The sequence below is a fragment of the Mycetohabitans sp. B2 genome (assembly GCF_021733735.1).
Lineage (GTDB): Bacteria > Pseudomonadota > Gammaproteobacteria > Burkholderiales > Burkholderiaceae > Mycetohabitans > Mycetohabitans rhizoxinica.
This window is the reverse complement of the sequence record NZ_JAHKSP010000005.1, coordinates 57672-115342: the sequence shown is the minus strand read 5'-3', so window position 1 is coordinate 115342 and position 57671 is coordinate 57672. Positions and strand designations below refer to the sequence as shown.

At 63.6% G+C, this 57671-nt stretch carries 54 protein-coding genes and 2 pseudogenes (2 of these 56 cut by a window edge); 23 read left to right on the top strand and 33 right to left on the bottom strand.

Annotation, left to right across the window (positions count from 1 at the left end):
- Positions 1-987, top strand: the 3' portion of a protein-coding gene (gene tgt / locus KPG66_RS01620; protein WP_237069811.1) for a tRNA guanosine(34) transglycosylase Tgt. 144 nt of this gene lie to the left of the window's left edge; 987 of the gene's 1131 nt are visible here — the last part of the coding sequence; its start codon lies beyond the left edge, outside the window; the stop codon is at positions 985-987.
- Positions 988-1003: 16 nt separating this feature from the next.
- Here tgt and KPG66_RS01615 read toward each other — a convergent pair whose 3' ends face one another.
- The 4 genes from KPG66_RS01615 to KPG66_RS01600 are packed head-to-tail and all read right to left on the bottom strand — an operon-like array spanning position 1004 to position 4680.
- A complete protein-coding gene (locus KPG66_RS01615; RefSeq protein ID WP_237069810.1) occupies positions 1004-1726 on the bottom strand; it encodes a PqiC family protein in 723 nt (240 codons plus the stop codon).
- Positions 1723-3396: a PqiB family protein gene (locus KPG66_RS01610; RefSeq protein WP_237069809.1), complete on the bottom strand. Its 1674-nt coding sequence runs from the start codon at positions 3394-3396 to the stop codon at positions 1723-1725. Before KPG66_RS01610 ends, KPG66_RS01615 begins: the two co-directional genes overlap by 4 nt.
- Positions 3389-4039, bottom strand: coding sequence for a paraquat-inducible protein A (locus KPG66_RS01605; RefSeq protein WP_237069808.1), 651 nt, complete (start codon positions 4037-4039; stop codon positions 3389-3391). The genes KPG66_RS01610 and KPG66_RS01605 overlap by 8 nt, the downstream gene beginning before the upstream one ends.
- A complete protein-coding gene (locus tag KPG66_RS01600) occupies positions 4036-4680 on the bottom strand; it encodes a paraquat-inducible protein A (RefSeq protein ID WP_237069807.1) in 645 nt (214 codons plus the stop codon). Before KPG66_RS01600 ends, KPG66_RS01605 begins: the two co-directional genes overlap by 4 nt.
- Before the next feature lie 148 nt (positions 4681-4828).
- On the opposite strand from KPG66_RS01600, the pseudogene KPG66_RS01595 reads away from it, so the two are divergent.
- Positions 4829-5035 (top strand): annotated as a pseudogene (locus tag KPG66_RS01595) (YceI family protein); the annotation flags it as partial.
- A 207-nt stretch (positions 5036-5242) separates the two neighbouring features.
- On the top strand, positions 5243-6538 hold the full coding sequence (locus tag KPG66_RS01590) for an MFS transporter (RefSeq protein WP_237069806.1): 1296 nt from the start codon (positions 5243-5245) through the stop codon (positions 6536-6538).
- 98 nt (positions 6539-6636) lie between these two features.
- On the opposite strand, the gene secF is transcribed toward KPG66_RS01590, so the two are convergent.
- From secF to yajC, 3 genes are all read right to left on the bottom strand, one after another.
- Positions 6637-7587: a protein translocase subunit SecF gene (gene secF / locus KPG66_RS01585; RefSeq protein ID WP_013434170.1), complete on the bottom strand. Its 951-nt coding sequence runs from the start codon at positions 7585-7587 to the stop codon at positions 6637-6639.
- 18 nt (positions 7588-7605) lie between these two features.
- On the bottom strand, positions 7606-9663 hold the full coding sequence (gene secD / locus KPG66_RS01580; protein ID WP_237069805.1) for a protein translocase subunit SecD: 2058 nt from the start codon (positions 9661-9663) through the stop codon (positions 7606-7608).
- A 111-nt stretch (positions 9664-9774) separates the two neighbouring features.
- The gene (yajC, locus tag KPG66_RS01575; RefSeq protein WP_049786336.1) at positions 9775-10152 is read right to left on the bottom strand and encodes a preprotein translocase subunit YajC; all 378 of its coding nucleotides are present in this window, start codon (positions 10150-10152) and stop codon (positions 9775-9777) included.
- A 159-nt stretch (positions 10153-10311) separates the two neighbouring features.
- Between yajC and KPG66_RS01570 the strand changes: the two genes are divergently transcribed.
- The 4 genes from KPG66_RS01570 to purB all read left to right on the top strand — a co-directional run bounded on the left by KPG66_RS01570 (position 10312) and on the right by purB (position 15016).
- On the top strand, positions 10312-11604 hold the full coding sequence (locus KPG66_RS01570) for a THUMP domain-containing class I SAM-dependent RNA methyltransferase (RefSeq protein WP_041753024.1): 1293 nt from the start codon (positions 10312-10314) through the stop codon (positions 11602-11604).
- Between the two features lie 71 nt (positions 11605-11675).
- Positions 11676-12152 carry an NUDIX hydrolase gene (locus KPG66_RS01565; RefSeq protein WP_041754014.1) on the top strand — a complete coding sequence of 159 codons (477 nt, stop codon included), beginning with the start codon at positions 11676-11678 and terminating at the stop codon, positions 12150-12152.
- Between the two features lie 89 nt (positions 12153-12241).
- Complete coding sequence (mnmA, locus tag KPG66_RS01560; RefSeq protein ID WP_013434164.1) at positions 12242-13384, top strand: tRNA 2-thiouridine(34) synthase MnmA; 1143 nt, start codon at positions 12242-12244, stop codon at positions 13382-13384.
- Positions 13385-13627: 243 nt separating this feature from the next.
- The gene (gene purB / locus KPG66_RS01550; protein WP_237069804.1) at positions 13628-15016 is read left to right on the top strand and encodes an adenylosuccinate lyase; all 1389 of its coding nucleotides are present in this window, start codon (positions 13628-13630) and stop codon (positions 15014-15016) included.
- Between the two features lie 60 nt (positions 15017-15076).
- On the opposite strand, the gene KPG66_RS01545 is transcribed toward purB, so the two are convergent.
- From KPG66_RS01545 to edd, 4 genes are all read right to left on the bottom strand, one after another.
- The gene (locus KPG66_RS01545) at positions 15077-15577 is read right to left on the bottom strand and encodes a gluconokinase (RefSeq protein ID WP_237069803.1); all 501 of its coding nucleotides are present in this window, start codon (positions 15575-15577) and stop codon (positions 15077-15079) included.
- 40 nt (positions 15578-15617) lie between these two features.
- Entirely contained in the window at positions 15618-16979 is a 1362-nt protein-coding gene (locus tag KPG66_RS01540; RefSeq protein WP_237069802.1) for a GntP family permease, read from the bottom strand.
- A gap of 313 nt (positions 16980-17292) precedes the next feature.
- Positions 17293-17928: a bifunctional 4-hydroxy-2-oxoglutarate aldolase/2-dehydro-3-deoxy-phosphogluconate aldolase gene (eda, locus tag KPG66_RS01535; RefSeq protein WP_013434160.1), complete on the bottom strand. Its 636-nt coding sequence runs from the start codon at positions 17926-17928 to the stop codon at positions 17293-17295.
- A gap of 37 nt (positions 17929-17965) precedes the next feature.
- Complete coding sequence (gene edd / locus KPG66_RS01530) at positions 17966-19801, bottom strand: phosphogluconate dehydratase (protein ID WP_237069801.1); 1836 nt, start codon at positions 19799-19801, stop codon at positions 17966-17968.
- 350 nt (positions 19802-20151) lie between these two features.
- On the opposite strand from edd, the gene KPG66_RS01525 reads away from it, so the two are divergent.
- Positions 20152-20994, top strand: a complete 843-nt coding sequence (locus KPG66_RS01525; RefSeq protein ID WP_041753019.1) for a MurR/RpiR family transcriptional regulator — start codon at positions 20152-20154, stop codon at positions 20992-20994.
- 11 nt (positions 20995-21005) lie between these two features.
- Here KPG66_RS01525 and KPG66_RS01520 read toward each other — a convergent pair whose 3' ends face one another.
- From KPG66_RS01520 to bamE, 8 genes and pseudogenes are all read right to left on the bottom strand, one after another.
- Positions 21006-21422, bottom strand: a complete 417-nt coding sequence (locus KPG66_RS01520) for a CopD family protein (protein WP_013434156.1) — start codon at positions 21420-21422, stop codon at positions 21006-21008.
- Positions 21423-21434: 12 nt separating this feature from the next.
- Positions 21435-22706, bottom strand: a complete 1272-nt coding sequence (locus KPG66_RS01515; RefSeq protein WP_041754012.1) for a glutamate-5-semialdehyde dehydrogenase — start codon at positions 22704-22706, stop codon at positions 21435-21437.
- 120 nt (positions 22707-22826) lie between these two features.
- On the bottom strand, positions 22827-23984 hold the full coding sequence (holA, locus tag KPG66_RS01510) for a DNA polymerase III subunit delta (protein WP_013434154.1): 1158 nt from the start codon (positions 23982-23984) through the stop codon (positions 22827-22829).
- Positions 23985-23997: 13 nt separating this feature from the next.
- On the bottom strand, positions 23998-24546 hold the full coding sequence (locus tag KPG66_RS01505; RefSeq protein WP_041754010.1) for an LPS-assembly lipoprotein LptE: 549 nt from the start codon (positions 24544-24546) through the stop codon (positions 23998-24000).
- A 23-nt stretch (positions 24547-24569) separates the two neighbouring features.
- On the bottom strand, positions 24570-27164 hold the full coding sequence (leuS, locus tag KPG66_RS01500) for a leucine--tRNA ligase (RefSeq protein ID WP_013434152.1): 2595 nt from the start codon (positions 27162-27164) through the stop codon (positions 24570-24572).
- Positions 27165-27296: 132 nt separating this feature from the next.
- Positions 27297-27526, bottom strand: a pseudogene (locus KPG66_RS01495) (MotA/TolQ/ExbB proton channel family protein); the annotation flags it as partial.
- Between the two features lie 71 nt (positions 27527-27597).
- Complete coding sequence (gene dapB, locus KPG66_RS01490) at positions 27598-28395, bottom strand: 4-hydroxy-tetrahydrodipicolinate reductase (RefSeq protein WP_041753017.1); 798 nt, start codon at positions 28393-28395, stop codon at positions 27598-27600.
- Complete coding sequence (gene bamE / locus KPG66_RS01485; RefSeq protein WP_237069800.1) at positions 28395-29249, bottom strand: outer membrane protein assembly factor BamE; 855 nt, start codon at positions 29247-29249, stop codon at positions 28395-28397. The genes dapB and bamE overlap by 1 nt, the downstream gene beginning before the upstream one ends.
- A gap of 114 nt (positions 29250-29363) precedes the next feature.
- Here bamE and fur point away from each other — a divergent pair, with 114 nt between their 5' ends.
- Complete coding sequence (gene fur / locus KPG66_RS01480; RefSeq protein ID WP_013434148.1) at positions 29364-29792, top strand: ferric iron uptake transcriptional regulator; 429 nt, start codon at positions 29364-29366, stop codon at positions 29790-29792.
- Between the two features lie 510 nt (positions 29793-30302).
- Here the strand turns inward: fur and gap are convergent.
- Both gap and tkt read right to left on the bottom strand, forming a co-directional pair.
- A complete protein-coding gene (gap, locus tag KPG66_RS01475) occupies positions 30303-31313 on the bottom strand; it encodes a type I glyceraldehyde-3-phosphate dehydrogenase (protein ID WP_237069799.1) in 1011 nt (336 codons plus the stop codon).
- 79 nt (positions 31314-31392) lie between these two features.
- Entirely contained in the window at positions 31393-33426 is a 2034-nt protein-coding gene (gene tkt, locus KPG66_RS01470; protein WP_013434145.1) for a transketolase, read from the bottom strand.
- A gap of 279 nt (positions 33427-33705) precedes the next feature.
- Here tkt and speE point away from each other — a divergent pair, with 279 nt between their 5' ends.
- Positions 33706-34605 (top strand): polyamine aminopropyltransferase, encoded by a 900-nt coding sequence (gene speE, locus KPG66_RS01465; protein WP_370645056.1) that lies wholly within the window; start codon positions 33706-33708, stop codon positions 34603-34605.
- A 111-nt stretch (positions 34606-34716) separates the two neighbouring features.
- A complete protein-coding gene (locus KPG66_RS01460) occupies positions 34717-35472 on the top strand; it encodes a 16S rRNA (uracil(1498)-N(3))-methyltransferase (protein WP_041753015.1) in 756 nt (251 codons plus the stop codon).
- A 48-nt stretch (positions 35473-35520) separates the two neighbouring features.
- On the opposite strand, the gene KPG66_RS01455 is transcribed toward KPG66_RS01460, so the two are convergent.
- From KPG66_RS01455 to KPG66_RS01445, 3 genes are all read right to left on the bottom strand, one after another.
- Positions 35521-36081 (bottom strand): barstar family protein, encoded by a 561-nt coding sequence (locus KPG66_RS01455; RefSeq protein WP_013434141.1) that lies wholly within the window; start codon positions 36079-36081, stop codon positions 35521-35523.
- Between the two features lie 48 nt (positions 36082-36129).
- Positions 36130-36477, bottom strand: a complete 348-nt coding sequence (locus KPG66_RS01450) for a ribonuclease domain-containing protein (RefSeq protein ID WP_338911011.1) — start codon at positions 36475-36477, stop codon at positions 36130-36132.
- Positions 36478-36798: 321 nt separating this feature from the next.
- Positions 36799-39111, bottom strand: a complete 2313-nt coding sequence (locus tag KPG66_RS01445; protein WP_041753013.1) for an NADP-dependent malic enzyme — start codon at positions 39109-39111, stop codon at positions 36799-36801.
- A gap of 165 nt (positions 39112-39276) precedes the next feature.
- On the opposite strand from KPG66_RS01445, the gene thiL reads away from it, so the two are divergent.
- The 3 genes from thiL (at position 39277) to KPG66_RS01430 (ending at position 41437) form a co-directional block, all read left to right on the top strand.
- Positions 39277-40302: a thiamine-phosphate kinase gene (gene thiL / locus KPG66_RS01440; RefSeq protein ID WP_041754008.1), complete on the top strand. Its 1026-nt coding sequence runs from the start codon at positions 39277-39279 to the stop codon at positions 40300-40302.
- Complete coding sequence (locus KPG66_RS01435; RefSeq protein WP_041753011.1) at positions 40292-40864, top strand: phosphatidylglycerophosphatase A family protein; 573 nt, start codon at positions 40292-40294, stop codon at positions 40862-40864. Before thiL ends, KPG66_RS01435 begins: the two co-directional genes overlap by 11 nt.
- Before the next feature lie 72 nt (positions 40865-40936).
- On the top strand, positions 40937-41437 hold the full coding sequence (locus tag KPG66_RS01430) for a CinA family protein (RefSeq protein WP_041754007.1): 501 nt from the start codon (positions 40937-40939) through the stop codon (positions 41435-41437).
- Positions 41438-41473: 36 nt separating this feature from the next.
- On the opposite strand, the gene pyrF is transcribed toward KPG66_RS01430, so the two are convergent.
- From pyrF to mpl, 5 genes are all read right to left on the bottom strand, one after another.
- A complete protein-coding gene (gene pyrF, locus KPG66_RS01425) occupies positions 41474-42286 on the bottom strand; it encodes an orotidine-5'-phosphate decarboxylase (protein WP_041753010.1) in 813 nt (270 codons plus the stop codon).
- A gap of 97 nt (positions 42287-42383) precedes the next feature.
- On the bottom strand, positions 42384-43256 hold the full coding sequence (gene aroE / locus KPG66_RS01420; RefSeq protein ID WP_013434131.1) for a shikimate dehydrogenase: 873 nt from the start codon (positions 43254-43256) through the stop codon (positions 42384-42386).
- Positions 43253-45361, bottom strand: a complete 2109-nt coding sequence (locus tag KPG66_RS01415; RefSeq protein WP_237069798.1) for a ribonuclease catalytic domain-containing protein — start codon at positions 45359-45361, stop codon at positions 43253-43255. Before KPG66_RS01415 ends, aroE begins: the two co-directional genes overlap by 4 nt.
- Positions 45362-45436: 75 nt before the next feature.
- Positions 45437-46051: a YqiA/YcfP family alpha/beta fold hydrolase gene (locus KPG66_RS01410; protein ID WP_237069797.1), complete on the bottom strand. Its 615-nt coding sequence runs from the start codon at positions 46049-46051 to the stop codon at positions 45437-45439.
- Complete coding sequence (gene mpl / locus KPG66_RS01405) at positions 46048-47442, bottom strand: UDP-N-acetylmuramate:L-alanyl-gamma-D-glutamyl-meso-diaminopimelate ligase (protein WP_336886339.1); 1395 nt, start codon at positions 47440-47442, stop codon at positions 46048-46050. Before mpl ends, KPG66_RS01410 begins: the two co-directional genes overlap by 4 nt.
- Before the next feature lie 171 nt (positions 47443-47613).
- On the opposite strand from mpl, the gene KPG66_RS01400 reads away from it, so the two are divergent.
- The 9 genes from KPG66_RS01400 to KPG66_RS01360 all read left to right on the top strand — a co-directional run bounded on the left by KPG66_RS01400 (position 47614) and on the right by KPG66_RS01360 (position 54875).
- Entirely contained in the window at positions 47614-48234 is a 621-nt protein-coding gene (locus tag KPG66_RS01400; RefSeq protein WP_237069796.1) for a UDP-N-acetylmuramate--alanine ligase, read from the top strand.
- A gap of 111 nt (positions 48235-48345) precedes the next feature.
- On the top strand, positions 48346-48951 hold the full coding sequence (locus KPG66_RS01395) for a TlpA family protein disulfide reductase (RefSeq protein WP_237069795.1): 606 nt from the start codon (positions 48346-48348) through the stop codon (positions 48949-48951).
- Between the two features lie 287 nt (positions 48952-49238).
- A complete protein-coding gene (gene aroQ / locus KPG66_RS01390; RefSeq protein WP_041753008.1) occupies positions 49239-49688 on the top strand; it encodes a type II 3-dehydroquinate dehydratase in 450 nt (149 codons plus the stop codon).
- 75 nt (positions 49689-49763) lie between these two features.
- Positions 49764-50234: an acetyl-CoA carboxylase biotin carboxyl carrier protein gene (gene accB / locus KPG66_RS01385; protein WP_013434123.1), complete on the top strand. Its 471-nt coding sequence runs from the start codon at positions 49764-49766 to the stop codon at positions 50232-50234.
- A gap of 15 nt (positions 50235-50249) precedes the next feature.
- The gene (gene accC / locus KPG66_RS01380) at positions 50250-51617 is read left to right on the top strand and encodes an acetyl-CoA carboxylase biotin carboxylase subunit (RefSeq protein ID WP_041753006.1); all 1368 of its coding nucleotides are present in this window, start codon (positions 50250-50252) and stop codon (positions 51615-51617) included.
- Positions 51618-51622: 5 nt separating this feature from the next.
- Positions 51623-52522, top strand: a complete 900-nt coding sequence (gene prmA / locus KPG66_RS01375) for a 50S ribosomal protein L11 methyltransferase (protein WP_237069794.1) — start codon at positions 51623-51625, stop codon at positions 52520-52522.
- 260 nt (positions 52523-52782) lie between these two features.
- The gene (gene tpx, locus KPG66_RS01370) at positions 52783-53283 is read left to right on the top strand and encodes a thiol peroxidase (RefSeq protein WP_013434119.1); all 501 of its coding nucleotides are present in this window, start codon (positions 52783-52785) and stop codon (positions 53281-53283) included.
- A gap of 159 nt (positions 53284-53442) precedes the next feature.
- Complete coding sequence (locus KPG66_RS01365; RefSeq protein WP_013434118.1) at positions 53443-54381, top strand: carbohydrate kinase family protein; 939 nt, start codon at positions 53443-53445, stop codon at positions 54379-54381.
- A 50-nt stretch (positions 54382-54431) separates the two neighbouring features.
- Positions 54432-54875: a glycine zipper 2TM domain-containing protein gene (locus tag KPG66_RS01360; RefSeq protein WP_370645055.1), complete on the top strand. Its 444-nt coding sequence runs from the start codon at positions 54432-54434 to the stop codon at positions 54873-54875.
- Positions 54876-54980: 105 nt separating this feature from the next.
- On the opposite strand, the gene KPG66_RS01355 is transcribed toward KPG66_RS01360, so the two are convergent.
- The 4 genes from KPG66_RS01355 to KPG66_RS01340 all read right to left on the bottom strand — a co-directional run.
- On the bottom strand, positions 54981-55544 hold the full coding sequence (locus KPG66_RS01355; protein WP_237069793.1) for a histone H1-like DNA-binding protein: 564 nt from the start codon (positions 55542-55544) through the stop codon (positions 54981-54983).
- A gap of 440 nt (positions 55545-55984) precedes the next feature.
- Complete coding sequence (locus tag KPG66_RS01350) at positions 55985-57220, bottom strand: ribonucleotide-diphosphate reductase subunit beta (RefSeq protein ID WP_041754005.1); 1236 nt, start codon at positions 57218-57220, stop codon at positions 55985-55987.
- An 11-nt stretch (positions 57221-57231) separates the two neighbouring features.
- The gene (locus tag KPG66_RS01345) at positions 57232-57474 is read right to left on the bottom strand and encodes a hypothetical protein (RefSeq protein WP_013434113.1); all 243 of its coding nucleotides are present in this window, start codon (positions 57472-57474) and stop codon (positions 57232-57234) included.
- A gap of 139 nt (positions 57475-57613) precedes the next feature.
- Positions 57614-57671: the 3' portion of a ribonucleoside-diphosphate reductase subunit alpha gene (locus KPG66_RS01340; protein ID WP_237069792.1), read on the bottom strand. 2921 nt of this gene lie beyond the right edge of the window; the window shows 58 of its 2979 coding nt (coding positions 2922-2979); the start codon falls outside the window, past its right edge — the gene reads right to left on this strand; its stop codon occupies positions 57614-57616.

Sequence of the window (57671 nt, the reverse complement as noted above, 5' to 3'; positions counted from 1 at the left end):
GACATCCGCGCGCAGATCATCCTAGGCAACACGTTTCATCTATGGCTGCGCCCAGGGCTCGACACGATCACCGCGCATGGCGGCTTGCACCGCTTCATGGGCTGGCAACGGCCGATCCTGACCGACTCCGGCGGCTTCCAGGTGTTCTCACTTGGCGAGCTGCGCACAATCACCGAGGATGGCGTGACGTTCGCGTCGCCGATCAACGGCGACCGGCTGTTCCTGTCACCCGAGGTGTCGATGCAGGTGCAAAAGGTGCTGAACTCCGACATCGTGATGCAATTCGACGAGTGCACCCCGTACGCGACCGATGGCGTACCCACCTCGCATGATGCCGCGGCACGCTCGATGCAGATGTCGCTGCGCTGGGCCAAACGCTCGCTCGACGAATTCAGGCGCCTTGCCAATCCAAACGCGCTGTTCGGCATCGTGCAGGGCGGCATGTACGAAGCACTGCGCGACGAATCGCTCGCGGGGCTATCGGACCTCGGCTTTGATGGCTACGCGATTGGCGGCCTGTCAGTTGGCGAACCGAAGGAGGACATGCTGCGCGTGCTACAACACATCGGCCCCAGGCTGCCGCTCGACAAGCCGCACTATTTGATGGGGGTTGGCACGCCGGAGGACCTGGTGGCCGGCGTGGCCGCCGGCATCGACATGTTCGACTGCGTGATGCCCACACGCAACGCGCGCAACGGCTGGCTATTCACGCGGTTCGGCGACCTGAAGATCCGCAATGCGATGCACCGCAACGACACGCGGCCGCTGGACGAAAGCTGCGTCTGCCATACGTGCCGCCACTTTTCGCGCGCGTACCTGCATCACCTGCATCGCGTCGGTGAAATCCTCGGCGCGCAACTGAACACAATCCACAATCTGCATTACTACCTGAACCTAATGCAGGAGATCCGCGATGCCATCGAGGCGGGAACGTTCAACGCGTTCGTGACGCGCTTTCACGCGGACCGCGCACGCGGCGTCGAATAGCGGCTCGCTCGCGCGCTTAAGCAGGCGCCGAGCATCGCAGCGCCGGATCCGGCACTGCCCCCGTGGGCGCGATGCGGGTACCGGTGCGCCCACTTGGCGGCGCGACGCAGGCAGAGGTCGCACAGCGATGCTGCACAAGCTCGCGCACCACGTCGGCGATGTCGGCCGACAAGCGTTGCAACGCCCGCCGATGACCGACCACTAGCGCCTCATAGCCGGCCGCAACGGGCTCCTCGATCGTGCTGTGGCATGTCACGGGCACCCCGTCGGGCAACGCGCGCACGCTCCACGTCGCCTCCAGGCCGGCGTGCGCACCGGGCGCCGATTCGAAGCGCTGCACGTTGACGTGAATCCGGAACACCGGTGAAGTGGCCGGATGCGGCGTGCGATAGACATCGATCGCGCCGAGCGCGCGACTCACCTCGTCGGACAGCGCGCGGCCCATCTCGTCAGACAACGGCGCGCTCCACCGCTCGTGCTCGAGCAACGCTACCTGGCCCGGTCCGGTCGTGACGACGAATTGGGAGCGAGCCACTTGCTGCGGCACGTCAACCGGCATCAACTCGATATAGAACTGCGCTGGCGCCGCACGCGGCGCCCCGCGTGCCGGCCCCGCCAGCGTATAGAAGCGATCGGGCACCACACTGCCACACGCACTCGCGAGCAACGCCGCCGCGCACAGGGCGGCAAGCGGCGCGATGTGTGCGATGCAGCGCCGCGGAGATCGACACGACTTCATGGTTGATCCCTCCCCTTACCGCGTAGCAGCGATTCAGGATGACGTTCGAGATAGTCCGACAGCGCATTGAGCGACTGCAGCGTACGCGTCAACTGTTGCAGCGCCTGCCGCACATCGGTCTGCAGCGGCGAATCCTGTTGCAGCGACGACTGTGCAGCATGGAACGTTCGCTGCGCCGTACTCAACGTGTCCTTGGCCTGCGGCGCAAGTTGGGTATCGAGTTGCTTGAACAGGCTGTTGGCACGCTTCAGCGTGCTGTTCAAGCGCACGCCGATCTCGTCGAACGGCACCTTGTCAAGCTTCTTCGCAATGTCGGCCACTTGCAGTTGCAGTTCGTCCAGCGTATTGGGCACAGTCGGCAACTCGATCGGCGAGTGGCTCATGTTCACCTTGGCCGGCGGTGCATTCGGGAACAGGTCCAGCGCGACGTATAACTGGCTGGTGATCAGGTTGCCAGTGCGCAACTGGGCCCGCAGCCCCGATTTCACCAGATTCTCGATCATCGTCGCGCGCGCTCGCATGCCGCCGGTGCGCGCCGCTTCGCGCACGCGCGGCCCGAGCCGATCCGGATACAGCTCGACGGTCACCGGCATCAAGAACGCGTGCTTCACCGGATCGTAATCGATGCCGATTGAGCGCACCTGGCCCAGTACGATACCGCGGAAATCAACTGGCGCGCCGACCGACAGGCCGCGCAGCGACTGGTTGAAGTTCAGCACGAACGGCACCGCCTCGCCGTCCGACGCCCGCATTGCATCGGCTTCATCGCTCGCCAGGCGGAAATGAGCGTCATTGCGCGCTTGTGCACCCACCGGCTCGCTTGGCGGCGATTGGAACGCGATGCCACCAATCACCATGGCTGCCAGCGATTGCGTATTGAGCTTAAAACCGCCTGAATCGAGCCGCAGGTCGACGCCGCTCGCATGCCACCAGCGCGTGTTCTCACCGACGTACTGATCATAGGGCGCATTGACAAATACTTGCATCGTCACGCCGGTGCCATTCGGGTCGAGACTGTAGCCCACCACCTGCCCGACCTGCACGCGCCGATAGAATACCGGCGAGCCGATATCCACCGACCCCAGGCTGTCGCCGTGCAGCACGAATTGGTGCCCGCTCTGATCACGCGTAATTGGCGGCGGCTGTTCGAGTCCGAGGAATTGCTTGCGCGTTTCCCGAGAACGGCCAGCGTCCACGCCAATATAGGCGCCCGAGAGCAGCGTATTCAGTCCTGATACGCCGCTGGCTGCCACGCGCGGCCGTACGACCCAGAAGCGCGTGTCGTCAACGGCGAAGCCCTCGGCCTGCTTGGTCAACTCGACGGTCACGAGCACGGTGGCCAGGTCCTTGGACAGCGTGATGGTCTTCACCGCGCCGATCACCACGTCTTTGTATTTAACCTGCGTCTTGCCCGGCTCAAGCCCTTCGGCCGTCCTGAACGTGATGGTGATCGTCGGCCCGCGCTCCAGCACCGTCTTCACAAACAGCGACACGCCGACCAGCGCGGCGATCAGCGGAATCACCCAGACCAGCGACGGCAGCCAGCGGCTCGTGCGCTGCACAACCGGCTCAGGCAAATGCAGCGGCACGCCACCGTCAGCCGCCCCAAGCGGGTCGCCCGGCCCCGCCTCCGGCGAGCCGGTCCCGGTGGCGTTGTTTTTGTTATTCATGTTCCTTTCCTGACGATTCGATGTTGTCCCAGATCAGGCGGGGATCGAACTGCATCGAGGCGATCATCGTGAGTACGACGACCACGCCGAACGCAACCGCACCGGGTCCAGCGGTAATTTCCGCGAGCGAGTGGAAGCGCACCAGCGCGACGGTCAGCGTGATGACGAAAATATCCAGCATCGACCAGCGGCCGATCGCCTCGACGCCGCGATACAGCCGCGTGCGCTGCAACGGCCGCCATCTCGAACCGATTTGGGCCGTGACGGTCAGCAGCGTCAGCACAGCGAGCTTGAGCATCGGCACGAGGATGCTCGCCACGAATACGATCACGGCCAGCGGCCAGTCGCCAGAGGTCCAGAAATAGACAACGCCAGACATGATCGTATCGTCCTGCGAGCCAAGCAACGACGACGTATGCATCACCGGCAGCAGATTCGCCGGCACGTACATGATCGCCGCAGCAATTAAGAACGCGTACGTGCGCGCAATCGAATCCGGCTTGCGCACATGCAGCGTCGCGCCGCAACGCGCACAGCACTGCCTCTGGCTGGTGCGCACCAACGGCGACACCAGCCCGCACGCATGGCACGTCACCAGGCCAGCGCGCCGCGCGCTCGGGTAGGTCGTGCGCGGCGCGCTCATGAATGCCTCGCCGCGCGGCTGCACGTGGTGACGCCTTCGTCGAGTCGGTCCGCGACGTCCCATAGCACGCGGGGATCGAACGTCACCACCGATGCGATCATCAGCGTCAGCGCGCCAAACGCGAACAGCGCTGCTTCCGGGCGCATGTCCGCCAGGCTCGACAGCTTGACCAGCGCGACGAGAATGCCGAGCATGAATACCTCGATCATGCCCCACGGCCGGATCCACTGGATCATCCGCAACAACTCGTCGAACGCATACGGGCGAATGCCAGCGCGCAACGAGAACAGCAAGTAAAGCAGCGCACACAATTCGGCGAGCGGAAACAGCGTCGTGGAGCACAGCACGAGCACCGCGATCACCTGGCTGTTTTCAGCCCACAGCGCGGCAATGGCGGCGGCCAGCGTAGTCTGCGTGACGATCCCGTTGGTCTCCAACTGAACGATCGGCGCGGCCTGCGCAATCACGAACGTGATCAACGCGGCAAGCGTCATCGCGCTCACTCGGTCCAGCCGCCCGGACAGGCCACGATACAACACCGCGCCACAACGAGCGCAGCGCGCGACTGTGCCCGGATGCAGTGCGCGCTTGTAATGCAGCGCGTCGCACTGGTGACACGCAATCAGCTCGGTAGGGTCCATACGGGTTCGACGGTTCCGGTAAGCGCCATACGGCGGTCCATCTTAGCAAAGCATAGCGCCGGCGTTGCCTCGTTTAGCGTGAGGATGGATTCGAGCCAATACTACTGCATTGTTTCCTACGAGGAGAGACTGACTTTCATGCCGTCCGCTAACGTTGCACGGCATTACCAAACCGCTGAAGCTGACGCTGGACTCGTTCCAATGTAAGCAGCATCCGATGCTCAAACGCTGGTGGTGCGGCGCCGATGCCAAGGCTAGCGTCAACCGCGCTGACTTCGGGCTGGACTATGGTCAGTCCTACGGCTTCAACATGCAGACCACGCTCCAGATCCAAGTCGAAGGCATCAAGCAATAGTGAACGCGACCGGGCGAGCGGCTTGAGCCGCGTCGCGTGCAACCGATGCGGCAAGGCAAACCCCGTTTGGCCCTTTTTAACGGTTGAAATCTGACGGCGTTACCGCTAAGGTGAGGCGCACGCAGGCACCGGCGCCAAAAAATCATTGTGAGTACAACGACCAGGCGACGGCATTCGTCAACGCAGTTCATAGAATAAGGGACTCGCATGGGTGCATCTGTCTCATTGTCGTCCGTTACCCCGACCGTGCAGCCGAAGGTGTGGCGCGCAGTGGCCGCTGCCTCGATCGGCAACGCACTCGAATGGTTCGATCTGGTCGCCTACGGCTTCTTTGCCGTTGTCATCTCCCGGCAATTCTTCCCGGCCGGCAACGACACGATATCGTTGCTGCTCACCTTGGGCACGTTCGGCGTATCGTTCTTCATGCGACCGCTGGGCGCCATCGTGCTCGGCGCTTATGCGGACCGCGCCGGCCGCCGGGCCGCGCTATCGCTGACGATCTTGCTAATGATGGCCGGCACGCTAATCATCGCGGTGCTGCCCAACTACGCGACCATCGGCCTGGCCGCGCCGCTGATCCTAGTCATCGCGCGATTGCTGCAAGGCTTTTCCGCCGGCGGCGAGTTCGGCAGCGCCACTGCGTTCCTGGCTGAGCATATGCCGCAGCGCCGTGGCTTTTTCTCCAGCTGGCAAGTCGCCAGCCAAGGGCTCACGACGCTGCTCGCAGCCAGCTTCGGCGTCGTACTCAATGGCAACCTGTCATCCGCGCAAATGGATGCATGGGGTTGGCGGATCCCATTTTTCTTTGGGCTGTTGATTGGGCCGGTGGCATGGTATATCCGCAAGCACGTCGATGAGACGCCCGAGTTCGTCGCGGCCGAGATGTCGAGCAAGACCACGTTGACACCCGTGCGCGATACCCTCGCGACGCAGAAGGAGCGTTTGCTGATCGCCATCGGCGTGGTGATTCTAGCCACCGTGTCGACGTATGTCGTGCTGTTCATGCCGACCTTCGCGGTGAAGCAACTCGGCCTACCGGCGTCGGCGTCGTTCGCCGCGATCCTGTTGACCGGCATGATCCAGTTGGTCGTGTCGCCACTGGTGGGCCACTGGTCCGACCAGCATGGCCGCACCGGCATCATGCTCGCCTCAGCGATCGCGATTCTCGTGCTGATCTACCCTGCGTTTGCGACGCTGGTCTCGCATCCGACCTTGGCAACGCTGCTGGTCGTGCAAATCATCTTCGGCTTTTTGATGAGCGGCTATTTCGCAACGCTGCCTGGGTTGCTGTCGGAGATTTTCCCGGTCAGTACTCGTACGACCGGGCTGTCGCTGTCGTACAACATCGCCGTGACGATCTTCGGCGGCTTTGCACCGTTCATCATCTCGTGGTTGATCGCATCGACTGGCACCAAGGTGGCGCCCGGCTTCTACATGATCTTTGCGGCCGCGATCAGCATCGTCGCGCTGTTTGCGGTGCGCTTGCGACTCGCGGTGCGCTGAACGCGCGAGCCGGTTGCAGCGGTTGCAGCAGTTGTAGCGGTTGGCCAGTCCGAGCTGTCACGGACCAGCCAACACGCCGCGCAGGGCGGCGAGCGCGGCTACACCTGCGCGCCGGCGTTCGGATCGTTGGGGTCGTAGCCCGTCTTCTTTTCCTTGATCAGGTCTTCGCGCTTGACGCCAAGCCACATCGCCAGCGCCGCTGCGACGAACACCGACGAATAGATGCCGAACAGGATACCGATGGTCAGCGCCAGCGCGAAATAGTGCAGCGTCAGGCCGCCAAACAAGAGCATCGACAACACCATCATCTGCGTCGAGCCGTGCGTGATGATCGTGCGCGACATCGTGCTCGTGATCGCATGATTGATGACCTCGGTGACCGTCATCTTGCGCTCACGCCGAAACGTCTCGCGAATCCGATCGAAAATGACCACGGACTCGTTGACCGAATAGCCAAGCACCGCGAGCACCGCGGCCAGCACCGATAGCGAGAACTCCCACTGGAAGAACGCAAAAAAACCCAGGATGATCACGACGTCGTGCAGGTTCGCGATGATCCCGGCGATCGCATATTTCCATTCGAAGCGAAACGACAGGTAGATCACGATGCCCACGACCACGCACGCGAGCGCAAGCAACCCGTCAGTCGCAAGCTCCTTGCCCACCTGCGGCCCGACGAACTCCACGCGTTGCAGCTTGATCTGCGCGTCAAGCTCGTTCAGCGCGGCCATCACCTGATCGCTTTGCTGCGCCGACGACAGCCCTCCCTTCAACGGCAGACGAATCAGCACGTCACGCGACGTGCCAAAGGTCTGTACCTGCGCATCGGCATAGCCGATCTTGTCCAGCGCGCCGCGGATTGGGTCGACTTGCGCGGCTTGCGGCGTGTGGATTTCTAGCACCGTGCCGCCGGTAAATTCGACGGACAAATGTAAACCACGATGCAGCAGAAAGAACACCGCGAGAAGGAACGTCACGAGCGAGATCACGTTGAAGATCAACGCCCGCTGCATGAACGGAATGTCTTTGCGAATCCGGAAAAATTCCATGAGGGTCTCCGAGCGTGGTCAGCGGGACTGGCCCGGCTTGGTCGGCGCATCATGTTGCGGTGTGCGCTCCGATGGGGGCGCATCGCCGGGCCGCGGCGCCGCTGGCGCATTGCGCCGTACCGCGCGCTTCGGACCCGGGCGCTTGGCGTCCGAAGTACGCGGCAGCGCCTGCGCCGCGCCGCCCGCCCCCTGCTGAGCAGATTCGGCGTACGCGGCCAGCGTGCCTTCCGGACGCCATACCTGGCCAATGGCCAACGACTTGAGCTTCTTCTTGCCGCCGTACCACAGGTTCACCAGCCCCCGTGCGAAGAACACGGCGGAGAACATCGATGTCAGGATGCCGATGCAGTGCACGACCGCAAAGCCGCGCACCGGCCCGGAGCCGAACGCAAGTAGCGCCAGCCCGGCAATCAGCGTCGTGACATTCGAATCCAGGATCGTCGCCCATGCATGCGAGAAGCCATTCTGGATCGCCAGTTGCGCAGGCGCGCCGCGACGCAGCTCCTCGCGAATGCGCTCGTTGATCAGCACGTTCGCGTCGATCGCCATGCCCAGTGCCAGCGCGATCGCCGCGATGCCGGGCAATGTCAGCGTCGCCTGCATCATCGACAGCACCGCGACGAGCAGCAGCAGGTTCACCGACAACGCAATCACCGAGATCAGTCCGAACAGCATGTAGTACGCGATCATGAACACCGCAATCGCAGCGAACCCGTACTGCACCGAGTCGAAACCCTTTCTAATGTTGTCCGCGCCCAGGCTCGGTCCAATCGTGCGCTCCTCGATGATCTCCATCGGCGCGGCCAGCGAACCGGCGCGCAGCAACAGCGCGAGATCGGTCGCCGCCTGGGGCGTCGGCTGGCCGGTGATTTGGAAATTTTCGCCCAGCTCGGACTGGATCGTCGCCACCGTCAGCAACTCGCCCTTATTCTTCTCGAACAGCACGATCGCCATCGGCTTGCCGATGTTGTCGCGCGACACGTCGCGCAGCACCCGTCCGCCGCGCGCATCGAGGCGGATCTTCACGGCCGGACGCTGGTGCTCGTCGAAACCGGCCGACGCGTCGGTGATCCGGTCACCGGTGAAGATCACTTGTTTCTTCAGGTACACCGGCGCGCCGTTGCCCTGCGTGAACAGGTCATCACCGACCGGCACCGGGTCGTTGATGTTGCGCACCGGATTCTGATAATCGGCCATGCGAGCCTCGAGCGTCGCGGTCCGCCCGATGATGTCCTTGGCCTTTGCGGTGTCCTGCACACCGGGCAGTTCAACAACGATCCGGTCCGCGCCCTGTTGCTGCACGATCGGCTCGGCGACGCCAAGCTCGTTGACTCGGTTGTGCAGCGTTGTGATGTTTTGCTTCAGCGCGCTGTCCTGCACCGTTTTTTGCGCGGCTGGTGTAAACGCGCCCACCACCTGATAGCCGCCGGCGGCCGGCTGTACTTGCCAGGTCAACTCAGTGACGTTGTCCGACAGCAACTGGCGCGCGCGGTTCGCGACGTCCTGATCAACGAAGTTGACCACCACTGTCTGGCCCACGCGGTTCACGCCGCCAGCGCGGATCGACTTGTCGCGCAGTAGCGTACGCGCATCAGCTGCGTCCGCATCGAGTTTCTTATTCAGCGCACCGGCCAAATCCACCTGCAGCAGGAAGTGCACGCCGCCGCGCAGGTCCAGCCCCAGGTACATCGGCAGCGCGTGCAGCGACGCTAGCCAGCGCGGCGACGCCGATTGCAGGTTCAGCGCGACGATATAAGTCGGATCCGCCGGATCGGCATTGAGCGCCTTTTGCAGTAGGTCCTTCACGCGCAGTTGCGTGTCGGTGTCCTTCAGGCGCACGCGGATATTCGCGTTTTGACTCGCGTTGTCGAACGTCACGTCGTCCGCCTGCACGCCGTTCGCGGCGAGCGTCGACTCGACGGTATTGAGCACCGACGAGTCCAGCTTGACCGTCGCCTTGCCGCTGGACACCTGCACCGCCGGCGCCTCGCCGAAGAAGTTGGGTAGCGTGTACAGCAAGCCGATGGCAAGCGCCACCAACATCACGACGTATTTCCAGAGGGGATAGCGATTCATGGAATGACTGGACAGGAGGAGTTCTGCGCGACGCTCGCCGGGCCGTGTCCGCTTCGACGCGCGCTCGGCGCACCAGGCGCCGTGCCGCGCGGACCGGACACACGCCGGCGATCAGAGCGACTTGATCGTGCCCTTGGGCAGGATCGCCGAGACCGCGCTCTTTTGCACGGTGACCTCGACGCCGTCGGACAACTCGACGCCAACATAGGCCTCGCCGACCTTCGTGACTTTGCCCACGATGCCGCCGGAGGTGAGCACTTCGTCGCCCTTGGTCATCGCGGCAAGCATGTTCCGGTGCTCCTTTTGCCGCTTCATCTGAGGACGAATCATGAAGAAGTACAGCACCGCGATCATCAGGATGAAGAAGCCGTACGTCTGGATGAAGCCGGCGGCACCGCCTGCGGCGGGTGCAGCCTGGGCGTACGCATTGGAAATGAACACGTGGGTCTCTCCGTGGTAGAAGGTCGAAATAGCCGGGCATTCTACCATCTGCCCCAGGACGGCAAAGCACCCTCTGGCGGCTGTACGGGCCGATGCGGCGGACGCGGCGGCGCCCACAGCCAGGCGCCTCGGGATCCGGGGCTGCCCCACCCGTCGCGTGGCCACGTACAATACGCACTGGTCCGTTTTGCGCCCGACGCATTCTCCATGTCCTTCGCCACCCGCCTCGAATTCTTCGCCCCCTGCCCCCGCGGCCTGGAGGGCGCGCTCGCCGTCGAACTCGGCGAGTTGTCCGCGCTCGCTGCCGATCCGACGTTCGCCGTGCAAGCGCCGGCGCCCGGCGGCGTGCCGTTCAGCGGTGCATGGGCTGCCGCCATCGCGGCCAATCTGCATTCGCGGATTGCTAGCCGGATCCTGTTAAAGATCGCCACGCGGCCCTATCGCGACGAGCATGATATCTACGCGCTGGCGCGCGAGCAGTCGTGGGAGCAATGGTTCGACGCCAGCCGCACGTTGCGGGTAGACGTGACCGCGATCAAGTCGCCGCTGCGCAGTCTGGAATTCACGACGCTGCGCATCAAGGACGCGATCTGCGACCGACTGCGCGAGCAGACCGGGGCACGGCCCAGCATCGACACCGCCGAACCCGACGTGCGGGTGCAGGCGTTCGTGACCGCCACGGACTGCACGCTGTACCTGGACACCTCCGGCGAGCCGTTGTTCAAGCGCGGATGGCGACTGGACAAAGGCGCCGCGCCATTGCGCGAGAATCTGGCCGCAGGCATCCTGCGGCTGACCGGCTGGACACCAGGCACGCCGCTGGTCGATCCAATGTGCGGCAGCGGCACGTTCATCGCCGAGGCCGCGCAGATCGCACTAGGCATCGCGCCGGGCGTGGACCGGCGTTTCGGCTTCGAAAATCTCACGCACTACGATGTCGGCGCGTGGCAGCGCCTGAAGGCGCAAGCGCTGGACGCCAAGCGCGAGGCTGGCGCGCGCGCCGCGCCGGGCGATGCACTGTCGATCTACGGCAGCGACGTGTCCGGCGACATGCTCGCCAAGGCCGCCGCAAACCTGCAGCGCGCAGGCGCACCAATGGTCCCGCTCAAGCAACTCGATGCGCGCGACATCGTGGCACCATGCGACACACCGGGCGTGCTGGTGGCCAATCCGCCCTACGGCGAGCGAATCGCCACGCGCGGCCGCGGCGCCCGCACGGTCGATGGCGACGGCACGGGATTCCAGCGCGCCCGTCCGGACGATGCGGACAGCGCGTTCTTCCGCTCGTTCGGCGACGTGCTCAAGCAGCGGTTCCCCGGCTGGCACGCGTTCGTGCTCAGCGCCGATCGTACGCTGCCCGGCCAGATGCGGCTGCGCGAATCGACGAAGACGCCGTTGTACAACGGCGCGCTTGAATGCCGGCTGTTCCGCTTCGATCTGGTCGCCGGCGCGATGCGGCAACGCTCGGCGGCGCGCCCGCAGACGGGCTCACCCGATTGAGCGGCCCGGCGGCGCTGGCAACGCGCATGCGCCCGCCCGCCGCGCCAGACAGCGGTACAATGTTGGACCTTATGGATACGCAACTGTGGGCGCCGCACGTGACGGTGGCCGCCATCATCGAGCACGAGCAGCGATTTCTGCTGGTCGAGGAGCACACACCGAACGGGCTACGGTTGAACCAACCGGCCGGTCACCTGGAGCCGAGCGAAACGCTGCTCGAGGCGGTCGTGCGCGAAACGCTCGAGGAGACCGGACACGTGTTTACGCCGCAGGCGTTGGTTGGCGTGTACGTCGCGCAGTTCGAGCGGGAACACGGTGTGCCGGCCACCTATGTTCGCTTTACGTACTGCGGCACCGCCACACACGATCCGATCCCGCGCGAGCTTGACCCCGATATTCTGCGCACGGTCTGGTTGAGCGCCGACGCGTTGCGCGCACAAGCGTCGCGCCACCGCACGCCGCTCGTGTTGCGCTGTGTCGAGGACTACCTGGCGGGACGCCGCTATCCGCTCGAGTTCGTACAATCCCACCCGGCCGTGCTGCGTTAAACGGCGTGTCGCGACCGGCCTTGAGCAACCCAACCGGCGCTCGCGCCGCGTGGCGCCCGCGGCGCCCAAACTGGCAACGGTAACGCATCATGGCAAAGCAACGCGTGGTCATCGGCATGTCCGGCGGCGTGGATTCGTCGGTCGCCGCGTGGCTGCTCAAGCAGCAGGGCTACGAGGTGGTTGGCCTATTCATGAAAAACTGGGAAGACGACGACGACAGCGAATATTGCTCGAGCCGGCAAGACTGGATCGACGTCGTATCGGTTGCGGACCTCATCGGTATCGACGTCGAGGCGGTGAACTTCGCCGCGCAGTATAAGGACAGGGTCTTTGCCGAGTTCTTGCGCGAATATTCGGCGGGCCGCACGCCGAATCCGGATGTACTGTGCAATGCGGAGATCAAATTCAAGGCATTCCTGGACCACGCAATGGCGCTGGGTGCACAAACCATCGCGACCGGCCACTACGCCCGCGTGCGCCGGATCGGCGAGCGGTTTGAACTGCTCAAGGCACTCGACTCGTCCAAGGACCAATCGTACTTCCTGCATCGCCTGAACCAATCGCAGTTGAGCCGCACACTGTTTCCGCTTGGCGAATTGCCCAAGACGCGGGTTCGTGAGATTGCCGCGCAAATCGGGTTGCCCAACGCGGCAAAGAAGGACTCGACCGGCATCTGCTTCATTGGCGAGCGGCCGTTTCGCACGTTCCTGAACCGCTATCTGCCGACCCGCCCTGGCCCGATGAGGACCCCAGACGGCAAGGTCGTTGGCGAACACATCGGGCTCGCGTTTTACACATTGGGACAGCGCAAAGGGATCGGCCTGGGCGGCAGTCGCGACGGCAGCGGCGAGCCATGGTTCGTCGCCGGCAAGGACATGGCGGGCAACACACTGTACGTCGTGCAGGGGCACGATCACCCGTGGTTACTCAGCTCGACGCTGCAGGCGGAGAACGCCAGTTGGATTGCAGGCGCGGCACCGCAGGACGGGCACTCGTGTACGGCCAAGACGCGCTATCGCCAGCAGGATGCGGCCTGCACATTCCAGCATGCACCAGACAGGCACTTTGCGTTGCACTTCGCGCAGTCGCAATGGGCAGTGACGCCGGGGCAATCCGCTGTGCTGTACGACGGCGACGTGTGCCTGGGTGGCGGCATCATCGGCGCCACGTCGGCGCCGTCCACGCCTGCGGCCGCGTATCGACGAACGACTGACGCTGCGACAGATTCATGAAGGGCTTGTCCAGATCCGGGTAGGCATCGCGCCACGCGAACTCCGGCATGCGAAAGCAACGCACCGCGGCGCACTCGCGGCCCGGCAGCACGGCATACCGGCACCACGGCGCACCGGCGACGCGATGTAGCGGCAGCGCGACGTACCGGCGACGCGGCGCACGGTGGGCCTCGCCGGGACGCAGCCGATGGTAAAATATGCGGTTCTCTACGTTTTTCCGGCGCCGCTGCGGCGTCCCGTGCCATGTCCGACACTCGTCCCGATACCCTCTTTGCGCTGACCGCGCTATCGCCGCTGGACGGCCGCTATGCGGCCAAAACCGAAGCCCTGCGCGACTGGCTGTCCGAAGCCGCGTTCATGCGCCACCGCGTCACCGTCGAAGTCCACTGGCTAATCGCGCTGTCGCAGGCCGGGTTGCCGGGAATCCCGGCGTTCTCCGCGCCATCCGAACAGTTCCTGCTGCAACTGGTCGAGCGCTTTTCCCCGCATGATGCCGCCCGGATTAAGGACATCGAGCGCGTGACGAACCACGACGTGAAGGCGGTCGAGTACTGGCTGAAGGAGTCGGTCAAGGGCCAGGCGGAACTGGAGCGTGCGAGCGAGTTCATCCATTTCGCCTGCACGTCCGAGGACATTAACAACACGTCGCACGGGTTGATGCTCAAGGGCGCGCGTGAGCATGTGATATTGCCGGCGCTGCGCACCGTGCACCAGCGGCTGGTCGCGCTCGCGCACGCGCACGCCGCGCAACCGATGCTCTCACGCACGCACGGACAGCCGGCCAGCCCGACGACACTGGGCAAGGAAATCGCCAATGTGGCCGCGCGTCTGTCGCGCGCCATCGACCGGATCGCCACCGTCACGCTGTTGGGCAAGATGAACGGCGCGGTCGGCAATTTTAACGCCCATCTATCTGCCTACCCGGATTTCGACTGGGAAGCCTTCGCGCGGGATGTCGTGCAGACGCGGCTCGGGCTGACGTTCAACCCCTATACAATCCAGATCGAGCCGCACGACTACATGGCGGAACTGTTCGACGCGATCGCGCGGGCGAACACAATCCTGCTGGACCTGGACCGCGACGTGTGGGGCTACATCTCGCTGGGCTATTTCAAGCAAAAGACGAAGGCGGGGGAAATCGGCTCGTCGACGATGCCGCACAAGGTTAATCCGATCGATTTCGAAAACTCCGAAGGCAACCTGGGCCTGGCCAACGCCACGCTGCGCCATCTGGCGGACAAGCTGCCCGTGTCGCGCTGGCAGCGCGACCTGACCGACTCGACGGTCCTGCGCAACATCGGAGTCGCATTCGGCTACTCGCTGCTCGCATACGATGCCCTGATCCGCGGGCTCGACAAGCTCGAAGTGAATCCGCAACGACTTGATGAGGACCTGGATGGCTGCTGGGAAGTGCTGGCCGAACCGGTGCAGACCGTCATGCGCCGCTATGGAATCGAGAATCCCTATGAGCAATTGAAGGAACTTACGCGTGGCAAGGGCATCACCCGCGATGGACTGCACGCCTTCATCGGCACGCTGGCGATCCCGGACGAGGTCAAGGCGCGACTGCTGGCGATGACGCCGGCCTCCTACGTCGGCAAGGCGGTCGAGCTCGCACAACGCATCGGCTAATACCGGTGCGCGGCGCCGCTGCGGGCGCGCATGCCGAGGCAGCCGCCCCGGCCACGCGGATCAACGGGTGCGCGCGGCCAGCCGCTCGAGCACCCGATCGACGATCCGCTCCGGCGGCTCGTCGATGCTCATCGTGATCGCCTCGTCAAGCCCCGGCTCCTCGAGCGTGTTCAATTGGCTTTGCAGCAACGACGGGTCAAAGAAGTGGCCAGTGCGGTGACCGAGCCGCGCGCGCAGCACCTGGAACGTGCCTTTCAGGTAGACGAATACGACGTCGCTGTCGCCATGGCGCAGTACGTCCCGGTACGAGCGCTTGAGCGACGAGCAGGTGAAGACGGCGGTTTCGCCCGCCCGCTGCTGCTGCTCGATCGCCGCACGCAAGGTGCGCAGCCACGGCCAGCGGTCCGCGTCGGTCAGCGCAATACCGCGGCTCATCTTATCCTTGTTCGCGTCGCTGTGAAACACGTCCCCGTCGGTAAACGGGCATCCGAGCCGCTCGGCCAGCAACTCCCCGACCCGCGTCTTGCCGGCGCCCGATACCCCCATCACAATCAAAATCATCACACGCTCCACGGGCCCGCATCGCACACGCGGCCATCACTTACAGCACCATCCCCAGTGTCAAGGTCAACAGCAGGCCGACCACCGAGATGATCGTCTCGCACAGCGACCACGTCTTGAACGTCTGCGTGACGGTCATGCCGAAATATTCCTTGATCAGCCAGAAGCCGCCATCATTGACGTGCGAGAAAATCAGTGAGCCCGAACCAGTCGCGAGCACCAGCAGTTCCGGCGTGGCCTGAACCGTGCCGGCCGCTGCGATTGGCGCGACGATGCCACACGCGGTGGTCATCGCCACGGTGGCGGAACCCGTGGCCAGTCGGATCAGCGCGGCAACCAGCCATCCGAGCACCAGCGGCGACAGGTTGTGCTGGGTGGCCGCGCCGATGATTTCCTTTGAGATGCCGCTGTCCATCAAGATGCGGCCAAAGCCACCGCCCGCGCCGACGATCAGCGTGATGCCGGCAATCGGCGCGAGGCAGTCGCCGCAGAAGCGCTGAATCTGCTCGCGCGTGAAGCCGCGGCGCGCACCGAAGGTCCAGAAGCTGACCAGCACTGCAATCAGCAAGGCCACATCAGAGTTGCCGAGAAAACGCAGCACGTCGTTCGCACGCGTGTTCGTTGGGAGCACCAGGTCCGCCCAGCTGCCGGCCAACATCAAGATCACCGGCAGCAGAATCGTCATCAGCGTGATGCCGAAGCCAGGCAGTTCACGCTGTTGCGTCGCCGGCGCGGACTGGACGAATTGGGCGGCGAGCGGATTGTCCGCCGGTAGCTTGATCGCGCGATGGATGAGCAGCGCGAACAGCGGACCGGCGATGATCGCGGTCGGCACGCCGACGATCAGCCCGTATGCGATCGTGCGGCCAATGTCGGCGTGATACTGCTGGAGCGCGAGCATCGCTGCCGGATGCGGCGGAATCAGGCCATGCACCACCGATAGCCCAGCGACCATCGGCAAGCCGACCAGCAGCAGAGACTTGCCGGTGCGCTTGGCGACGTTGAAGGCAATCGGGATCAGCAGCACGAAGCCTACCTCGAAGAACACCGGCAGCCCGACGATGACGGCGACAAACATCATCGCCCAATGGATGTTTCTTTCGCCGAACCAGCCGATCAGCGTCATCGCGATGCGCTCCGCGCCGCCAGACTCGGCCATCATCTTGCCCAGCATCGTGCCCAGGCCAACAACGACCGCAATGTGGCCGAGCGTGTTGCCGTTGCCGGTCTCGAACGACTTGACGATGGTCTCGGGCGGCATGCCCGCAGCCAGGCCGAGCAGCAGCGAGACGATGATCAGAACCAGGAACGGATAAACCTTGAAGCGCGTGATCAACAAGACCAGCGCAGCGATCGCGATGACCGCATAGATCAGGAGCATGGTGCCGTGGGCTGCTGCCATGTCGACTCCTCCGATGGCTTTATTGCTTTGTACGCCGGCGCGCCAACCGAGACGGCGCCGCTACCCGGTCGGGCGGTACCCGGCACGGCGCGGCACCGCCGCCCACGGCGACGGCACGGCGGCCGCCGAAGCGGACGGGCCCAGGGCTTAGCTTAGCTTAGCTTAGCTTAGCTTAGCTTAGCTTAGCTTAGCTTAGCTTAGCTTAGCTTAGCTTAGCTTAGCTTAGCTTAGCTTAGCTTGGCTTGGCTTGGCTTGGCTTGGCTTGGCTTGGCTTGGCTTGGCTTGGCTTGGCTTGGCTTGGCTTGGCTCAGGCTTAGGTATTGGGCCGCGCCAATTGGCTCGCCGCGCGCGCCAGACGTGTCACCTCGGCCCAGTTTTGCGCGGCCAGCACCGCCCGGGGCGTGAGCCATGAGCCGCCGACGCAGACCACGTTGGGCAGCGCGAGAAAGCTTGTCGCCAACTCTTGCGTGATACCGCCGGTCGGACAGAATCGCAACGCCGGGAACGGACCGCTAAACGCTTGCAGCATGTCCAAGCCGCCGGCCTGCTGCGCCGGGAAAAACTTCACAATGTCGTAGCCAAGCTCGAGCGCGAGCAAGATGTCGGACGGCGTCATCACGCCGGGCAGCAACGGCAAGCCGACGTCCTGCGCCGCCCGATGGATCTCGCGTGTGAGCCCCGGCGACACGCCGAATGTCGCGCCGGCGCGCTTGGCCTGCTCGACCTGGGTGGCGGTAGTCAGCGTGCCAACGCCGACAACAATATCCGGGGCAAGCTGCGATGCGCGCCCGATCGCCTGCAGTCCGGCCGCGGTCCGCAGTGTGATCTCGAGCACCGTCACCCCGCCCTCGTACAGCGCGCGCGCGACGTGCTCGCCCTGCTCCACCGACTCAAATGTCAGCACCGGAATGACCGGGCCGATCCGCACGATTTCGCTCACGGGTTTCATCTGCAGCTCTCCTGTAGTTCAGAATAGAACGACGCCCTCATTCGGTCATCGCGCCGAACACCGACGCCCCTTGCTCGGCCGGCAGCGCAGCGGCACGGAAAACGCCGAACAACTCGCGACCAAAGCCCAATTCGTGCTCGTGGCGATGCACGGGCTTTTCGTTCGCGCGGCACGCCCATTCAGCCTCATCCACGTCCACGTCCAGTCGCCCGGCTTCTGCATCGAGCGTGATGACGTCGCCGCTGCGCACCTTGCCGAGCGGGCCGTCCAGCAGCGCCTCAGGCGACAGGTGGATCACCGCCGGCACCTTGCCCGAGGCACCCGACATCCGGCCATCGGTCACCAGCGCCACACGAAATCCCTTATCCTGCAAAACACCTAGCAGCGGCGTGAGCCGGTGCAGCTCGGGCATGCCATTGGCTCTTGCCCCCTGAAATCGCACCACAGCAACGCAATCGCGCTCCAGCTCACCGCGATCGAAGGCAGCCTGTACGCCTTCCTGCGAATCGAAGACGATTGCCGGCGCCGTGACCCTGCGATGTTGCGGCGCGACCGCGGAAATCTTGATCACCCCTCGGCCCAACCGGCCCTGTACCAGTCGCAGCCCACCATCCGGCTGGAACGGTTCCGTGGCACCACGCAGCACGGCCTTGTCGTGGCTCTCGCGCGGGCCATCGACCCAGGCCAGCTTGCCATCGACTAGTCTGGGCTCGCGCGTGTAATGGTCCGACAAGCCGGGGCCGGCAACGGTCGTCACATCGTCGTGCAGCAAGCCTGCTTCGAGCAGCGTGCGCGTGAGAAACGCCATGCCGCCCGCCGCGTGATAGTGGTTAATGTCCGCCTTGCCATTCGGATAGATCTTCGCGAGCAGCGGCACCGCACGCGACAGGTCATCGAAGTCGTTCCAGTCGATCACGATGCCGGCCGCGCGAGCGATCGCCACCAGGTGCAGCGTATGGTTGGTAGAGCCGCCGGTGGCCAGCAACGCGACGATGCCGTTGACAATCGCCTTTTCATCGACTACACGGCCGATCGGCGTGTAGTGCGCGCCTTGTGCGGTCAATTGCAGCACACGGCGTGCCGCTTCGGCGGTAAGCGCATCGCGCAGCGGCGTATGCGGATGGACGAACGCGGCACCGGGCAAGTGCAGACCCATGATTTCCATCAGCAGCTGGTTCGAGTTCGCCGTGCCATAGAACGTGCAAGTGCCGTGGCCGTGATACGCGCGCGCCTCGCTGTCGAGCAGCACGTCGCGTCCCACGGCGCCGGTGGCGAACTGCTGGCGGATCTTGGCTTTCTCATCATTGGACAGGCCACTGGTCATCGGCCCGGCGGGCACGAAGATCGTCGGTAAGTGGCCAAATTGCAATGCGCCGATCAACAGGCCCGGCACAATCTTGTCGCAAATGCCCAGGCACAATGCCGCGTCGAACATGTTGTGCGTCAACGCAATCGCCGTTGACATCGCGATCGTCTCGCGGGAAAACAGCGACAATTCCATGCCGGCGTTGCCCTGCGTGATGCCGTCGCACATCGCGGGCACGCCACCGGCAAATTGCGCGATGCCACCCGCTTCGCGCGCGGCTTGTTTGATGATGTCGGGGAAGTCGCGGTACGGCGCATGTGCGGACAACATCTCGTTGTAGGCCGACACAATGGCGATGTTCGGCTGCCGCATCGCACGAATCGCGATCTTGTCCTGCCCTTCGAGCCCGGCAAAGCCGTGGGCCAGATTCGCGCAAGACAGCACGCCGCGCGCGGGAAACTGTCCTTGTGCATGCTCGATCCGGGCGAGATAGGCGCGCCGCGTTGCCTTACTGCGTTCGATGATGCGATCGGTCACTGCCGTCAGCCGGGGGTGCAACGAAGCCATGAAAATCGCTCCTGGAAACGGGCGGCACGCGCAGGTGCGCTAAAAAATTGGAATCGCCGGAGGGGTCATCAGTTCGACCGGTGTCGGTCAGTTTAGTAGAAATGCTACATAGACTCAATCAGGTTGATCCGGGCTTCCCTACCCTGAACCGCCCACTCTAGACCGGCTCACGCCGCTTGCGTCGAAATAAGGGCTGTAATTGCGTGAAGTCTGCGCGAACTCGCGCGATCGCATGGGCGCGCACGCCCGGTTACGCGCGACGATGCCGATACACCCCGGCACGTAGATTTTCTACCTGTTTTGCGCGATACTGCAGCCGTTTTATTTTGCCCGTCGCTGCGACCTTCACGATGCTCGCCAGAATCGAAGCCATGCGTGCACAATTGCGGCCGTCCGAGCGCAAGCTTGCCGGCTACGTCTGCGACGCGCCACGCGAAGTGCTCGACCTGTCCATGACCGAGCTGGCCAGCCGCGCGGGCGTAAGCCAGCCCACCATCGCGCGCTTTTGCCACGCGCTGGGCTGCAGCGGATTTCGAGAGTTCAAAATCAGACTTGCGCAAGGCGTGGCACAAAGGCTGCCCACCGTCTATCGGGACGTGCGGCTGGATGAGCCAGCACCGGGTATCGTCTCGAAGGTGTTTGACCGTACCATTGGCGCACTGCTCGAAGTGCGCAACAGCCTGTCAGCGCACAGTGTCGAGACGGCGATTGAGTTGCTCGCCGACGCGGCCCGCGTCGAATTCTATGGCGCCGGCGGCTCCGGCATCGCCGCGCAGGATATCCAGCACAAGTTCTTCCGGCTTGGCATGCCCAGCGTCGCATACACCGACCCCCATACCTATGCCATGTCGGCGGCGCTGCTCGGCCCGCGCGACGTGGTGGTGGCCGTGTCGAACACTGGCCGCACGCGGGATATCATCGGTGCCGTCCACTCAGCGTTGCAACGTGACGCCAAGGTCATTGCGATCACACACGGCAACTCACCGCTGGCGCGGCTCGCCACAATTAGTCTGCTCGCCAACCTCACCGAGGAAACCGACGTATTCTCGCCGATGACCTCACGCATGTCGCACTTGGTGATTGGCGACATCCTCGCGGTCGGTGTCGCGCTACGCAGAGGATCAGCGCTGGTCGACCGGCTAAATGACGCCCAAAAAGTCCTCGCACAACGCCGCGTGGCCGTGCGCGACTGACGGCGGACCGCTCAAAAGGGCTTGAAGACTACCAGCGCGACGGCGCCGAGCAAGCCGAGCACCGGCAATTCGTTGAACATCCGATACCACCGATCGGAGCGGCGGTTCGCCTCCCGCTCGAATGTGGCGAGCAACCTGCCACACATCGCGTGATAGACGATCAGCAGCATGACGATCGCCAGTTTCGCGTGCATCCACCCCTGCCCACGCCCGATGCCCACCATCAGCCATAGCCAGAGGCCGCACGCGAGCGCCGGCACGGCGATCAAGCTCATGAAGCGATACAGCTTGCGCGCCATCACCAGCAGGCGTCGCGACACGGCGGGCTCGGTCTCCATCGCCAGGTTCACGAAGATGCGGGGCAGATAGAACAGTCCCGCGAACCAGGAGGCGATTAACACAATATGAAAAGTCTTGATCCACAACATACTCGAGTCCCTTTACTGTCGCACTTCGCCGTGGCCCAGCACGACGTATTTCAATGATGTCAGCCCCTCGAGGCCGACCGGCCCACGCGCATGCAGCTTGTCGTTCGAGATGCCGATTTCAGCACCTAGCCCGTATTCGAAGCCGTCCGCGAAGCGCGTCGACGCATTGACCATCACGCTGGCCGAATCGACCTCGCGCAGGAACTGCATCGCGCGCTCGTAGTGCTCAGTCACGATCGCATCGGTATGCGCGGAGCCATACGTATTGATGTGCTCGATCGCCGCGTCGACGCTGTCCACCACCCTGATCGCGAGCACCGGCGCCAGGTATTCAGTGCGCCAATCGGCCTCAGTCGCGTCTACGAGCGGCGCGACACCGGCATCGGCAAGGATCGCGCGCGCAGCCGGGTCCACGCGCAGTTCGACAGCCTTGTCCCGGTACAGCTTGCCCAGCAACGGCAACACGGTCGGCGCGATGCCCCGTGCGACAAGCAGTGTCTCCATCGTGTTGCAGGTGCCGTACCGATGCGTCTTCGCGTTATCGCATATCGCCAGCGCCTTGCCAACATCGGCGCCGTCATCCACGTAGACATGGCACACGCCGTCCAGGTGCTTGATCATCGGCACCCGCGCCTCATCGACTAACCGTTGAATCAAGCGCTTGCCCCCGCGCGGCACGATCACATCGACGTAGTCGGTCATGGTGATCAGCTTGCCGACCGCCGCCCGATCCGGCGTACTGACTACTTGCACCCCATCCTCAGGCAGGCCGCTCGTGCGCAGCGCCTCAGCGATTAGCGCGGCGAGCGTGGTATTGGATTCGATCGCCTCCGAGCCGCCGCGCAGGATCGTCGCGTTGCCCGATTTCAGGCACAGCGCGGCAGCATCGATCGTGACATTCGGCCGTGACTCGTAAATGATGCCAATCACACCGAGCGGCACCCGCATCTGGCCCACCTGAATGCCGGTCGGCCGCGTCCTCATGCCGGTGATCTCGCCAATCGGGTCAGGCAGCGCCGCAACCTGCCGCAGCCCCTCGACCATCGTCGTCAGCGCCTTGTCCGACAGCGTTAGCCGGTCGATGAAGGCCGCATCGTGCCCGTTGGCCCGTGCCCGCTCGACATCGCGCGCGTTCGCGCGCTGGAGCGCGTCGGTCTGCCCCTGGATCGCCAGCGCGATCTGTTCGAGCGCCGCGTTCTTCGCGGCCCCCGGCGCCCGGGCGATCGCCCTTGACGCCGCGCGCGCGCGGCGACCCAGATCGGTCATGTAGCGGTCAATGTCCATCTTCGTATTCCCGTAATGCGTGAATGCGGTTGGTTCGTGCACGCCTAGTCCGCATAGATCGAAGCCGTCGCGCGTGACCCGCTGCACGACACGACGACACGACGGCTTCCATTGTAATGGCTACGGTCGTATCGCCCGCATGGCGGTGGCAGTAGCGGTGGCACCGCGCGGCGCACCGCCCTCCGTCCGGCACCCGCCATCGCTGCCGCCGGGCCGCGCAATCGTCATCGCGAGATCGAACAAGCCATCCCACGGATCGGCCGGCGGCAGCGATGCGCGAGCGGGCGCGACGCCCACACGCGCCGGCACCCCACCGCAGAGTCCCTTGACCTGCCGATCCAGCCGCGCTGCGAGCGCCAGCGCCCGTTCGAGCGAACGTTCATCAACGCGCTGCAATGCGGGGCCCATCAGCCGTTCACGCGGCCCCCACACGCGATTCTCGCGCATCAGGCTCGCCAACGGCTTGCCGGCAGTCAGCCCCCGCTTGATTCGCGCCAGCGCACGGATTTCCTCTACGACGGCCCACAGCACCAGCACCGTCGCCTCGCCTTCGCCGCGCAATCCATCGAGCATCCGCGCCAAGCGCGCAACATCGCCGGCGAGCATGGCCTCGTTGAGCTTGAACACGTCGTAGCGGGCGACGTTGAGTACCGCGTCCTGCACCTGCTCGAGCGTCAATTCGCCGGCAGGATACAGTAGGCCGAGCTTTTGGATTTCCTGATGCGCGGCGAGCAGGTTGCCCTCGACCCGCTCGGCGATGAACTGCAGCGCGCGCCGCCCTGCGTCGCCGGCGACGAGGCGTTGCTGCTGCGCCGCGAGCCGTTGCGCAATCCAGTTCGGCAGCTGCGCACGCTCAATCGTGTCGATGCGTATCGCCACACCGGCCTGGACCAATGCGGTGAACCATGCAGTCTTTTGCGTCGCCGCGTCCAGCCGCGGCAATGCGATCAACGTCAGCAAGTCGGGATTGTCCGACGCCGCCAGCGCCTTCAATGCGTCGCCGCCATCCTTGCCCGGCTTGCCGGTCGGAATGCGCAATTCGATCAGCTGCCGCTCGCCGAACAACGACATCGATTGCGTGGCGCCAAGCAGCAGGCTCCAATCAAAACCGCGCTCGACAGAGAATACGTTGCGCTCGGTGAAACCGGCCGCACGCGCCGCGGCGCGGATGCGCGCCAAGGCTTCCTGCGCGAGCAGCGGCTCGTCGCCGTACACGACGTACAAGCGACCCAACGTCTTGGCCAGGTGTGACTCCAGGGCGTCTGCGCGCAGTTGCATCTTGTCGTGTCCGTTACAGCGGCGGCGTGGGCAGCGGCGCGCGCGGCGCCACCGCGCGAACCCCGCCGTGAGTCGGGTGCAACTCGCGCACTGCGCTCATGCGCCGCAATAGCTGGTCAACCGCGTCGTTCTGCATGTCGCGATACAGTAACTCGAACTCCTGCGACTTAGCCAGCGCGTACTGGTCGGAATAGGTCATCGCCCGGTTGATGCGGATCACGCTGGGGGGCAACAGCACTGTGCCGTCCGCGCCGACCAGTTGGTACGACATCGTGTAGTCGAGTTCGTACTCGTTGACCTGTCCGGCAGCATTGAGCGTCAGCGCTCCAGTGCCGCGCCCCTCGGAAATCGACAGGATCGCGTCCGCGCCGTCGGTGCGCTTGACGATCCGCGTCTGGCTGCCGCCCTCAACCATTCGCTGGATCCGTGCGCCCAGCTCCGGACCCGGGCCGACCAGTGCGAGCCGCTTGAACGGGAAGCCATAGTCGCCGCGCAGCTGGAAGCCACATCCGGACAGCAGCAACGCCACCGCGACAAGCGCGATGCAGGATCGGCGCGACAGTTTCGAGTCAGTCATGTAGGCCCTCAAACGACCACGTTCACGAGCCGTCCCGGCACGATCACCACCTTCTTCGGCGTCTTGCCTTCGCCGAACTTGTCGAACATCTCGTGCGCGAGTGCCGCCTGCTCGATCGTCTCGCGTGGCGCGTCGTTGGCCACCTTCAGCGCGCCGCGCACCTTACCGTTGATCTGCAGCACCAGTTCGACTTCGCTTTGCTCCAGCGCCTGCTCGTCCACCTTCGGCCACGGCGCGTCCAACAGCGTGCCGAATTGCGTCGCGTACCCCAGTTCGCGCCACAACGTATACGTGACATGCGGCACCACCGGATACAGCACGCGCAGCAAGATGCCATATCCTTCATAGAGGACCGCGGCGCCGACGTCTTTGGCCGACTCCAGCGCGTTGAGCATTTTCATCGCCGCGGACACGACCGTGTTGTACTGCAGCCGCTGATAGTCGAAGTCGGCCTGCTTGAGCACCGAGTGAATCTCGCGGCGCAGCGTCTTGCTCGTGTCGTTCAGCGTCGCGGTATCCAGCGCCGGACGCTCGGCGAACGTTGCACGATGCGCGTAGCCGAACGCCCACAGCCGTCTCAGGAAACGGCTCGCGCCTTCAACACCGGCACTGGACCATTCGAGCGACTGCTCGGGTGGCGCCGCGAACATCGTGAATAGTCGCGCGGTATCAGCACCGTGCGAATCGATCAGATGCTGCGGATCGACGCCATTGTTCTTCGACTTCGACATTTTTTCGACGCCGCCCATCTCGACCGGCTCGCCATCGGCGTGCAGCACCGCGCTGACTGCACGCCCTTTGTCATCGTATGACAATGTCACGTCGGTGGGGTTGAACCACGTCTTCTTGCCGGCCGCGTCCTCGCGATAGTACGTCTGGTCGAGCACCATGCCCTGCGTGAGCAGATTGGTCGCCGGCTCGGAAAAGTCGGTCAACCCGAGGTCGCGCATCACCTTGGCCCAGAAGCGCGAATACAGCAGGTGCAAAATCGCATGCTCGATGCCGCCGATGTACTGGTCCATCGGCATCCAATAGTCGGTACGCGCATCTACCATCGTCGGCGCGTCCGGGCACGCATAGCGCGAGAAATACCAGGCGGAATCGACGAACGTGTCCATCGTGTCCGTCTCACGCCTCGCGTCGGCGCCACAGCGCGGGCACGTGCAGTGCATGAACGCCTCGGACTTGGCCAGCGGATTGCCGCTGCCATCCGGCACCAGGTCCTCGGGCAGCAATACCGGCAAGTCCTGTTCCGGCACCGGAACATCGCCACAGCGCGGGCAATGGATGATCGGGATTGGCGTGCCCCAATAGCGCTGGCGCGAAATGCCCCAGTCGCGCAACCGGTACGTGACCTGCTTGCCGCCGAGCCCCTTCGCGGCAAGGTCCGCCGCGATCACCTCCACCGCCTGCTCGTAGCGCATGCCGTCATATTTGCCACTGTTCACGCAAACGCCGGCGTCCTTGTCACCGTACCAGTCCTGCCACGCTTCGGTCGAATACACCTTTTCCTGTACCGCGATGACCTGCTTGATCGGCAGGCGGTACTTCGTCGCGAACGCGAAGTCGCGCTCGTCGTGGGCCGGCACGCCCATCACCGCGCCTTCGCCATAGCTCATCAGCACGTAGTTGCCGATCCAGACTTCGATGTCGGCGCCAGTCAGCGGATGCTTGACGAAGAAGCCGGTGGACACGCCTTTCTTCTCCATTGCCGCCATGTCCGCCTCGGCCACCCCGCCACGCTTGCACTCGTCGATGAACGCCTGCAACGCGGGTTGGTCCCGTGCCAACCGTGTGGCGAGCGGGTGCTCGGCGGCGATGGCTGCGAACGTGACGCCCATGATCGTGTCCGCGCGGGTCGTGAACACGCGCAGCAATTGCTGCTGTCCATCGATCTCATACGGGAAGCCGAAGTTCACGCCATGGCTCTTGCCGATCCAGTTGTGCTGCATCACCTTCACGCGCTCGGGCCACCCCAGCGCGTGAAGGTCCTGCAGCAACTGCTCCGCGTAGTCCGTGATCCGCAAGTAATACATCGGGATCTCGCGCTTTTGGACCACCGCGCCGGAACGCCAGCCGCGCCCGTCGACGACCTGCTCGTTGGCCAGCACAGTCTGGTCAACTGGATCCCAATTCACCGTCCCCGTCTTCTTGTACGCGATGCCCTTTTCGAGCATCTTCAGGAACAACCACTGGTTCCACTTGTAGTAGTCCGGCTTGCATGTCGCAATCTCACGCGACCAATCGATCGCCAATCCCATCGCCTGCATCTGCTTCTTCATGTAGGCGATGTTGTCGTATGTCCACTTGGCCGGTGGCACGCCGTTGGCGATCGCCGCGTTTTCCGCCGGCATCCCAAACGCATCCCAGCCCATCGGCATCAGCACGTTGTACCCGTTCATGCGCCGGTGACGATACATCACGTCGTTGATCGTGTAGTTACGCACGTGCCCCATATGCAGCTTGCCCGACGGGTACGGCAGCATCGACACGCAATAGAATTTCTTTTTGTCGGCGCGCTCGGTACTACGATAGACATCGTTGTCTCGCCATGCTTGCTGCGCGGCGGATTCGACATCGGCGGGAACGTATTTATCTTGCATGATGGTCGTCGGGGACAGTCGGCTTGCGGCATACCGCGCAGGGGGCGCACGTGCAGTACCGTGCCTCGGGAAAGCCAGGGAAACGCCGATTATAGCGTCTGCGCGCTCGCGGGCGGCACGCGCTTGCTTGCGTCAGTGCGCGTCGCCGCCATGAGCCTGCGCCGGCGCGCGCCGGTCGGCGTCGGCCGGTGCACTGACGTAGGCATGCAGATCGTGCGCGAACCCGTCCAGATCTTCTATAAGCAGCCGGATGACGCGGCCGAGCACGTTTACGCGATGGCTGCCGGAATCGCGACCACCAGGCCGAACGCGGTCATAATCAGCGCCTCGCCGACCGGACCCGGACCGGCGACATTGTCCAGTGGCACGCGCCACCCATTGCACGGCACGCACCGGCGCTGCGGTCGATGCGCCGCTCGCGTGCGCACGACGGCTAGCGCAGGCCCAGCACGTCCCACATATCGTACAGCCCCGCCGGTCGGCCAGCCAGGAAACGGGCGGCCCGTACGGCGCCCTGCGCATACGCGAGCCGGTTGGCCGACTTATGCGTAATCTCGATCCGCTCGCCGGTGCCGGCGAACATCACCGTGTGGTCGCCAACGATGTCGCCGCCGCGGATGGCCGAGAACCCGATCGTTGACGGGTCGCGCTCGCCGGTCACGCCATGGCGCCCATACACGGCACAGGATGCCAAATCACGACCCAACGCCGTCGCGATCACTTCACCCATTTGCAATGCCGTGCCGGACGGCGCATCCACCTTATGCCGGTGATGCGCCTCGATGATCTCGATATCGTAGCCGGTGGCGAAATGCGCGGCGGCCACTTGCAGCAGCTTCAACGTCACGTTCACGCCCACGCTCATGTTCGGTGCGAACACGATCCCAAGCGTCTGCGCGGCAGCGGCCAACTCGGCCTTTTGCGACTCGGCAAAACCCGTCGTGCCGATCACCATGCGGGTGCCGTGCCGGCGCGCCGCCTTTAGGTGCTCGAGCGTACCCTCCGGCCGCGTGAAATCGATCAGTACGTCTGCATGCGCGAGCACGCGCTCCACGTCGTCGGTGATCGCGATACCGGTCTGCCGCCCGGCAAACGCGCCGGCGTCCTGCCCTAGCGCGGCAGCGCCCGCGCGGTCCAGCGCGCCCGACAACGTGACTTCCGGCGTATTCAGCACCGTTTCGACCAGCATTTGCCCCATGCGGCCCGATGCCCCTGCGATAGCAATCTTCATCATTGCGTCCCTTGTGCGTCGCTGGGCTCCAGCACCGGCTGGTTCTGCAGGTTTGCGGCATTGGCCGGCGCCAGACCAGTTGACGGGTCCGGCGACGGTGCAACGCCGGTCGGCGGCAACGCGATGTGCTGCGGCGCGACGCCAGGCGGCAGTGGTGGCTGCGTGGCACGCTGATACTGCAATTGCGGCTGTGCCGGCATCCCCGTGTTCGGCGGCTGCGCATTCGCTACCGGCGTGTTTGCGCGCACCGATGGCGTCGCACCCTTGGACGGCGGTGTAACCTGAGCAGTCGCGTGGTTCGCCGCGGCCGCGGCTTCTTCATTGGCGGCATGCGACGATGGCAACGCGCTGACATCGCTAACGCCGCTCGCCGCGGCCTCGGCTTCCACTTTCTTCAAACCTTTGCGGTCGCCATCGATTTCGGCGATCAGCTCGTACTCGGACGGCAGATCGTCGGCCCCTGTCCAGCTTGCTACGCGATCGCCGACAAAATTCACGACCAGGTCGCGCTGCTGGACAACAGAAGTCGAGCCGCGCTTGAAATAGAACACATAGTCCCAGCGATCGGTATGGAACAGGTCGGTGAGCAGCGGTGTGCCCAGCACGCTACGCACTTCATCGCGAGACATGCCGACGCGTAGCTTCGATGCAGCCTCAGCTGATACGAAGTTGCCCTGCACGACCGTGATCCGGTATGGAGTGATCGAACGCGCGATGCGTTGCGTCAGGCTGTCGTATGTCTTGCATGCACCGAGCGAAGCCACGGCGGCCAGCACGACGACGCGGGCCGTTACCGCAAAGACCGTGGCGCGCATGCGCGCTCCGGAGAAGAACATTGAACTCATTTCACCCATAAAACGCGTCTGACGCTTTGATCGATTTGGGCCCGGGACGCGCCTGCGCCGACCAGAATACCCAAAAACCCATTACTATTAGAACCTTGCATTGTACTCTAGGGATGCCTAGCGATGACCAATCCCGCTGACCTCAAGAACATGGGGCTCAAGGCAACCTTGCCGCGCCTAAAGATTCTGGAGATTTTTCAACACAGTTCCGTGCGCCACTTGACCGCGGAAGACGTCTACCGCAACTTGCTTAATGAGGAGCTAGATATTGGCCTGGCAACTGTTTATCGCGTGCTGACGCAGTTCGAGCAGGCCGGCCTGCTCACGCGCAGCAACTTCGAGTCGGGCAAAGCGGTGTTTGAACTCAATGAGGGTACGCACCATGACCATCTGGTCTGCCTGGACTGCGGCCGGGTTGAAGAATTCTACGATCACGAGATCGAGCACCGCCAGCAGTTGATTGCACAAGAACGGGGCTTCAAGCTACAGGAGCACGCGCTTGCGATGTACGGCTCCTGCACGAAGGAAAACTGCCCGCACCGCAAGCCGTAAACACACGCTGTGATCGGGATAGAGGACAGGCCTTGTGGCCCCGCCCGCCGGGTCACCGGAGCGGACACCGAACTCCCGGTAACCCATTCGGGGGTGACAATTTCACCAATGCCACGTGGACGCCCGCAACGGGAGAAAAAATGACTAAAGCGAATGGCTCTGACATCCCGGCTAAAGCAGCCGATAAACCCGCAAAGACCTTGCTTCAAAAATATGGGTGGAGTCTCGGTCGGCAAGGTTTAGATGCGGAAAGGAGCACACGGGAAGGAGCATGCGAGGTTCCTTATGTGACAGCTTCGGATCAAAGCCGGCAGCCTACATCCGACGGGATTCCAACTCCATAAAAAAGGGAACTGACCTTACAAATCAGTTCCCTTCTTTGCCTCGGGCCGCCTCTGAATTCGGCCGAAAAAATCAACTCAATGCCAGAGCGGCTTGCCTGACCTCGATTTCAGCGTGGCTTGCCCAACTGGGCAGCTTTCTTACCGCATACGAGATGCTGCGTGCACGTTACTTCGCGTTGGCCAGCGCCACCGTCGTATCGAGCATCCGGTTCGAGAAGCCCCACTCATTGTCGTACCAACTCGACACCTTCACGAGACGGCCCGACACTTTCGTGAGCGTCGCATCGAATGTCGAGGACGCCGGGTTATGATTGAAGTCAACCGATACCAGCGGCGCGTCGCTGTAGGCGAGAATGCCCTTGAGCGCGCCTTCCGACGCTTCCTTCAAGATCTTATTTACTTCGTCCACGCTCGTGTCGCGCGACGCGATGAACGACAGGTCAACGATCGACACGTTAATCGTCGGCACGCGCACCGCGTAGCCATCCAACTTACCGTTCAGCTCCGGCAGCACTAGGCCGACGGCTGCTGCCGCGCCGGTCTTGGTCGGGATCATGCTGTGCGTGGCCGAACGGGCGCGGCGCAGGTCCTCATGGTACACGTCGGTCAGCACCTGGTCGTTCGTGTACGCGTGAATCGTCGTCATCAGGCCGTTCTCGACGCCGATTTTGTCGTGCAGCGGCTTGACCAGCGGCGCAAGGCAGTTCGTCGTGCACGAGGCGTTCGAGATGACCGTATCCGACGCCTTCAGCACCTGGTGGTTCACGCCATAGACGATCGTCGCATCCACATCCTTGCCGCCCGGCGCCGAGATCACGACCTTCTTCGCGCCACCCTTCAAGTGCGCGCTCGCCTTCTCCTTCGACGTGAAGAAACCGGTGCACTCCAGTACGACGTCCACACCGAGATCGTCCCACGGCAGCTCGGCTGGGTTGCGGTTCGCGAGCACGCGGATCTTATCGCCGTTGACGATCATGTAATCGCCGTCAACCGAGACGGTGCCCGGGAACTTGCCATGCGCGGTGTCATACTGGGTCAGATGCGCGTTGGTCTGGGCATTGCCGAGGTCGTTGATCGCCACGATCTCGATGTCGTGCTTCTTGCCACCCTCATAATGGGCCCGCAGCGTATTGCGGCCAATACGGCCATAACCGTTGATTGCGACGCGAATCGTCATGTCTATCTCCTGATGGGTAAATGGCAACGCTCCGACTGAAGGTGTGCGACGCGCGGTCAGCACATCACACACCCTCGGCTTAACCCAATACCGACTTCACAGTGTCGACGACGTGGTCGATCATGAAGCCAAAATGCTTGAACAACACGCCGGCGGGCGCCGATTCGCCGAACGTGTCGATCCCGACCACGCCGCCGTCGATCCCCACATACTTGTGCCAAAACGCCGTGACGCCGGCCTCGATCGCCACCCGCGCCACGCCGCGTGGCAGGACGCGCTCGCGCCACTCGGCATCCTGCCGATCGAACACCGTGGTCGAGGGCATCGATACGACACGGGCGCCGATGCCCACGCGCGCAAGCGGCTCAACAGCGTTCAGCGCGAGCTCGACCTCGGAGCCCGTCGCGATCAGGATCACCTTGCGGGCCGGGATGTCGTCATTCCAGTCGCGCAGCACGTACCCGCCTCGGGCGATCGCCGCAATCTGCGCGTCGGTCCGCGCACAGAACGCCAGATTCTGCCGGCTGAAGATCAACGACGATGGCCCATGGCGCTCGACCGCCTGAGTCCAGGCCACCGCGGTCTCGACCGTGTCGGCCGGGCGCCATACGTCCATGTTCGGAATCAGGCGCAGGCTCGACACGTGCTCGATTGATTGGTGTGTCGGGCCGTCCTCACCCAGCCCAATCGAGTCGTGCGTGAACACGAAGATCGAACGGGTCTTCATCAGTGCGGCCATCCGCAATGCGTTGCGGCTGTAGTCCGAGAAGGTCAAGAACGTGCCGCCGAACGGCAAGTAGCCGCCATGCAGCGCCACGCCGTTGAGCGCCGCGCTCATGCCGAATTCGCGTACCCCGTAGTTGACGTGATTACCCCATTGCAGTATCGGCGCGCCGCTTTCACGGCCCGCGCGTACCGGCTTGCTGGCCTTCCAGTTGGTCAAGTTCGAGCCGGTGAGGTCGGCCGAGCCACCCAGCAGCTCCGGCAACGCCGCAGCCAGCGCCTCGATCGCCTGCTGCGACGCCTTACGGGTCGCGACCGTCTCAGCGCGCTCGTTGGCGGCAGCGATCAGCCGCTGCGCAGCATCGGCCCAATGCGCCGGCAGCCGGCCGGCGATGCGGCGCTCGAACTCGGCCGCCTGCTGCGGATACTTTGCGCGATACGCGGCAAATGCCTCATGCCACTCGCGCTCGGCCTGGGCGCCCGTCTGCTTCGCATCCCACAACGCATAGACGTCCTGCGGGATTACGAAAGGCTCGGCGCCCCAGCCGATCGCTGCGCGCGTCGCGGCAATCTCCGTCGCGCCCAGCGGCGCGCCGTGCACGTCGTGGCCGCCGGCCTTGTTCGGCGCCCCCCTGCCAATGACGGTACGGCAGCAGATCAGCGTCGGCTTATCCGACTGCTTCGCGACGCGGATGGCCGCGTCGACGGCGTCCACATCGTGGCCATCGACCGCGCGGATCACGTTCCAGCCATAGGCCTCGAAACGCTTCGGCGTATCGTCGGCGAACCAGTGCTCGACATCCCCGTCAATCGAAATGCCGTTGTCGTCATACAGCACGATCAGCTTCGACAACCCCAGCGTGCCCGCCAACGAGCAGGCCTCGTGCGACACACCTTCCATCAGGCAACCGTCGCCGACGAACACGTACGTATAGTGGTCGACGATCTTCGCGTCAGGCTGGTTAAATTCAGCCGCTAGCAGCGCTTCGGCTAGCGCCATGCCCACCGCGTTGGCCAATCCCTGGCCCAGCGGTCCGGTGGTCGTCTCGACACCTGGTGTGATCCCGACCTCTGGATGGCCAGGTGTCCTCGAATGCAATTGGCGGAAACGCTTCAACTCGTCCATTGGCAAGTCATAGCCGCTCAGGTGCAGCAGCGCGTACAGCAGCATCGACCCATGGCCATTGGACAGCACGAAGCGATCCCGATCTGCCCAATGGGGATTGGCCGGATTGTGCCGCAGATGACGTTGCCACAGCGCCACGGCGATTTCCGCCATGCCCATCGGCATCCCCGGATGACCGGAATTGGCTTGCTGAACGGCGTCCATGGCCAACGCACGGATTGCGTTGGCCATCATGGTGGTCTGGGTATCGGGCGGGGTCGTCATGTCGGGTCCGGACTCAGGAAAAGCAGGGCCACGCGCGTCGCGAGTCGCGGCCGCGCCGGCGCAATGGGAATCGCATGCGGGCACACCCGCGCGCGAAGCGTCGCAAAACACATTATTCTAACAGACAGGTCTGCCGCTGCTTGGGCGTGTTGCGCCGCGCCACAGACGCGCGCGGGGATCGCCAACTGCCTGGCCACAGCGCCACAGCGGCGCCATGCCACCCTCGAGGAGCCCTGCCAATTGAAACCGCAATCGCCATCATTCCACACGCCGCCCGCCGTGGGGCCCGCCGACGCTACGCACGACACCGAGCGCCCGGACGCGCACGGCAGCACACTGACGTTGCGCCCGTGTGCGTATTATGCGTACACGTTCACCGGCGCTCGACGGCTGCAAACGATCAAGTCGGCGTATCAGCATATTGAGGTCTGGGATACGCCACTGCTCGGCAAGCTATTCGTGCTCGACCAACGCCCAATGACATCCGAGCGCGACGAGTACCTCTATCACGAAAGCATGGTGCATCCCGGCGCGCTGGCGCGCAAGCAGCCTCCGCGGCGCGTGCTGGTTCTCGGCGGCGGCGACGGCGGTGCGGCTCGGCAGTGGCTCAAGTACGAGGCACTGGAGCACATCGTCATCGCGGAGCTTGATCCCGCGGTCGTGGCAATGGCGCGGCGCCACCTGCAGCGCGTGCACCGTGGCGCGCTCGACGATCCGCGCGTGCAGATCGTCACGGGTGACGCGTTGCACTTCGTGCAGCACACGCAGGAGCGCTTTGACGCGGTCGTGTTCGACTTGACACCGCCCGATTCGCCCGCCTCGACGCTCTACACACGCAGTTTTTACGCATTGCTGCGCACACGCATGGTGGACGACGCGGTGCTGTCAATCCACCTCGGCTCGCCGCTGTTCCAGCCCGGCCAGGTGGCGGCACTGCTCGGCACGCTGCGCGCCGCGTTTGGCCATGTCGCGCTGATGCAGACGTATGTGCCGCTATACGGCTCGCCGTGGCAGATGGCCGTGGTCAGCGACACATTCGATGTCGGACAACTGCCCGCGCAACAGGCAGTCGAGCGCGCGGCGCAATGGGGATTGTCCAGGCTCGAATACTATGACCCGTCCCGTCACGATACTTTTTTCATCGAGCGGATACCGGATCGCGGCACGGCGCCGCAATGATGCCACGCCGCGACGCGCCACCGGCGACGGCTCGCGTGTGCCACCGCGGTTATGACACAATCCAGCCGGTGCGCACACGCACGTCATCCGTTACACCCCGCCCTCTCGACAATGACCACGCTATCGCCACCTCGCTTTTTTGTCCCCATGCCGCTGCACAGCGGCCACAGCATGCCGCTGCCGGATGATGTCGTGCGTCATATGCACGTGCTGCGGCTACAGGCCGGTGACAAGGCGATCCTGTTTAACGGGGAAGGCGGCCAGTTCGACGCCGAATTACTTCAGTTAGACAAGCGTTCAGCGACGGTGCAAGTCGGCCGCTTCGACGCGCGGGAGGTCGAGCCGCCTTATCGCGTCGTGCTAGCGCAAGGCATCGCCGGGGGCGACAAAATGGACTGGCTGCTGGAGAAAGCCATCGAACTGGGCGTGGCCAGCGTGATACCGCTGGTGACCGCGCGCAGCGTCGTGCGACTGACCGGCGAACGCGCCGCTCGGCGCCACGCGCACTGGCAAGCGCTGGTGCGAGCTGCATGCGAGCAATGCGGGCGTAATCAGCTACCCGACGTTGCGCCGCCCACCGACGTCATGGCATGGCTCGAGTCATCTGTGGCCTTGCCCCGCGATAATGCATTGCGTCTGTTGCTGTCACCGCGCGCCGAGCGGCCGTTCGCGGCACTGCCCGACACCGCGCCTGCCGCGCCGGTCATCGTGATGATCGGACCGGAAGGCGGGTTATCAGCGACTGAGGAGGCGGCCGCGATATCCCACGGCTTCATGCCGCTCGGCCTGGGCCCACGCGTGTTGCGCACCGAGACGGCCGGCATCGCGGTGCTGGCCGCGTTAGCGGCGCGCTGGGGCGGATGGTGAGAAGCCGGCGTGGGCCGCCCACGTCACACGCGGGCAAGCCGGACTGGGTCAAGCAAACGAATAGAACACGCGGAAATTCACCTTCCGCTCTGCCCAGAATTCGGCCGCCTCGCGGAACACATCGAGCAGTGTCTCCCGCGCTTCCTTGTCGAACTTCTGCGTCGCGGGCAAGCCCTCGAGCACGATCACAAATCCAGGTTGTGCTCCCGCCTTGTGCACGACGTCGGTCAGGCAGTCGTACAGCGCATCGTAATTCTTGCCGAAGTGCTTCGGGAAAAAAAACGACGTCGAGATCGTCTCGAGCACTTCCGCTTTCGTCTGCGCCGCCGCGCAATTTGCATACAGGAAATGGTGGCCCAGCCGGGCTGCCTCATCGGCCAGCTCCGGCACGCGGAACGCACGGATCGATTGCACGATGTTCGAGCGCACCGTCTTGAAAAGGCTCATATTTCCCTCATTGAACAGCAGCGCGCCGGCACGGCGCTGCTCACGTTCGGCGTCCTGCTGGCGCAGCACGCGCTGAAACAACCTGCTGTCGTTCAGCGCGAAAATATCGCGCGCGACCCCGGTGCCGTGCGAATAAGTGTTGTCGCTCATAACCGTAGTCATCCCACAATTCGTTTGAAACTCGCGTCATGGTCGCCGGTGTAATAGCATTCACCGATATAACGCGGCACTCTTGCGCAGACGATTCTTTGTTCTGCGCGATGACGCGCGCGGCGTCTTCACCGTGTACTCGTGAGAATAGTCACGGGGTCGCACCGGCAGGTGGCGCTCGACATGACCGAACACCTCGCCATCCTTTGGATAAGGGAACGGGCCGCCGGCCTGGATCGATTGGAACGTGAACTGCACTTCACCGGGCAGCCCGGCAATCGACACCTCGCCGAGCGAGGCGCCAATGGACGCGTCCGACGGCAGCAAGTTCGCGCCCACGCGGTGGAAACCAAGCCAGGCACGCTGGTGGCGGACACGGTCACCACAAGCACGGCGTAACGGAGCCACTTGCCGATCCTGTATCTCGTTTCGCGAAGAGGACGCGTATACGACCATTAAAACGTAAGGTTATCCCGAATGGCCTTAATAATCAATGGTGTTAGACAATTGCAAGGTTAGTTTCCATGACTGGCACACGGGTTCGGAGTCTATCATCACCAAAGTGTCTACGAAGCAATCCAGATTCGGATGCTCGCTGCAGTCATCAAAAATTCGCTTGCGTGCCTCATTCGTGAGGCACGCTTTTTTGTGCATCCGGTTTCGATGCGTGCGCCTCATCCAGCACACGCCATGCCGCGGTGGCAGAGCCGTTGCCTGCCTCCGCGCGGCTCATCGCCCGCCCGATTCCTTGGTACCCGCGGCCACATCGGCCACCAGCAGCGCAGTCATGTTCACGATGCGTCGCACAGTCGCGGACGCGGTCAGCACATGCACGGGCTTTGCCGCGCCCAGCAGGATCGGCCCGATCGCGATGTTGTTGCCCGCCGCGGTCTTGAGCAGATTGTATGAAATATTGGCCGCATCAATGTTGGGCAGGATCAGCAGGTTCGCGTCGCCCTCGAGCGTCGCCTCCGGCAGCACAAACTTGCGCAGGTTTGCGTCAAGCGCGACATCGCCATGCATTTCACCGTCGATCTGCAGTTGCGGGGCACGCTGCTGCAGCAACGCGAGCGTGTCGCGCATCTTCTTGGCACTCGGCGCGTTGCTCGAACCGAAATTGGAGTGGGATAGCAGTGCGATCTTCGGTTCGATGCCGAAACGACGCACCTCGTCCGCGGCCATCACCGTGATTTCGGCCAACTCCTCCGGTGTCGGGTCGACGTTCACGTGCGTGTCGGCTAGGAAGATCTGGCGGTCCGGCAACACCAGGCAGTTCATCGCCGCGTAGACCGAGCAGCCGGCGCGCTTGCCGATGACTTGATCGATAAAGTGCAAATGCCGGTGCGTGGTCGAAATCGTGCCGCAGATCATCCCATCGGCTTCGCCCTTGAGCACCAGCATCGAGCCGATCAGCGTGGTGCGTCGCCGCATCTCGACTTTCGCCAATTGCTGTGTGATGCCCTTGCGCGCCATCATCTTAAAGTACGTCTGCCAGAAATCACGGTAGCGCTCGTCGTGGTCGGTATTGACGATCGTGAAATCCTGTCCCGGCACGAGGCGCAGCCCGTAGCGCGCGATGCGCTGCTCGATCACCGCCGGTCGTCCGATCAGAATCGGCTTGGCCAGCCGTTCGTCGACCACGATCTGTACCGCACGCAGGATGCGCTCCTCCTCGCCCTCGGCGAACACGATGCGCTTCTTGTCCGCATCGATGCTGCGCGCGATCTGGAAAATCGGCTTCATCGTCGTGCCGCTGTGATACACGAACTGCTGCAGATGCTGCCTGTAGGCGTCCATATCCTCGATCGGCCGCGTTGCGACGCCGCAATCCATGGCGGCCTGCGCGACCGCCGGCGCGATTTTTACGATCAGCCGCGGATCGAACGGCTTCGGAATCAGATACTCAGGGCCAAACGTCAAGTCCTGGATCCCGTACGCCGTCGCCACGATGTCGCTTTGCTCCTGGCGCGCCAATTCGGCGATCGCGTTGACCGCGGCGATTTCCATCTCCTTGGTAATCGTCGTCGCGCCGGCATCGAGCGCACCGCGAAAAATGAACGGAAAACACAGGACGTTATTGACCTGGTTCGGATAATCGGTGCGGCCAGTGGCCAGGATCGCGTCGGGACGCACCTGGAGCGCGACCTCCGGCAGGATTTCGGGCGTCGGGTTGGCCAGCGCCAAGATCAGCGGCCGGGCCGCCATCTGCTTGACCATGTCCGGCTTGAGCACGCCGCCGGCGGACAAACCGAGGAACACGTCCGCGCCGCCGATCACATCGGACAGCGTGCGCGCGTCGGTGACCTGTGCGAACAGCGCCTTGTCCGGATCCATCAGCTCCGTGCGGCCCTCGTAGACGACGCCGATCAGGTCCGTGACAAATACGTTCTGGCGCTTCAGCCCCATGCCGAGCAGCAGGTTCAGGCACGCAAGCGCCGCGGCACCCGCGCCGCAGGCCACCACCTTCACCTCGCTGAGCGACTTGCCGACGACCTTCAGCCCGTTGGTTACCGCCGCGGCCACCACAATCGCGGTGCCATGCTGGTCGTCGTGGAATACCGGAATCTTCATCCGCTTGCGACACTCACGCTCGACCGTGAAGCAATCTGGCGCCTTGATGTCCTCCAGGTTAATCCCCCCGAAGGTTGGCTCCAGCGCGGCGATCACCTCAATCAGCTTTTGCGGATCCTTTTCGTTCAGTTCGATGTCGAACACGTCGATGCCGGCAAACTTCTTGAACAGCACGGCCTTGCCTTCCATGACCGGCTTGGCCGCAAGCGGGCCGATATCGCCCAGGCCCAGCACGGCTGTGCCGTTCGACACCACGCCTACCAAATTGCTGCGTGCGGTGAAGCGCGCCGCGTTGAGCGGATTAGCCACGATTTCCTCGCACGCCGCCGCCACACCCGGCGAATAGGCCAGCGCGAGATCGCGCTGATTGATCATCTGCTTGGTGGGCGCGATGGCGATTTTCCCCGGGGTCGGGAATTCGTGATAATCGAGCGCGGCTTCGCGCAGCTTGCTGTGGGTCGGTGTGGACATAATGGCCTGGCAGTGCGGATTAGAATGCGTAGTCGAGCTGCATTGTAGCGTCATTGGCGGATCTTGGATCGGCGCTGTCCGACTGTCGCCGCGATGGCGACACCGTGCAGCGGCGTCGCGCACGGCGCGGCGCGCACCCCTGTCATGCAAGCTTCGTCACGCATCATGCCGACATCCTTATCTGAATTCAACCTCATTGATCGTTATTTTGCCCGGCACAGGCCATCACGCCGCGACGCCGTGCTGGGGATCGGCGACGATTGCGCGTTGCTTGCCGGGCGGCCCGGGCACGAATTGGCGGTGTCCACCGACATGCTGATCGAGGGGCGCCACTTCTTCGCTGACGTCCCGCCGGCGACATTGGGGCACAAGGCTCTGGCGGTCAACCTGTCGGACTTGGCCGCAATGGGCGCCGAACCACGCGCGTTCACGCTGGCGCTGGCGCTGCCGGATGCGGGCGTGGCGCGCCAGGACTGGCTCGAGGCATTTGCGCAGGGGCTATTTGCGCTGGCCGATCGCCACGGCTGCGAGTTGGTCGGCGGCGACACCACCGCGGGAGCGCTGAACATCTGCATCACCGTGTTCGGCGACGTGCCCCGTGGCCAGGCACTGCGCCGCGACGCCGCCCAGCCCGGCGATGACATCTGGGTATCCGGCGTGCTGGGTGACGCACGCCTGGCGCTGGGCGCGCTGCGCGGTGAATGGCCGCTCGCCGCGAACGAGCTGCCCGCGTTACGTCATGCCCTGCAGATGCCCGAACCCCGTATCGCGCTCGGCATCGCGCTACGGGGCGTCGCGCACGCCGCGCTCGACCTGTCCGACGGGTTGGCCGGGGACTTAGCGCACCTTCTCAAGCGTTCCCACGTGGCCGCACGCGTGGATGTCGACGCGCTGCCGCGCTCAGCCGCCCTGCGCGCGCAGCCCCTGTCGATCCAACACCGCTGCGCGATCGAGGGCGGCGACGACTACGAGCTGTGCTTCACCGCGCCGCCCAGCCAACGCGCCACGCTGCTCGCGCTCGCCGCACGCATCGGCGTGCCACTCACGCGGATAGGTACAATAGACGCCCTTGCCGATCCGCCCGCGGGTGACACCACCGCCGTCAACGCACACGCGGTGCATTGGTACGATGCGTCCGGCGCCCCGATCGGCACAACTTGGCGCAGTTTTGACCATTTCCATGCAGAATGACCCATCCCACTCCAATGCGCACCGGCCGCATGTCGCGACGGTGACCCCGGGCGGCACGCCGCCCGGCCGCCGCGCCGCGCCGCGCTCGCGCGCCACCGCGCGTTTCATGTTGTCCCATCCGCTGCACGTGTTGTCGTTCGGCTTTGGCAGCGGCCTATCGCCGGTGATGCCCGGCACAGTCGGGACCCTGTTCGGTTGGCTGTCGTTCATCGCGCTGAATCCGTACCTAAGCGTCGTGCAATGGTGGATGCTGATCGCGGTCGGCTTTGTTGCCGGATGCGGCTTCACCGGCTTCACGGCGCGACGCATGGGCGTGGCGGATCCGGGCGCGGTGGTTTGGGACGAGATCATCGCGATCTGGCTGGTGCTGCTGTTCGTCACGCCGGCAAACTTTGCCGGCCAACTCGGCGCGTTCCTGACATTCCGCTTTTTTGACATGGTCAAGCCGCCGCCGATCCGCTATTTTGACAGGCGGTTGTCAGGCGGCTTCGGCATCATGTTCGACGATATCGTCGCGGCATTCTTCACACTGCTCGTCATCGCGCTGGTACGCTCGTTTTGACGTGTCGCGACAGCACGCACGCGATGATGACAGGTGGTTTCCTTCTTGCTGGCCAACAACAAATTTAATTCGATGGCAACTGACACGGTAGTCCACCAACTTGCGATTCGCGTTGGCAACCGCTTGCGCGACGAGCGCCTGATGCTCGTCACCGCAGAATCATGCACCGGCGGCATGGTCGCGACGGCGATCACCGACATTCCGGGCAGCAGCGGCTGGTTCGAGCGGGGCTTCGTGACCTATTCGAACCTGGCCAAGACCGAGATGATTGGCGTGCCGGCCGACATGATTGAGCGCCACGGCGCGGTCAGCGAGCCTGTGGCGCGTGCGATGGCCGAAGGCGCACTGCGCAACAGCCGCGCGCAACTCGCGCTGTCAATCACCGGCTTGGCCGGCCCGGACGGCGGCAGCGAGGCCAAACCGGTGGGCACCGTCGTGTTTGCGTGGACAAACCGATTGCATACGATCAGCGAGGTCCAGCTATTGCGCGGGGATCGCGGCCAGATTCGCAAGCAGTCAGCTGCGCATGCGTTGCGCGGGTTACTCAAGCTACTGGACGAAAAGGAACACTGAGCGAGCCGTTGCCGGCGAGCGCGTCCCGTCGGTCAGTTAGCGATAAGCGTTGATCGCGTCGCGCGTCGCGCGCGCAGCCTCGGCTGCGGCCGCTGCAAAGTCCTCACCGCTACGCGCGTACAGAATCGCGCGCGACGAGTTGATCATCATGCCGGTGCCGTCAGCTGTACGGCCGGCATGGACCGTCGCCTCGATGTCGCCGCCTTGCGCGCCGATTCCCGGAATCAGCAGCGGCATCGTACCAACGAGCTGGCGCACCGCATCAATTTCTTTCGGGAACGTCGCGCCCACCACCAGCCCGAGCTGTCCGCTGGTATTCCATTGCTCGGCGGCAAGCGCCGCCACGTGCTGGTACAGAGGCCGCCCTCCGATGTCGAGGAATTGCAAGTCCGAGCCGCCCTGATTCGACGTGCGGCACAACACGATCACGCCCTTGTCCCGATACGCAAGATACGGCTCGATCGAGTCGAACCCCAGATAAGGGTTGACCGTCACCGCGTCTGCGCGATATCGCTCGAACGCTTCGCGCGCGTACTGCTCTGCGGTGCTGCCGATATCGCCGCGCTTGGCGTCCAGCACTACCGGCAGCCCCGGGTGCCGAGCGTGGATGTGCGCGATCAACGCCTCGAGTTGCGCTTCCGCGCGGTGTGCGGCGAAATAGGCAATCTGCGGCTTGAATGCGCTCGCATAGGGCGCGGTGGCATCGACGATGTCGCGGCAGAACGTGAAAATGGCATCGGCGCGCCCGGCCAGATGCGGCGGAAAACGCGATGGCTCGGGGTCGAGCCCGACGCACAGCAATGATTGCGTGCGCTGCCAGGCGCGCTCCAGGGTAGCAATGAAGGACATGGTCGGATCTGCAAGAAGCACCGCGAACGACGCGGCGGGCGGACCCGTATTCTACTTGCTTATACGGACGGCCTGGCCACGCGATGCTCGCGCGCGCCTACAGCGACGCGCGCAGCGCCGCGAGCACCGGAGCCGGGTCGGGACGCACGCCACGCCAGACAAAGAACGATTCCGCGGCCTGCCGCACGAGCATCCCGAGGCCATCGACCGTGCGCGCGCTCAGGCGGGCGGCGTGCTGCATGAACACCGTGGGCCCGGCTGCATACATCATGTCGTACGCGAGCGTACCTGGGCCGACGCACGCCGCTGCGAATACCGGTACGGCCCCATCCAGACTGCCGGCGGTCGCGTTGATCACGATATCATAGACGCCGTGCTCCACGCCCGGCGCGCCGCCTTCCAATGCACAGCCCGCCGCCCGGGCGGACGCTGCAAAGCGCTCGGTCAACTCGGCTGCACGCGCCGCAGTCCGATTGACGATTGTCAGCGCGCGGGGCCGGCGCTCCAGCAATGGCAGGATCACGCCGCGCGCCGCGCCGCCCGCGCCGAGCAGCAGCACGCGCGCGCCGTTGAGCGCGACACGCGGCTGCGCTTCGACGTCAGTGACAAGTCCAACGCCATCGGTGTTGTCGCCGACAATCTCGATGCGGCCGCCGTCCACGCGGTCAAAGCGCAACGTATTAACCGCCCCGGCCGCCTGCGCCCGCGCGGAACGCCGTGTCGCCAGCGCATAAGCCTGCAGCTTGAACGGCACCGTGACGTTTAGCCCGCACCCACCGGCCGACACGAAAGCGTCCACGGCCTGCGCAAAGCCGTCCACCGGCGCAAGAATCCGGTCGTATTCGACCGGCTCGCCCGTCTGCTGGGCAAAGCTTGCATGGATGGCCGGTGACTTGCTATGCGCGACTGGGTTGCCGATCACCGCATAGCGGTCCGGACCCTGGCCGCCCGGCGCAGGCGGCGCGCTCATTGCGCCACCTCACCATCATTGCGCTGGTGCGTCACATCGCCGTGAACGGCCGCGCCCGCATCCGGCTGTGCATCGCCGGATTTCGCTGAGGCATCGGACGCGTCGCCTAGCACCTGGACGTCATGACCCGTCGCGGCTTCCATGTCCGTTCCGCTGTTCGTGTCCAGCGCCCTATCCGCGTCCTCGTTCGTCTCGTCGCCGCCCGTCACACGCGTCACGTCCAGCACTTCGATGAGCCGACACGACGCCTCCACGCGCAGCTCGTCGATCGCCATCACCTCGAGCAGCACACGCGTGCCGCGCGCTTGCACGCCCAACCCCGGCACGTGCAATAGCAGCGGGACTTCTTCGAGTCGCACGACGTCGTCCTTGACGATCGTGGCCACCACCCGGTCGCGCTTTTCTTGCTTTAGCCAGCGCAGACACCAGAAATATTCCATACGCTGCTGGTGGTCGGCATACGCGGTATAGGTCTCGTCAAAATTTTGCACGATGGCGTACAGGTCCGCGTCCTTCGGCTTGAACGGCGCGGCCAGCTTCGCGGTAACGCCATGCCGGACACACGCCAGCAACTGCCACTGATTCACCAAGTCGACATACCGGCGCAGCGGCGAAGTGCTCCACGCATACTGCGCCACGCCAAGCCCTTCGTGCGGCGCCGGCGTGGTCTGCATCCGCGTGCGATTCGGGCCGAACGCGCGCTGCGCGCGATAGATGCCCGGCACGCCATGCTCATGCAGGAACGCGCCCCAGCGGCTATTGGCCAGGATCGCCAGTTCCGCCACGATCAGGTCCAACGGTGAACCGCGACGGCGCGGCGTGATGCTGACATGCTCGCCGTCGACGTAGAAGTTGTAGTCAATGTTGCGCTGCACCTCGCGCCTGAGTCCGTAGCCGATACGCGCCTGCTGACGTCGCTCGTACAGCGCCTTGGCGAAGGGCCACAGCACCGCGATCTCGTCCTTGTGCGGGTAGTCTCCGGCGCCGGCCTCGAGCGTCTGCTCGGTGATGATCTCGTCCAACACGTTGTGCCGCAGGTTGCTGACCACATGCACGCGCTCAGCCACCGTCTCAGTCATCACGATGTCCTGCGTGGCGGTGTCGATGATCAGGTATAGCGACAACGCCGGCCGCAATCCGCCCTCCTTCAGCGTGAACGTGCCAACGAAATCGTCCGGCAACATCGTGATCTTGTCGCCCGGCATGTAAACGGTTGACAAGCGCGCACGCGCGATCGCGTCCACCGCGTCGCCGCGCTCGATGCCCAGCGCCGGCGCCGCGATGTGAATACCGATCCTTGCGCGCCCGTGCGGCAGGCGCTGGACCGAGAAGGCGTCGTCGATCTCGGTGGTGGTCACGTCATCGACGGAAAACGCTTGCACACCGATCGCCTCACCCAGGTCCTCCGGCAACGGACCCGCGTTCAACGTGGGAAAGCCGGTACCGTGTGGAAAATACTCAGACAGAAACCGCGCTTCGTGCAGCGCGCGGGCCGACGGGATGCCGCCGACGTCCAGCATCAATTGCGCGGCCGACTTACCCAATGCGAGCGCAGCCGCTTCCAGTGCCTTGTATTCAATCGAATTTTTGTCCGCACGCGTGAGCAAGCCGAGCACCTTGCCGTCGAACGCGGCAGGCAGCCTGCCGGCTTTAAGCTCGTCCTCGTACTGCTGTTGCACGATCGCCTGTTGGCGCCGCCGCTCCAGCGCCGCGAGCGCCATTTTCAACTGCTCTTCGGGCGCGCGCTGGTACTGTCCCCGTCCTTTACGTCGGAAGTAGACCGGCGAGCCGTGCATGCAAAGTACCAGCGCGCTCTTTTGCACGGGATCCGGCGTGCCACCGAAATAGTCATTGGCTAGGTCGGTGAAGCGAAACTCGTCCGGTGGAGAGATTTCCCACAAGAAATCCAAGTCGATTTCCTTCGCCGCCGCATCGGCCTGCTGAATCAGGTCGGCGGCGCTCGGGCTGTCGAACTCGATCAGCACGTCCTTGCTGCGAACCTTGGCACGACGCCCACCCGGCAACTCGACCTGGAACGCGTCACCTTGCCGATTCAATACTGTGCCAGCCTTAAAACTACCGGATTCCTCAAAAAAAACGTTCACTCGGTACTCTCGAAACGTGAAGGCCGCGCGCGGCGGCCGGGGACGGCGCCGCGTGCGCCGCCCGGGGGTCTAGTCCTACGCCGCGACGGGTCCGCGGTCGGTGTCGATGCCGCAAAACGCGAGCACCTCGTCCACGTACGTCGCAAAATCGCTGATCGCATGGTCGCCGCCATTGATCAGCGTGGTGCGCACACCGGCGTAATGTGCAAGCATCTCCCGGTAGTCGAGGACTTCGTCGCCGGTCGCGGCAATCAAATGATACCGCTCGGGCCGCGTGATCGCGGCGACCTGCAGCGCACGCAACTCGTCAAGGTGATGTGGCTCGACAACGACCGAGCCGCCACCGTGCCACAACGGCTGCTCACCGAGATACGCGGACAAGTCGCGCTGCGGCATCACCGCCGGGTTGAGCAGCATCGCCGGCCAGCCATGTTTTTCGGCCAGATAGGTGGCAAAAAAACCACCCAGCGAGCTGCCGATCAGCGTGACCGGCGCGGCGCGCTCCGCTGCACGCGCCTGTTGAGTCTGTTGGACGAGTCGCTCAGCCAGCGCGATCGTGTCGCGCGGCGACACCGGCAATTGCGGGCACAGCCAGTCGCCGGCTCGACCGAGCCGCACCAGCCGCTCAGCCAGCAGGCGTGCCTTGAACGAGCGGGGCGAAGAGCGGAATCCGTGCAGATAGAGAATCATGCCGCGCCCCGGTTCGCCAGCGCGTCAAACAGCTTCTGGTGCACGCCGCCGAAACTGCCGTTGCTCATCACGAGCACATGATCGCCGGCACGCGCAGCCGCGGCGACGGCCCGCACCAGTGCGCCGAGGTCGTCGAAAGCGTGCGCCTTGTCGCCCAGCGGCGCAAGCGCCGCCCCGAGGTCCCAGCCGAGCGCGTCCTTACCCGAAGGCGCACCGTAGCCGAACACCAGATCGGCGCCCGCCAGACTTGCCGGAAGCTGCGCCTTCATCGTGCCGAGTTTCATTGTGTTCGAGCGCGGCTCGAGCACCGCGAGGATTCGGGCGTGCGGCGCATCGCCGATGCGGGTGCGCAAGCCGGCGATGGTCGTGCCGATCGCGCTCGGATGGTGCGCGAAGTCATCGTAGATGGTAACGCCATCGATGCTGCCACGCACCTCCATGCGACGCTTTACATTGCGAAAACCGCCAAGCGACGTCGCCGCCTGCACAGCCGGCACGCCGACGTTGTGCGCGGCCGCGATGGCAGCCAGCGCGTTCATCCGGTTGTGCTCGCCTTGCAGCGACCAGTTGACCACCCCCACCCGTTGCGCACGCCAATACACCGCGAAACGCTCGTCTGCCGGACTTGCCTCATCTGCCGGCAGCACCTGCCATCCGCCCTCGACGCCGAAGCGCTCGACCTCGCTCCAGCAGCCGCGGGCCAGCACACGCTGCAATGCGTCATCGGTGCCGTTCACGACGAGCCGCCCCGTCCTTGGAATGGTGCGCACCAGATGGTGAAACTGCGTCTCAATCGCCGCCAGGTTGTCGAAGATATCGGCATGGTCGAATTCGAGGTTGTTCAATATGGCCGTGCGGGGCCGGTAGTGGACAAACTTAGACCGTTTGTCGAAGAATGCGGTGTCGTACTCATCTGCCTCGATCACGAAAAAGCTCGAATCGGTCAGCCGGGCGGAGAGGCCAAAGTTCAACGGCACGCCGCCGATTAAAAAACCAGGGTTCATTCCCGCGTCCTCGAGCAACCACGCGAGCATCGACGCCGTACTAGTCTTGCCATGTGTGCCGGCGACGGCTAGCACCCATTTGCCGGCCAGCACGTGCTCCCCCAACCACTGCGGGCCTGACACGTAGGGCAAGCCGCGATCCAGAATCGCCTCCATGAGCGGGTTGCCGCGCATCACGACATTGCCGACGATAAACAGGTCCGGCTGCAACGCCAGTTGTTCTTCACCATAGCCCTGAATCAACTCGATGCCTTGGCTTTGCAACTGGGTGCTCATCGGTGGGTACACGCCGGTGTCGCAGCCCGTGACCTTGTGACCCGCAGCGCGCGCCAGTACGGCCAGGCCGCCCATGAACGTGCCGCAAATCCCGAGAATATGAATGTGCATAGCGTTGGAGTCCGTCCACCGAGCGGGCGCGGCCCACGCCGCATCGTCGAACTGCGCCCGGAACTGGCGTGGAGTAAAGTACAACATTGTAACCGAGGGGCTGCACGCGAGCCGGGCCCCGCGCGGCGGCAGTGCGCGGCGCGTGTGCGAACTGCGGGTATTATTACTGCTATGGCTTCGAAACTGCATCTGGAGCGGAACCGCGTGCGCGATGAAATCGCGATGGTGGCCGCGCGCCTAATCGCCGAAGACGGGCTCGACTATGCCAGCGCCAAGCGCAAGGCAGCCCGGCAGATCATCGGTGAGACGCGCGTTGCAGGTGAATGGTTGCCAGATAATGACCGAATCGAAGAAGAAATACGGGAATATCTGGCGTTGTTCCATGGCGACACGCAGCCCGGCATTCTGCGGCGGCTACGCAAAACCGCGCTGGACTGGATGGCGCGGCTCGCGCAATTCAATCCCTACTTAACCGGTGCCGTGCTCAACGGCACGGCCGGCGTCCATTCGGACATCCACCTGCAAGTGTTTTGTGACAATCCGAAAGAAGTCGCCATCCACCTACTGAACGCCGGCATACAGTACGACGTATCCGAAACGCGCCATTTCGCCGGCCGGGGGGCGGTTGAGACATTGAGCTTCATCGCCCGCGACAGCGACGGCAACGCGGTCGGCCTCCATGTGGCGCTATACGACACAAATGATTTGCGTGGCGCGGTCCGTGCCGATGCGCGCGGACGACAGGTGCGCGCCAACGCGGCGTCGGTCCGGGCACTGCTCGATGCGGGTTGAATGGCAGCGGCAGTTGCGCACATCCGCACATCCGCACGTCCACATGCCCGCACTGCACTGCACTGAACCGGCGCGGACTGTAGCAGTTCGCCCTTGCTTAATGGAAATGCGATGAACTCGACGTTATATCCTAGCTTCCCACCTGCTTGCCCCGCACCAGCGCCGGCACGCCGCGCCCGTGCTGCGTGGCGCGCTGTGGCCTGCTTGCTGTGCGCGCCACTGCCTGCCTGTGCAGCGCAGCCAGCGGGCACCGCGCAGTCGGCATACGCCACCGTGTCGCCCTACGCGGCCCACGACGACGCAGTACACGCGCTATTTGCTAGTTCGTTGCCCGATCCGGTAGGCCAGCTTCAGCCGTTGGCCCAGTATCGCGGCAAAGTCACCGTGGTGAACTTCTGGGCGTCGTGGTGTGCGCCATGCGTGAAAGAAATGCCGGCGCTGTCCGGGTTGCAACGCCGCTACGCGGACAAAGGCGTGCACTTCGTCGGCATTGGCGTCGATTCGGCCCGGAACATATCGCAATTTCTCTCCAAGGTGACGATTGGCTACCCGATTTACGTAGCCGGCTTCGGCGGCGCCGACTTGGCTCGCCAGTTCGGCAACCAGGCCGGCGGGCTGCCGTTTACCGTAGTCATCGACAAAGCGGGACACGTTCGCTACTCGAAGTTGGGTGAAATCGACGTGGCGCGGCTGAGCATGGAACTAGACGCGCTATGACCTAGGCGGAACAGTCAGTGCCGTGCGGCACACCAACTCGGCACTTGCGTGTCAGTCATCGGCAGCGCGTGTCGATCACAAATTGTCGATCACAAATTACATGGTAATTTATTGATAAATTGTAGACGTTTGCCACTGTTGTCTGCCATTTGCCGCTTGATCGGCTGAATTTATAGCCGCCACGTTTTGCCGAACGTCCGTTCTTTTGGCGGCGATCGCGCCGAAAACTGGACAATTTTTTTGAAACAGCGGTAAAGTGCGCGCAAATTCGCAGAAAACGAGCTCCTATGAGTCTTCGCATCCTGGTCGTCAACGGCCCCAACCTGAATCTGCTCGGTACACGCGAGCCGCAGACGTACGGCAGTACGACGCTCGCCCAGATCGAGCAGGCGCTGGCGCAGAAGGCCAACGCCGCAGGGGCGGCGCTCATTTGCTTCCAGAGCAATCACGAGGGGGACATCATCGAGCGCCTGCACCAGGCGCGCGACGAGCAGATCGGCTTTGTGCTGATTAACCCCGCGGCCCTCACGCACACCAGCGTCGCGATCCGCGACGCGATCGCGGCAACCGGGATCCCGTTTGTCGAGATCCACTTATCGAATGTGCATCGACGCGAAGCTTTCCGCCATGTGTCGTATCTCTCCGACTTGGCGGAGGGCGTGATCTGCGGGCTCGGCTGGCGAGGCTACTTGTACGCGTTGGACTTTGCGCTGGAGCGCCTGGGCCGGCCGCATTGACGTCTTTTCCTGGCAACACCACACTTTCGCTATTCCGGGCCTGGCCCGGGCGCCACATCAAATTGGGGACCTCCGATGGATCTACGCAAACTCAAAACCCTGATCGACCTGGTATCCGAGTCCGGCATCTCGGAACTTGAAGTCACCGAAGGCGAAGGCAAAGTCCGGATCGTCAAGAACGCGGCACCTGTCTATCTGCCGTCCCAGGCACAATATGCCCCGGCACCGCAGGTCACCGGTGTGCCCGGCGCACCGGCTGCCGCGTCGACTGAGTCCAACGCACCCGCAACCCCCGCCGCTGCCACGCCGCAAGGCCATGTGGTCACCTCACCGATGGTTGGCACGTTCTACCGCGCGCCGTCGCCGGGAGCCGATCCGTTCGTGCAAGTTGGCGACTCGGTCAAAGAGGGCCAAACGATCTGCATTATCGAGGCGATGAAGCTGCTCAATGAGATCGAAGCCGACAAAACGGGCGTGGTCAAGGAAATCCTCGTCGAAAACGGCCAAGCTGTCGAATACGGCCAATCGCTGTTTGTGATCGGCTAACGAGTCACTGTGCCTATGTTCGAGAAAATACTCATTGCCAACCGCGGCGAAATCGCACTGCGCATCCAGCGCGCGTGCCGCGAGCTCGGCGTCAAGACGGTTGTCATCTATTCGGAAGCCGACAAGGAAGCGAAGTACGTACGCCTTGCCGACGAAGCAGTCTGCATTGGGCCGGCGCCGTCGAACCTGAGCTACCTAAACATGCCGGCGCTCATCAGCGCGGCGGAAGTCACTGATGCCGAAGCGATCCATCCGGGCTACGGCTTCCTGTCTGAGAACGCCGATTTTGCGGAGCGGGTCGAGCAATCCGGCTTCACGTTCATCGGCCCGCGCCCAGAGACCATCCGGCTGATGGGCGACAAGGTCAGCGCCAAGCAAACGATGATCAAGACAGGCGTGCCGTGCGTCCCAGGCTCGGACGGCGCGTTGCCGGACGATCCAAAGGAGATCGTCAAGATCGCGCGCTCGGTCGGCTATCCGGTGATTATCAAGGCCGCCGGCGGCGGCGGCGGGCGCGGTATGCGGGTCGTGCACACGGAAGCGGCACTCGTCAACGCGGTCAACATGACGCGTGAAGAAGCCGGCCGCGCGTTCGGCAACCCGCAGGTCTACATGGAAAAGTTCCTGGAGAATCCGCGACACATCGAGATCCAGGTGCTGGCTGATTCGTTCAAGAGCGCGGTCTGGCTTGGCGAGCGTGACTGCTCGATGCAGCGGCGCCATCAAAAAGTGATCGAAGAAGCGCCGGCGCCTCACATCGCGCGTCGGTTGATCGACCGGATCGGCGATCGCTGCGCCGAAGCGTGCAAGAAAATGGGCTACCTGGGTGCCGGCACGTTCGAGTTCCTGTACGAGAACGGCGAATTCTACTTCATCGAAATGAACACCCGGGTCCAGGTTGAGCATCCGGTGACCGAGCTGATCACGGGCGTGGATATCGTCCAGGAGCAGATCCGCATCGCGGCAGGCGAGAAACTGTCGGTGCGGCAACGCGACATCGCATTCCGCGGTCACGCGATTGAATGCCGAATCAACGCGGAAGATCCATTTAAGTTCACGCCGTCGCCGGGACGGATCACGTCATGGCACGCGCCCGGCGGCCCGGGCATCCGCGTCGATTCGCACGCGTACAATGGCTACTTCGTGCCGCCCAACTACGATTCGATGATCGGCAAGCTGATCGCGTATGGTGCGACCCGCGAACAGGCGATCAACCGGATGCGTATCGCGTTGTCCGAGATGGTGGTCGAGGGTATTCAGACGAATATCCCGTTGCACCGGGAATTGATGCTGGACGCCAAGTTCGTCCAGGGCGGCACGAGCATCCATTACCTCGAAGACAAGCTGGCTGCCAAGCAGCAGGTCGCCCCTAAGGAAGCGTAACGGGCATGAGCTATCGCGAAGTCGTCGTCGAAGTCAGTCGCGAACGCGCCGAGTCCTTGTCAGACGCGTTGCTCGAGCTTGGCGTGTTGTCGGTCTGCGTCGAGGACGCCGACGCAGACACGCCGCACGAACAAGCGCTGTTCGGTGAGCCCGGCCTCGTGCCAGAGCGCGCCGCTTGGACGCACTCGCGGGTGATTGCAATGCTTGCCGCCCAGCAGGACCCCGCCGTATTGCTAGCGGCCGCTGCGAATGAGGCCGGTCTGCCCGCGCTACCGGCCTTTACCGCGCGCGACGTCCAGGAGCAGGACTGGGTGCGGCTCACGCAATCCCAGTTCGAGCCCATCCATGTCGGCCAGCGGATCTGGGTCGTGCCCTCATGGCACGAGGCACCGCAGCACGACGCCGTGGTGCTAGAACTCGACCCGGGGCTCGCCTTTGGCACCGGCAGCCATCCGACCACACGCCTGTGCATGGAATGGATCGAGCAGCACGTACGGGCCGGCGATTCGCTGCTCGACTACGGATGTGGCTCTGGCATCCTAGCAATACTCGCGCGCAAGTGCGGTGCCACGCCGGTCGTAGGCATCGACATCGACCCGCAGGCGATCGACTCGGCCCAGCATAACAGCGAGCGCAATCGCGTCGATGTCACATATGGGCTGCCTCACGAGTGCCCCGCAAACGAGTTCGATGTAGTCGTCGCCAACATCCTATCCAATCCGCTGAAGCTGATGGCTTCGATGCTGGCCTCCAGGGTAAAACCGGGCGGAAGACTGGCGCTATCCGGGGTACTGGCGCGCCAAGCGGACGAAGTCGCAGCGGCCTACGCGCGCCACATCGAGCTTGCCGTTTGGCGTGAACAAGACGGATGGGTGTGCCTGGCCGGGCAACGCCGGGATAATTAATTAGCATACCGGCACCTCAACCAATTGACCGGCGCGCCGTGCGCCGGTTCAAGGGAACCCGTTGACATGACGCTCGCCACCCGCTGTCCCTGCTGCGGTACCGTCTACCGGCTCGTCGCCGATCAATTGAAACTGCACCACACCATCGCGGCACGACGCGACACGGCCCCTCGTGGCGCGCGGCATGCGCGCCACCCCATCATTAACCCGGCAGCAAGCGCTCGGCCCGAGCGCCCAACGCCACCATCGCAGGAGAAACCATGAGCCAAGTCACTCTCGGAGGTAACCCGATCGAAGTCGCCGGTACGCTGCCAGCCGTCGGCCAGAAGGCCGCGCCATTCTCACTGGTCGGCAAGGACCTGGCGGACGTGAAACTCAACGACTTCGCTGGCAAGCGCAAGGTCCTGAACATCGTGCCGAGCCTGGATACGCCCACCTGCGCAACATCAACGCGCAAGTTCAATGAAGCGGCAAGCAAGCTGGAGAACACCGTCGTCATCGTGATTTCGGCCGACTTACCGTTTGCGGCGACGCGGTTCTGCACGACCGAAGGCATCGAGAACGTGATCACGGCGTCGACGTTCCGTAACCGGGAGTTCGCCGGCCAATACGGGGTGGAGATCAAGACCGGACCGCTGGCCGGCTTGACCGCGCGCGCCGTCGTCGTGCTCGATGGGGACGACAAGGTGCTGCACGTGGAACGGGTGTCGGAAATTAAAAACGAACCCCATTACGACGCGGCCCTTGCTGCACTGAAATAAACTCCCTGCCTGTCGCCGCCCAGCGCAGGCGACTGGCTCGATACCGGCCTTGCCGCCACGGGTATCTCGTCCGGCAGCCGGTGCAAGCACGCACCTGCACGCCGGCGATACGCGCGCGGGGGCGATCCAGCACTCAACCTATCATAAGGAATCACCACTGTGGCTACGCTAATCTGCGGCTCGCTCGCGTACGACAACATCATGATGTTCGAAGGGCACTTTCGCGAGCACATCTTGCCCGACCAGGTCCATATTCTGAACGTCAGCTTCCTCGTTCCATCCATGCGCCGTGAATTTGGCGGCTGCGCCGGGAATATCGCATACGGGCTGAAATTACTGGGTGGCGAGCCGCTGATCATGGCGACGCTCGGCGAAATCGATGCCCAACGCTATCTGGAGCGACTCGACTCGCTGGACATACGCCGTGATTGCGTGCGCGTGCTGCCAGACACACATACGGCGCAGGCCATGATCACGACCGACCAGGAAAACAACCAGATCACCGCGTTTCATCCCGGCGCCATGCTAATGAGCCACCTGAACCGCGTCAGCGACGCGCAAGATGTCACACTCGGCATCGTCGCGCCGGACGGTGCACAAGGCATGTGCGAGCATGCAGAGCAATTCGCGCAAGCGAACATCCCGTTCATGTTCGATCCGGGCCAAGGGCTACCGATTCTTGATGGAGCCCAACTGCGCCGGATGATTGAACTTGCGACCTACGTGGCAGTCAATGATTACGAAGCGAAACTCTTGAGCGACAAGACCGGGTGGTCCGTGACGGACATCGCGAGTCGCGTCGACGCGCTGATCATCACGCTCGGCGCGCAGGGTGCGACAATTCATCACCGCAATGGCGTTGAAACCATTCCGGTCGTGCCGGCAGAGCGGATCGTCGAGCCTACCGGTTGTGGCGACGCCTTCCGCAGTGGCCTGCTTTACGGCATCGAAAAAGGCCTGGACTGGGCCACCACCGGACGCCTCGCGAGCCTGATGGGGTCGATCAAGATCGCGCATCAAGGACCACAGACCTATACATTGAATCGAACCGAAATCGGCGCTCGTTTCGAAGTCGCATTCGGCTACCGCTTGCCTTGAACTATGGGAGAGCAACGATGATGATCAACAGACACGTTACGCTCGTCGTAATGCTGTCCGCCAGCCTTTCGCTGGCAGCGTGCTTTACGCCCGCTGGCTCGGCCGACGTCTACACCGCATCGCAGGCGCAGCGCGAACAGACAGTGCGCATGGGAACCGTGGAAAGCGTACGGGCAGTGCACATCGCTGCGGATAACGAAGGCGGCGCCGCGCTTGGAACGTTCGGCGGGGGTGCGCTTGGCGCGGTGGCGGGCAGTTCGATCGGGGGCGGCCGCGGCTCGATCCTGACCGGCATCATCGGCGGCATTGCGGGCGCGGTGGCAGGCAATACCGTTGCCCAACAGGCCGGCACCTCCAACGGCCTGGAAATCACGGTGCGGCTTGATAACGGCGACCTACGCTCGATCACGCAGGCGGCCACCGGCGAGGCATTCCGTGCCGGCGATCGCGTCCGGCTACTGTCCGCAGGCGGCGTCACGCGCGTGACGCATTGAAAAACATCCCGCACCGGGCGCGCGCCTGGTGTGGGATGTCATGTCGCTCGACCACTGGTGGCGCGCCGGCGCGTCGTAACGCACCGGCCCCATTCGACGTGTCGATTACGGACGGCTGCCAGTCGGGAACGGCCATGCCGCAGCCGGGTTCAACGCGGTCTTCACCGCGTTGGCCTGCGCAGCCGGCGTCGGCGTCGCAGGGGCGGCAGGGGCAGGGGCAGCTTTCTTCGCCGCTGCCTTCTTCGCAGCCGGCTTCTTGGCCGCAGCTTTCTTCGCCGGCGCCTTCTTTGCTGCCGCCGCCTTCTTCGCCGGTGCTTTCTTCGCGGCGACCTTTCTGACCGCCGCCTTCTTGGCCGGTGCGGCCTTCTTGGCCGGTGCCGCCTTCTTCGCGGCTACCTTCTTCACGGCGACCTTCTTCGCCGTGACCTTTTTGGCCGGTGCCGCTTTCTTCGCCGCAACCTTCTTCGCTGCAACCTTTTTGGCCGGTGCCGCCTTCTTCGCCGCGACCTTCTTCGCCGCGACCTTCTTGGCGGCAACCTTTTTAGCCGGCGCCGCCTTCTTCGCCGGCGTCGCTTTCTTGGCCGGTGCTGCCTTCTTCGCTGCGACCTTCTTCACAGCGGGTTTTGCTGCTGCTTTCTTCGCAGCCGGTTTTTTCTTTGCAGTGACCATCTTTTTCTCCTTCAGGTTCAGATGAGAGTTACAAACACCCTTCGTCAAAACCCGCTTCCCGCCAACGCGTTTTTTCAACGCGGCTGCTGCGAAGCGGATTATTCATCGGCGTACGCACCTGCCTCCTGCTTACGCTAATGAATGCGGCAAGGCGCACGGGACCGACCCAGCGGCTCCGTGCGCCCAAACACGACCGGCATCGCTGCCGGCGAATGATTTGAAGCAGTCCGGCACACGACACCGCGGCCGAAGGCTTTTCCGGGGGTAGTTTGCCCATCCCACTGAAGGGTTCGCACCGTGCCGTTCGTCGTCAGTCGGCTATCCAGGCGGTCAGGCGCATATTGCATCAGGCGGCACTTCTCCTAAACTTGTGCGGCACACGCGGCGGCGTCATCGCCGCCATCACGTGCTGCACACCCCTACCTATTCATTGGTGCGCGTCATTCCCAACTCAGCGCGCCACCGGTTTGATATTCAATCACTCGCGTCTCGAAGAAGTTGCGCTCCTTCTTCAAGTCGATCATCTCGCTCATCCACGGAAACGGATTTTCCTCGTTCGGGAACAACGGCTCCAGGCCGATCTGCTGGCAGCGCCGATTGCAAATGAATCGCAGATAGCTCTTGAACATACCGGCGTTCAAGCCCAGCACGCCGCGCGGCATCGTGTCCTCCGCATACCGGTACTCGAGTTCAACCGCATGCTTGAATAAGCCGCAAATCTCCTCGCGAAATGCCGGCGTCCACAAATGCGGATTCTCAAGCTTGATCTGATTAATCAGGTCGATGCCAAAGTTGCAGTGCATCGACTCGTCGCGCAGGATGTACTGGTACTGCTCAGCAGCACCGGTCATCTTGTTCTGCCGACCCAACGCCAGTATTTGCGTGAACCCGACGTAGAAGAACAGCCCCTCCATCACGCACGCGAAGACGATTAACGACTTCAGCAGCTTCTGGTCCGCCTCGAGCGTGCCAGTCTTGAACGACGGATCGGTCAACGTATGGATGAACGGGATCAGAAATTCATCCTTCGCACGGATCGATGACACCTCATGGTACGCATTGAAGATCTCGCCCTCGTCCAGGCCGAGCGACTCGACGATGTACTGGTACGCGTGCGTATGAATCGCTTCCTCGAATGCTTGGCGCAGCAGGAACTGGCGGCATTCGGGCGCAGTGATGTGGCGATACGTGCCAAGCACGATATTGTTCGCCGCCAACGAATCGGCTGTGACAAAGAAACCCAGGTTGCGCTTGACGATGCGGCGCTCGTCGTCAGTCAACCCGTTCGGATCCTTCCAGAGCGCGATGTCGCGGGACATGTTGATTTCCTGCGGCATCCAGTGGTTCGCACAGCCGGCGAGGTACTTCTCCCACGCCCACTTGTACTTGAACGGCACGAGTTGATTGACGTCGGTCTTGCCGTTGATGATCCGCTTGTCGGCCACGTTCACGCGGGCCTCGGGTGCGGGCGCCGGCGACGCGTTCGACTGCTGGTCCGGCGCGACAGCAACATCGCGCGTGAAGCTATCCTGTGCCAACGGAGCGGGCGTATCCGCAGCTTGCGCTGCATACCCGCTGGACGATGCCACGGCTCCAGTCGCCGTCGTTTCTCGCACCGTCGGTTGCGGAACGCTCGGGGGAGTTACGGCAGTAATCTCGTCATCCCAGTTGAGCATAAATGTCACCATCAATTTAGATCGGTTTGTACCATCTTTTCATCAGCGATAAAAGAGTTCGCTGATGAAAAACACTCTTTTGATCTCGCATTGAGACCTTCATACAACACTTTGATCGATATGATCGTCAAGGTCTTCGCATCGGTTGCATCACGACCCGGATCGACGCATTGCTTCGTATCGATCGGCGCGGCAAGTGCACCATCCATTTCATCGCACTCGCCGCGCCTGCCATGCGCGTGGCCACCGCTCATCGCGCGTATCGTGCGTCACACGATGCACACGCGATGCGTGCAAAGCAGTGCTCATCACGTGCCTTATCGTGTACCGCTTGCAGTATGACTGCGGGCGGTTGCAGACAACAACGGTCGAGCACGCTCACACGCCAACGCATCACTGGCACGCTTCACACTCGTCAAAGCCTGCATCGCCAGGACGCAGCATGCAAACC

Coding starts and splice junctions, on each gene's coding strand:
- KPG66_RS01600 (WP_237069807.1), bottom strand. CDS start 4,680: ATGGACCCTACCGAGCTGATTGCGTGTCACCAGTGCGACGCGCTGCAT.
- KPG66_RS01520 (WP_013434156.1), bottom strand. CDS start 21,422: ATGTTGTGGATCAAGACTTTTCATATTGTGTTAATCGCCTCCTGGTTC.
- KPG66_RS01590 (WP_237069806.1), top strand. CDS start 5,243: ATGGGTGCATCTGTCTCATTGTCGTCCGTTACCCCGACCGTGCAGCCG.
- purB (WP_237069804.1), top strand. CDS start 13,628: ATGTCCGACACTCGTCCCGATACCCTCTTTGCGCTGACCGCGCTATCG.
- dapB (WP_041753017.1), bottom strand. CDS start 28,395: ATGAAGATTGCTATCGCAGGGGCATCGGGCCGCATGGGGCAAATGCTG.
- mpl (WP_336886339.1), bottom strand. CDS start 47,442: ATGCACATTCATATTCTCGGGATTTGCGGCACGTTCATGGGCGGCCTG.
- mnmA (WP_013434164.1), top strand. CDS start 12,242: ATGGCAAAGCAACGCGTGGTCATCGGCATGTCCGGCGGCGTGGATTCG.
- aroQ (WP_041753008.1), top strand. CDS start 49,239: ATGAGTCTTCGCATCCTGGTCGTCAACGGCCCCAACCTGAATCTGCTC.
- KPG66_RS01540 (WP_237069802.1), bottom strand. CDS start 16,979: ATGGCAGCAGCCCACGGCACCATGCTCCTGATCTATGCGGTCATCGCG.
- KPG66_RS01525 (WP_041753019.1), top strand. CDS start 20,152: ATGCTCGCCAGAATCGAAGCCATGCGTGCACAATTGCGGCCGTCCGAG.
- KPG66_RS01435 (WP_041753011.1), top strand. CDS start 40,292: ATGCAGAATGACCCATCCCACTCCAATGCGCACCGGCCGCATGTCGCG.
- KPG66_RS01460 (WP_041753015.1), top strand. CDS start 34,717: ATGACCACGCTATCGCCACCTCGCTTTTTTGTCCCCATGCCGCTGCAC.
- KPG66_RS01545 (WP_237069803.1), bottom strand. CDS start 15,577: ATGATTTTGATTGTGATGGGGGTATCGGGCGCCGGCAAGACGCGGGTC.
- KPG66_RS01445 (WP_041753013.1), bottom strand. CDS start 39,111: ATGTCCACACCGACCCACAGCAAGCTGCGCGAAGCCGCGCTCGATTAT.
- KPG66_RS01610 (WP_237069809.1), bottom strand. CDS start 3,396: ATGAATAACAAAAACAACGCCACCGGGACCGGCTCGCCGGAGGCGGGG.
- KPG66_RS01350 (WP_041754005.1), bottom strand. CDS start 57,220: ATGCTCAACTGGGATGACGAGATTACTGCCGTAACTCCCCCGAGCGTT.
- tkt (WP_013434145.1), bottom strand. CDS start 33,426: ATGACGACCCCGCCCGATACCCAGACCACCATGATGGCCAACGCAATC.
- fur (WP_013434148.1), top strand. CDS start 29,364: ATGACCAATCCCGCTGACCTCAAGAACATGGGGCTCAAGGCAACCTTG.
- KPG66_RS01565 (WP_041754014.1), top strand. CDS start 11,676: ATGGATACGCAACTGTGGGCGCCGCACGTGACGGTGGCCGCCATCATC.
- KPG66_RS01455 (WP_013434141.1), bottom strand. CDS start 36,081: ATGACTACGGTTATGAGCGACAACACTTATTCGCACGGCACCGGGGTC.
- KPG66_RS01515 (WP_041754012.1), bottom strand. CDS start 22,706: ATGGACATTGACCGCTACATGACCGATCTGGGTCGCCGCGCGCGCGCG.
- KPG66_RS01400 (WP_237069796.1), top strand. CDS start 47,614: ATGGCTTCGAAACTGCATCTGGAGCGGAACCGCGTGCGCGATGAAATC.
- aroE (WP_013434131.1), bottom strand. CDS start 43,256: ATGAGCGCGCCGCCTGCGCCGGGCGGCCAGGGTCCGGACCGCTATGCG.
- pyrF (WP_041753010.1), bottom strand. CDS start 42,286: ATGTCCTTCATTGCTACCCTGGAGCGCGCCTGGCAGCGCACGCAATCA.
- secD (WP_237069805.1), bottom strand. CDS start 9,663: ATGAATCGCTATCCCCTCTGGAAATACGTCGTGATGTTGGTGGCGCTT.
- thiL (WP_041754008.1), top strand. CDS start 39,277: ATGCCGACATCCTTATCTGAATTCAACCTCATTGATCGTTATTTTGCC.
- tpx (WP_013434119.1), top strand. CDS start 52,783: ATGAGCCAAGTCACTCTCGGAGGTAACCCGATCGAAGTCGCCGGTACG.
- KPG66_RS01395 (WP_237069795.1), top strand. CDS start 48,346: ATGAACTCGACGTTATATCCTAGCTTCCCACCTGCTTGCCCCGCACCA.
- bamE (WP_237069800.1), bottom strand. CDS start 29,249: ATGGGTGAAATGAGTTCAATGTTCTTCTCCGGAGCGCGCATGCGCGCC.
- KPG66_RS01430 (WP_041754007.1), top strand. CDS start 40,937: ATGGCAACTGACACGGTAGTCCACCAACTTGCGATTCGCGTTGGCAAC.
- eda (WP_013434160.1), bottom strand. CDS start 17,928: ATGAAACCCGTGAGCGAAATCGTGCGGATCGGCCCGGTCATTCCGGTG.
- KPG66_RS01605 (WP_237069808.1), bottom strand. CDS start 4,039: ATGAGCGCGCCGCGCACGACCTACCCGAGCGCGCGGCGCGCTGGCCTG.
- yajC (WP_049786336.1), bottom strand. CDS start 10,152: ATGGTAGAATGCCCGGCTATTTCGACCTTCTACCACGGAGAGACCCAC.
- KPG66_RS01570 (WP_041753024.1), top strand. CDS start 10,312: ATGTCCTTCGCCACCCGCCTCGAATTCTTCGCCCCCTGCCCCCGCGGC.
- KPG66_RS01360 (WP_370645055.1), top strand. CDS start 54,432: ATGCTGTCCGCCAGCCTTTCGCTGGCAGCGTGCTTTACGCCCGCTGGC.
- KPG66_RS01355 (WP_237069793.1), bottom strand. CDS start 55,544: ATGGTCACTGCAAAGAAAAAACCGGCTGCGAAGAAAGCAGCAGCAAAA.
- accB (WP_013434123.1), top strand. CDS start 49,764: ATGGATCTACGCAAACTCAAAACCCTGATCGACCTGGTATCCGAGTCC.
- KPG66_RS01615 (WP_237069810.1), bottom strand. CDS start 1,726: ATGAAGTCGTGTCGATCTCCGCGGCGCTGCATCGCACACATCGCGCCG.
- KPG66_RS01345 (WP_013434113.1), bottom strand. CDS start 57,474: ATGAGCGGTGGCCACGCGCATGGCAGGCGCGGCGAGTGCGATGAAATG.
- leuS (WP_013434152.1), bottom strand. CDS start 27,164: ATGCAAGATAAATACGTTCCCGCCGATGTCGAATCCGCCGCGCAGCAA.
- secF (WP_013434170.1), bottom strand. CDS start 7,587: ATGGAATTTTTCCGGATTCGCAAAGACATTCCGTTCATGCAGCGGGCG.
- edd (WP_237069801.1), bottom strand. CDS start 19,801: ATGGCTTCGTTGCACCCCCGGCTGACGGCAGTGACCGATCGCATCATC.
- prmA (WP_237069794.1), top strand. CDS start 51,623: ATGAGCTATCGCGAAGTCGTCGTCGAAGTCAGTCGCGAACGCGCCGAG.
- KPG66_RS01410 (WP_237069797.1), bottom strand. CDS start 46,051: ATGATTCTCTATCTGCACGGATTCCGCTCTTCGCCCCGCTCGTTCAAG.
- gap (WP_237069799.1), bottom strand. CDS start 31,313: ATGACGATTCGCGTCGCAATCAACGGTTATGGCCGTATTGGCCGCAAT.
- holA (WP_013434154.1), bottom strand. CDS start 23,984: ATGCAACTGCGCGCAGACGCCCTGGAGTCACACCTGGCCAAGACGTTG.
- accC (WP_041753006.1), top strand. CDS start 50,250: ATGTTCGAGAAAATACTCATTGCCAACCGCGGCGAAATCGCACTGCGC.